At 53.9% G+C, this 57,671-nt stretch carries 45 protein-coding genes, 1 tRNA gene and 1 pseudogene (2 of these 47 running past the window's edge); 30 read left to right on the forward strand and 17 right to left on the reverse strand.

What is annotated here, in order from left to right; genetic code table 11:
* A protein-coding gene (locus ACR3EQ_RS19535) for an MBL fold metallo-hydrolase (RefSeq protein ID WP_170619544.1) crosses the window boundary here: on the reverse strand, nucleotides 1–824 show its 5' portion. Its footprint begins 40 nt before the window's first position; the window shows 824 of its 864 coding nt (coding positions 1–824); the start codon lies at nucleotides 822–824; the stop codon falls past the left edge of the window.
* A 253-nt stretch (nucleotides 825–1,077) separates the two neighbouring features.
* Between ACR3EQ_RS19535 and ACR3EQ_RS19540 the strand changes: the two genes are divergently transcribed.
* Nucleotides 1,078–1,293, forward strand: a complete 216-nt coding sequence (locus ACR3EQ_RS19540; RefSeq protein ID WP_170614683.1) for a hypothetical protein — start codon at nucleotides 1,078–1,080, stop codon at nucleotides 1,291–1,293.
* 10 nt (nucleotides 1,294–1,303) lie between these two features.
* On the opposite strand, the gene ACR3EQ_RS19545 is transcribed toward ACR3EQ_RS19540, so the two are convergent.
* Entirely contained in the window at nucleotides 1,304–1,522 is a 219-nt protein-coding gene (locus ACR3EQ_RS19545) for a hypothetical protein (protein WP_480491658.1), read from the reverse strand.
* Nucleotides 1,523–1,685: 163 nt separating this feature from the next.
* On the opposite strand from ACR3EQ_RS19545, the gene ACR3EQ_RS19550 reads away from it, so the two are divergent.
* Nucleotides 1,686–1,955: a DUF2312 domain-containing protein gene (locus ACR3EQ_RS19550; RefSeq protein WP_480491660.1), complete on the forward strand. Its 270-nt coding sequence runs from the start codon at nucleotides 1,686–1,688 to the stop codon at nucleotides 1,953–1,955.
* A 193-nt stretch (nucleotides 1,956–2,148) separates the two neighbouring features.
* On the opposite strand, the gene ACR3EQ_RS19555 is transcribed toward ACR3EQ_RS19550, so the two are convergent.
* The gene (locus tag ACR3EQ_RS19555) at nucleotides 2,149–3,024 is read right to left on the reverse strand and encodes a hypothetical protein (protein ID WP_170614680.1); all 876 of its coding nucleotides are present in this window, start codon (nucleotides 3,022–3,024) and stop codon (nucleotides 2,149–2,151) included.
* Between the two features lie 180 nt (nucleotides 3,025–3,204).
* Between ACR3EQ_RS19555 and ACR3EQ_RS19560 the strand changes: the two genes are divergently transcribed.
* From ACR3EQ_RS19560 to ACR3EQ_RS19575, 4 genes are all read left to right on the forward strand, one after another.
* Nucleotides 3,205–3,280: transfer RNA gene (locus ACR3EQ_RS19560), tRNA-Thr, on the forward strand.
* 745 nt (nucleotides 3,281–4,025) lie between these two features.
* Nucleotides 4,026–4,124 carry a hypothetical protein gene (locus ACR3EQ_RS19565; RefSeq protein ID WP_480491811.1) on the forward strand — a complete coding sequence of 33 codons (99 nt, stop codon included), beginning with the start codon at nucleotides 4,026–4,028 and terminating at the stop codon, nucleotides 4,122–4,124.
* 323 nt (nucleotides 4,125–4,447) lie between these two features.
* Nucleotides 4,448–5,527 carry an AI-2E family transporter gene (locus ACR3EQ_RS19570; protein WP_170681394.1) on the forward strand — a complete coding sequence of 360 codons (1,080 nt, stop codon included), beginning with the start codon at nucleotides 4,448–4,450 and terminating at the stop codon, nucleotides 5,525–5,527.
* Nucleotides 5,528–5,846: 319 nt separating this feature from the next.
* Nucleotides 5,847–6,605, forward strand: coding sequence for an SDR family NAD(P)-dependent oxidoreductase (locus ACR3EQ_RS19575; RefSeq protein ID WP_480491662.1), 759 nt, complete (start codon nucleotides 5,847–5,849; stop codon nucleotides 6,603–6,605).
* A 343-nt stretch (nucleotides 6,606–6,948) separates the two neighbouring features.
* Here the strand turns inward: ACR3EQ_RS19575 and ACR3EQ_RS19580 are convergent, their stop codons facing one another.
* Nucleotides 6,949–8,685: an adenylate/guanylate cyclase domain-containing protein gene (locus tag ACR3EQ_RS19580; protein ID WP_480491663.1), complete on the reverse strand. Its 1,737-nt coding sequence runs from the start codon at nucleotides 8,683–8,685 to the stop codon at nucleotides 6,949–6,951.
* Nucleotides 8,686–8,956: 271 nt separating this feature from the next.
* Here ACR3EQ_RS19580 and ACR3EQ_RS19585 point away from each other — a divergent pair, with 271 nt between their 5' ends.
* Nucleotides 8,957–11,971, forward strand: a complete 3,015-nt coding sequence (locus ACR3EQ_RS19585) for a hypothetical protein (RefSeq protein ID WP_480491665.1) — start codon at nucleotides 8,957–8,959, stop codon at nucleotides 11,969–11,971.
* A 13-nt stretch (nucleotides 11,972–11,984) separates the two neighbouring features.
* On the opposite strand, the gene ACR3EQ_RS19590 is transcribed toward ACR3EQ_RS19585, so the two are convergent.
* Both ACR3EQ_RS19590 and ACR3EQ_RS19595 read right to left on the reverse strand, forming a co-directional pair.
* Nucleotides 11,985–13,343 carry a phosphatase PAP2 family protein gene (locus ACR3EQ_RS19590; RefSeq protein ID WP_480491667.1) on the reverse strand — a complete coding sequence of 453 codons (1,359 nt, stop codon included), beginning with the start codon at nucleotides 13,341–13,343 and terminating at the stop codon, nucleotides 11,985–11,987.
* A 53-nt stretch (nucleotides 13,344–13,396) separates the two neighbouring features.
* Complete coding sequence (locus ACR3EQ_RS19595; protein ID WP_480491669.1) at nucleotides 13,397–15,190, reverse strand: adenylate/guanylate cyclase domain-containing protein; 1,794 nt, start codon at nucleotides 15,188–15,190, stop codon at nucleotides 13,397–13,399.
* Between the two features lie 828 nt (nucleotides 15,191–16,018).
* Between ACR3EQ_RS19595 and ACR3EQ_RS19600 the strand changes: the two genes are divergently transcribed.
* From ACR3EQ_RS19600 to ACR3EQ_RS19615, 4 genes are all read left to right on the forward strand, one after another.
* Nucleotides 16,019–16,831: a class I SAM-dependent methyltransferase gene (locus ACR3EQ_RS19600; RefSeq protein ID WP_170617651.1), complete on the forward strand. Its 813-nt coding sequence runs from the start codon at nucleotides 16,019–16,021 to the stop codon at nucleotides 16,829–16,831.
* A gap of 194 nt (nucleotides 16,832–17,025) precedes the next feature.
* A complete protein-coding gene (locus ACR3EQ_RS19605; protein WP_480491671.1) occupies nucleotides 17,026–18,951 on the forward strand; it encodes a DUF3604 domain-containing protein in 1,926 nt (641 codons plus the stop codon).
* A 10-nt stretch (nucleotides 18,952–18,961) separates the two neighbouring features.
* Nucleotides 18,962–19,345 (forward strand): DUF4345 domain-containing protein, encoded by a 384-nt coding sequence (locus ACR3EQ_RS19610; RefSeq protein WP_480491673.1) that lies wholly within the window; start codon nucleotides 18,962–18,964, stop codon nucleotides 19,343–19,345.
* On the forward strand, nucleotides 19,332–20,216 hold the full coding sequence (locus ACR3EQ_RS19615; RefSeq protein WP_480491675.1) for a DUF302 domain-containing protein: 885 nt from the start codon (nucleotides 19,332–19,334) through the stop codon (nucleotides 20,214–20,216). The genes ACR3EQ_RS19610 and ACR3EQ_RS19615 overlap by 14 nt, the downstream gene beginning before the upstream one ends.
* Before the next feature lie 142 nt (nucleotides 20,217–20,358).
* On the opposite strand, the gene ACR3EQ_RS19620 is transcribed toward ACR3EQ_RS19615, so the two are convergent.
* Entirely contained in the window at nucleotides 20,359–21,051 is a 693-nt protein-coding gene (locus ACR3EQ_RS19620) for a substrate-binding domain-containing protein (protein WP_480491677.1), read from the reverse strand.
* A gap of 646 nt (nucleotides 21,052–21,697) precedes the next feature.
* Between ACR3EQ_RS19620 and ACR3EQ_RS19625 the strand changes: the two genes are divergently transcribed.
* A complete protein-coding gene (locus ACR3EQ_RS19625) occupies nucleotides 21,698–23,128 on the forward strand; it encodes a hypothetical protein (protein ID WP_480491679.1) in 1,431 nt (476 codons plus the stop codon).
* A gap of 4 nt (nucleotides 23,129–23,132) precedes the next feature.
* On the opposite strand, the gene ACR3EQ_RS19630 is transcribed toward ACR3EQ_RS19625, so the two are convergent.
* From ACR3EQ_RS19630 to ACR3EQ_RS19640, 3 genes are all read right to left on the reverse strand, one after another.
* The gene (locus ACR3EQ_RS19630) at nucleotides 23,133–24,482 is read right to left on the reverse strand and encodes an exonuclease domain-containing protein (protein WP_480491681.1); all 1,350 of its coding nucleotides are present in this window, start codon (nucleotides 24,480–24,482) and stop codon (nucleotides 23,133–23,135) included.
* Nucleotides 24,483–25,283: 801 nt separating this feature from the next.
* Nucleotides 25,284–26,750: a SpoIIE family protein phosphatase gene (locus ACR3EQ_RS19635; protein WP_170614899.1), complete on the reverse strand. Its 1,467-nt coding sequence runs from the start codon at nucleotides 26,748–26,750 to the stop codon at nucleotides 25,284–25,286.
* Between the two features lie 25 nt (nucleotides 26,751–26,775).
* The gene (locus ACR3EQ_RS19640) at nucleotides 26,776–27,153 is read right to left on the reverse strand and encodes a hypothetical protein (protein ID WP_170614900.1); all 378 of its coding nucleotides are present in this window, start codon (nucleotides 27,151–27,153) and stop codon (nucleotides 26,776–26,778) included.
* A gap of 120 nt (nucleotides 27,154–27,273) precedes the next feature.
* Between ACR3EQ_RS19640 and ACR3EQ_RS19645 the strand changes: the two genes are divergently transcribed.
* From ACR3EQ_RS19645 to ACR3EQ_RS19680, 8 genes and pseudogenes are all read left to right on the forward strand, one after another.
* Complete coding sequence (locus ACR3EQ_RS19645) at nucleotides 27,274–27,828, forward strand: SiaB family protein kinase (protein WP_170614901.1); 555 nt, start codon at nucleotides 27,274–27,276, stop codon at nucleotides 27,826–27,828.
* A 9-nt stretch (nucleotides 27,829–27,837) separates the two neighbouring features.
* Nucleotides 27,838–28,227 (forward strand): DUF1987 domain-containing protein, encoded by a 390-nt coding sequence (locus tag ACR3EQ_RS19650; RefSeq protein ID WP_170614902.1) that lies wholly within the window; start codon nucleotides 27,838–27,840, stop codon nucleotides 28,225–28,227.
* The gene (locus ACR3EQ_RS19655) at nucleotides 28,224–29,279 is read left to right on the forward strand and encodes an adenylate/guanylate cyclase domain-containing protein (RefSeq protein ID WP_170614903.1); all 1,056 of its coding nucleotides are present in this window, start codon (nucleotides 28,224–28,226) and stop codon (nucleotides 29,277–29,279) included. Before ACR3EQ_RS19650 ends, ACR3EQ_RS19655 begins: the two co-directional genes overlap by 4 nt.
* A 259-nt stretch (nucleotides 29,280–29,538) precedes the next feature.
* Nucleotides 29,539–29,985 (forward strand): annotated as a pseudogene (locus ACR3EQ_RS19660) (integrase core domain-containing protein); the annotation flags it as partial.
* 442 nt (nucleotides 29,986–30,427) lie between these two features.
* Nucleotides 30,428–30,589 (forward strand): hypothetical protein, encoded by a 162-nt coding sequence (locus ACR3EQ_RS19665; RefSeq protein WP_170617626.1) that lies wholly within the window; start codon nucleotides 30,428–30,430, stop codon nucleotides 30,587–30,589.
* 84 nt (nucleotides 30,590–30,673) lie between these two features.
* Nucleotides 30,674–31,759 (forward strand): DUF2652 domain-containing protein, encoded by a 1,086-nt coding sequence (locus ACR3EQ_RS19670; RefSeq protein ID WP_170617628.1) that lies wholly within the window; start codon nucleotides 30,674–30,676, stop codon nucleotides 31,757–31,759.
* 384 nt (nucleotides 31,760–32,143) lie between these two features.
* Nucleotides 32,144–32,272, forward strand: coding sequence for an HNH endonuclease (locus tag ACR3EQ_RS19675; RefSeq protein WP_170617647.1), 129 nt, complete (start codon nucleotides 32,144–32,146; stop codon nucleotides 32,270–32,272).
* Nucleotides 32,273–33,203: 931 nt separating this feature from the next.
* On the forward strand, nucleotides 33,204–34,961 hold the full coding sequence (locus ACR3EQ_RS19680; RefSeq protein WP_480491684.1) for a caspase family protein: 1,758 nt from the start codon (nucleotides 33,204–33,206) through the stop codon (nucleotides 34,959–34,961).
* 1,566 nt (nucleotides 34,962–36,527) lie between these two features.
* Here the strand turns inward: ACR3EQ_RS19680 and ACR3EQ_RS19685 are convergent.
* From ACR3EQ_RS19685 to ACR3EQ_RS19695, 3 genes are all read right to left on the reverse strand, one after another.
* Nucleotides 36,528–38,387: an adenylate/guanylate cyclase domain-containing protein gene (locus ACR3EQ_RS19685; RefSeq protein WP_480491686.1), complete on the reverse strand. Its 1,860-nt coding sequence runs from the start codon at nucleotides 38,385–38,387 to the stop codon at nucleotides 36,528–36,530.
* Between the two features lie 469 nt (nucleotides 38,388–38,856).
* Complete coding sequence (locus tag ACR3EQ_RS19690) at nucleotides 38,857–40,809, reverse strand: prolipoprotein diacylglyceryl transferase family protein (protein WP_480491688.1); 1,953 nt, start codon at nucleotides 40,807–40,809, stop codon at nucleotides 38,857–38,859.
* Nucleotides 40,784–41,149: a hypothetical protein gene (locus ACR3EQ_RS19695; protein WP_480491689.1), complete on the reverse strand. Its 366-nt coding sequence runs from the start codon at nucleotides 41,147–41,149 to the stop codon at nucleotides 40,784–40,786. Before ACR3EQ_RS19695 ends, ACR3EQ_RS19690 begins: the two co-directional genes overlap by 26 nt.
* Before the next feature lie 810 nt (nucleotides 41,150–41,959).
* Here ACR3EQ_RS19695 and ACR3EQ_RS19700 point away from each other — a divergent pair.
* Genes ACR3EQ_RS19700 through ACR3EQ_RS19715 form a run of 4 tightly spaced genes read left to right on the forward strand, consistent with a single transcriptional unit; the run spans nucleotide 41,960 to nucleotide 43,828 of the window.
* A complete protein-coding gene (locus ACR3EQ_RS19700) occupies nucleotides 41,960–42,127 on the forward strand; it encodes a hypothetical protein (protein ID WP_170484287.1) in 168 nt (55 codons plus the stop codon).
* Nucleotides 42,120–42,311 carry a hypothetical protein gene (locus tag ACR3EQ_RS19705; protein ID WP_480491489.1) on the forward strand — a complete coding sequence of 64 codons (192 nt, stop codon included), beginning with the start codon at nucleotides 42,120–42,122 and terminating at the stop codon, nucleotides 42,309–42,311. Before ACR3EQ_RS19700 ends, ACR3EQ_RS19705 begins: the two co-directional genes overlap by 8 nt.
* 39 nt (nucleotides 42,312–42,350) lie before the next feature.
* The gene (locus ACR3EQ_RS19710; RefSeq protein WP_480491691.1) at nucleotides 42,351–43,655 is read left to right on the forward strand and encodes a DUF6538 domain-containing protein; all 1,305 of its coding nucleotides are present in this window, start codon (nucleotides 42,351–42,353) and stop codon (nucleotides 43,653–43,655) included.
* Nucleotides 43,652–43,828, forward strand: a complete 177-nt coding sequence (locus tag ACR3EQ_RS19715; protein ID WP_480491693.1) for a hypothetical protein — start codon at nucleotides 43,652–43,654, stop codon at nucleotides 43,826–43,828. The genes ACR3EQ_RS19710 and ACR3EQ_RS19715 overlap by 4 nt, the downstream gene beginning before the upstream one ends.
* A gap of 204 nt (nucleotides 43,829–44,032) precedes the next feature.
* Here the strand turns inward: ACR3EQ_RS19715 and ACR3EQ_RS19720 are convergent, their stop codons facing one another.
* Both ACR3EQ_RS19720 and ACR3EQ_RS19725 read right to left on the reverse strand, forming a co-directional pair.
* A complete protein-coding gene (locus ACR3EQ_RS19720; protein ID WP_480491694.1) occupies nucleotides 44,033–44,398 on the reverse strand; it encodes a DoxX family protein in 366 nt (121 codons plus the stop codon).
* A gap of 2 nt (nucleotides 44,399–44,400) precedes the next feature.
* On the reverse strand, nucleotides 44,401–45,426 hold the full coding sequence (locus ACR3EQ_RS19725; protein ID WP_170612069.1) for a helix-turn-helix domain-containing protein: 1,026 nt from the start codon (nucleotides 45,424–45,426) through the stop codon (nucleotides 44,401–44,403).
* A 185-nt stretch (nucleotides 45,427–45,611) separates the two neighbouring features.
* On the opposite strand from ACR3EQ_RS19725, the gene ACR3EQ_RS19730 reads away from it, so the two are divergent.
* The 6 genes from ACR3EQ_RS19730 (at nucleotide 45,612) to ACR3EQ_RS19755 (ending at nucleotide 53,161) form a co-directional block, all read left to right on the forward strand.
* The gene (locus tag ACR3EQ_RS19730) at nucleotides 45,612–47,003 is read left to right on the forward strand and encodes a metal-dependent hydrolase family protein (RefSeq protein WP_170612071.1); all 1,392 of its coding nucleotides are present in this window, start codon (nucleotides 45,612–45,614) and stop codon (nucleotides 47,001–47,003) included.
* Between the two features lie 51 nt (nucleotides 47,004–47,054).
* Complete coding sequence (locus tag ACR3EQ_RS19735; RefSeq protein WP_170612073.1) at nucleotides 47,055–48,581, forward strand: amidohydrolase family protein; 1,527 nt, start codon at nucleotides 47,055–47,057, stop codon at nucleotides 48,579–48,581.
* 73 nt (nucleotides 48,582–48,654) lie between these two features.
* Entirely contained in the window at nucleotides 48,655–50,334 is a 1,680-nt protein-coding gene (locus tag ACR3EQ_RS19740; protein WP_170817046.1) for an amidohydrolase family protein, read from the forward strand.
* 69 nt (nucleotides 50,335–50,403) lie between these two features.
* Entirely contained in the window at nucleotides 50,404–50,805 is a 402-nt protein-coding gene (locus tag ACR3EQ_RS19745; protein ID WP_480441325.1) for a hypothetical protein, read from the forward strand.
* A 13-nt stretch (nucleotides 50,806–50,818) separates the two neighbouring features.
* Nucleotides 50,819–52,099, forward strand: a complete 1,281-nt coding sequence (locus ACR3EQ_RS19750; protein WP_170612077.1) for a carbohydrate porin — start codon at nucleotides 50,819–50,821, stop codon at nucleotides 52,097–52,099.
* A 441-nt stretch (nucleotides 52,100–52,540) separates the two neighbouring features.
* Entirely contained in the window at nucleotides 52,541–53,161 is a 621-nt protein-coding gene (locus tag ACR3EQ_RS19755; RefSeq protein WP_480491697.1) for a cysteine hydrolase family protein, read from the forward strand.
* 555 nt (nucleotides 53,162–53,716) lie between these two features.
* Here the strand turns inward: ACR3EQ_RS19755 and ACR3EQ_RS19760 are convergent.
* Nucleotides 53,717–56,761, reverse strand: coding sequence for an efflux RND transporter permease subunit (locus ACR3EQ_RS19760; RefSeq protein WP_480491699.1), 3,045 nt, complete (start codon nucleotides 56,759–56,761; stop codon nucleotides 53,717–53,719).
* Nucleotides 56,762–56,764: 3 nt separating this feature from the next.
* On the reverse strand, nucleotides 56,765–57,671 hold the 3' portion of the coding sequence (locus ACR3EQ_RS19765; RefSeq protein WP_480491701.1) for an efflux RND transporter periplasmic adaptor subunit. The gene runs 395 nt beyond the window's last position; the window shows 907 of its 1,302 coding nt (coding positions 396–1,302); its start codon lies off the right edge, out of view; its stop codon occupies nucleotides 56,765–56,767.

Below are 57,671 nucleotides of genomic sequence, written 5' to 3' on the forward strand. Positions count from 1 at the left end.
TTTTCGTCCGCAGGCGGCATCTGCCCGGCCCGCATATTGACCTGTAGCGATGGCAGGATCAGCCGGGGCATCGCCAGTGTCGCATCCCGCGCATCCCGCATTTCCACGAATTCTTCGATGCTGCGTCCCTGTCCGATATGTACGTTCAGCGCCTTTTGCTCGCCCACCGTCGTTTCCCAGGCAAACTCATCGCGTCCGGGTGCCTTGTAGTCGTGCCCGACGAAAATCCGGGTTTCATCCGGCAAGGACAGGATTTTCTGGATCGAGGCATACAGCATTTCGGAGGAGCCGCCCGGAAAATCGCAACGTGCGGTTCCGAAATCGGGCATGAACAGGGTGTCCCCGACAAAAGCCGCGTCACCGATCACATAGGTCATGCAAGCCGGGGTGTGCCCGGGCGTATGCAGAACGTCGCCCCGCATCTGGCCGATGTGAAAGCTGTCATTTTCCGAGAACAGAGCGTCGAACTGACTGCCGTCGCGTTGGAATTCCGTACCTTCATTGAACACCTTGCCGAACGTGTCCTGCACCGTGACGATCTGGGCGCCTATCCCGATCTTTCCGCCCAACTCCTGCTGCAGATAGGGCGCGGCCGACAGGTGATCCGCATGCACATGGCTTTCCAGAATCCATTCGACTTTCAGTCCGCCGGACCTGACGTATTCGATGATCCGGTCTGCCGAACCCGTGCCGGTCCGCCCCGATGCATGGTCAAAATCCAGCACGCTGTCGATAATTGCGCACGCAGTGCCTTCGGGCTCTTGCACGACATAGGATACGGTGAATGTATCCGGATCGAAAAAGGCTTTCACTACTGGTGTCATGCACACCCCCATTAAACGTATCACATATCATATAGTAAATTCGGAATGTGATGCAATCATCAATTCCTTGTTGATGTCGGTCAAGGCATTCTGACTCGGAACCGCATAAAATTCATGCAGTGCGCGCAAAGTGGCGAAATCTTCCCCGGGAACCGGCGGGAATCCGCAACCTTGGGTGGAAATGTTCTGAAAGTCGCAATACCGTTACTTACTACGCATATCTGCAAGACTGGCACCATTTGGGAGGATGGAAATGTCGAAACAGAATCTCTACTCAGAAGCTGAACAACTGGAGCGTCAATTGCAGGGTGCATGCCTTGAAACACGACTGGCCCTTCAGCCCTCCGTCAGCAAAATGATTGACCGTCTGCATCAGCGGGGGCTGCATGTGCCGTCCCGCCTGAAGCGTCTGGATGCGTCGCTGTGCGAAGACGCCATGGAAGCGCGCTTCGACAACCTGCCAGTCTGAGCTTAGTTGGTCATCCGAACGAGATGCCGAGGATGACCAGCATCAGCCCGATCACCGATAAAAACAATGAGGCGAGGTTCCACGGCAGAACGCTTTGAACAGCCGCGCGCAATTCATCATCCGAAAGACCGGCCTTGCGCGCCTTCATCACGCGCAGAATGCACCAGACCAGCCCGGCCAGCCCCGCCAGCGAAAGAGCGGCACCGCTCCATGTGATGTGTTCGAACATGGGTTTCCACATATTGCCTTTTTCTCAAGCTGCGCTTAGCGGATCAGGCCGGATGGCACAAGCCTGGCCCGCTATTGGGTGCTTGCGGCCCGGACGGCACCGATGTATCCGGCATATTGCCCGATGTTACAGCATCAGACCGCAGCCTCTGGGAGAGACGTAAATGGAAGACATGACCGAAGATCAGGCCACCGCCAACTACCGTGTGACGGCGGGTGAATTGCGCCAGTTCATCGAACGGTTCGAGCGCCTCGATGCCGAAAAAAAAGACATTGCCGAACAGCAAAAAGAGGTGATGGCAGAAGCCAAGGCGCGCGGCTACGACACCAGGGTCATGCGCAAGGTAATCGCGCTGCGCAAACGGGACAAGGACGACATCGCCGAGGAAGAGGCGGTTCTTGAAATGTACAAAGAAGCTTTGGGTATGAGCTAGGCTCAGAACCACGGGGTTCTGTGCTGCCATTCTGCTCGGGTCTTAGGGGGAAGCCAGCGAATTTCGGGCTGTCGCAGCGTTCAGGCGCAGTGTGGGTCTTCAATCCTTGCTAACGCAATTCATCAAACCCAATACGAGGTTCACCCGCGGCGGTAGCACCCCATACCGGATGACTGCTACCCTCGGCCGACCATCAGGGTTTCAGAAAGCGAATGCCCGGCATGGATTGAATTCGGGCTAGGTCCTGTTCGTAAAGCTCGGAAAACGCTTCGACTATATCTGCGCTCCAGCCGGGCAATTCCAACTCCTCTTCAACCTCTTCAGGCAATGCGTGTGTTTCAAAGATCCCGGCCAGTTCCTCGCGCAGAACATGCTTGTCGGGTTGAGGGTCCTGACGGATCAGCGCCAGAACCTCGCGCTTGCCGGGTTCCGTCAGCAGGGAAGAGAGGAAGGCATATTCATCCTGCATCACCACATCGTCGTCTAGCCCGGCCATCGCGCGCAGCACATCCCCCCAGATCAGAGGCGTATCCTCGTTGCACCAAAGCGTTATGCCGACCCCGGGTGCAAGATCGCGAATATCTTCTATCGTGCTGAGCCAACTCAGGCAGCTCAGATCGGTGTCCCGGAGGATCTGATCGCGACGGTCTTGCGGAAGTGCCGCTAGGGTTTTCGGAATGAAGCTTGCGGGATTGATCAGCCCGAAAAACAACTCGACCTGATCATTGGGGAAGGCGTGTTCCAGGATGGCCATGCGTTGCCCGGCCGCAGGATAGAACTGTCCATCCTTTATGGCCTCGACCGGCTCACCGATGAAATCCGGGCTGGTGAATATTGTTCGCTGAGTGTTTTCGTCATCCGGCAGTATTTCCATAAGCCGGACAAGCTCATCAGTGGAAACCGGATGCGATCCTATCGCGTTGAACACAGGCCGAAAAACCTGTCGATAGCGCCGTGGTCCAACCAGAGACACCCCATGCGCAGACAGGATGTTCAAATTCGCCTGCAATGAGTTCAGCAGCCGACCATCGTCCGCAAAAGCTCCGCCTGCGTGAATGACAACCTGCATCTTTCTGTTTCAGCCCTTGCGTCCTCATGGTGCCTTGTCGGGTTACAGCCTGCAGCAACCACAGTCAAATTCGCAACGGGGAACAGTGGCACAGTTATCAAAACGTTCTGGGAAAGATTTCCATGCGGGCAATAATTGTGGGTTGCAGTCCCTTTCCGGAGAGAGTAATCGAACGCCAGCGCCCCTATAGCTCAGCTGGTAGAGCAACTGATTTGTAATCAGTAGGTCCGCGGTTCGAGTCCGTGTGGGGGCACCATAACACAAGATAAAATGCTGTAATTTAACGTTTTTCAGAGCGATAGCTTGTGTATCCCCTGATTTATCCCCTGTTTATTTGTTGATGGATGTGAACCCAAAATTTCTTGCCATCGTTTCCGTTGATACGCATTCTTCTAATAAGATTGATGATAGTAAATGTTGGTATTTGTTGGAATTAGGCTGTGAAAATGTCCCAACTTTAACGGGCAACCCGACCTAGGTTTAATACCTAATAACGATGCTAGGCTCCGACGGCAGCTTTCATGAACAACGGACGTTTATCGAAACTGGGCGACTGACCGAGTTGCGGACAAACCAGCCCTTTGCATTGAACACCGCAGTGTTCACAGACAGAATAACTATGCTTGGGCAGTGCAAGGCATTTGCGCCGGGTAAAGCGAAACAAAATGCTACAATTTGACAAGCCAAAGCGAATAAACGAATTGAGTTTTATCACAGGCCGTCAGAAGCTTTGTCTTTAGCAACCTTTATTGAGATTAGGTTAACGTTTGTTCATACAGCGGTTTATGCCTTGTGTAATAGCCAGCCACGGACCACCTAAAAAGCTAATAGACTTGGTAAATCACGAGGAAATCCTGATGAAGAAGGCACTGATAGCCAGCTTGCTCGGAAGCTCAATTTTCTTGACCGCATGCGGAGTACCGGCAACGCCAACTCAGGCACAAGTCCAACATGATGCTCGTTGCGCCGGAGGTGTTTTAGGTGGAGCTGCGATTGGTGGAATAGTTGGAAATCGCTTCGGCGGCGGGACAGGCAATGCCTTGGCTACGGCAGCCGGCGCTGGGCTTGGAATGTATGCAGGTCAATCGGTTTGTAACTGAAGAATGCATACTGAAGGGCAGGCAGGGCACTGCTCGGATAACTAACCTGTTCCTTGGGATACTCGCGGTTCTGCGCTTCTCCGAAGAGCCAGAGTTGAAGATGGACCTCCGATTTGGGCTCGACGCGATCATTCGATCAGATCTGAAGAACGGCTGCCATGCGGGAAATGACAATGATGCTTTTGTCTCCGCTCTGCGCTTTCGCAAATTCTGAGACTCTAATAGCATCTTCACGCAAGTTACTTCCTTCAAAAAAATAGTGGCCACTAGCCAAATGATGGCCATAGTGTACTGCGCGTTTCATTGGTCGTAGTGAGGTCGAAATGCTCGCAGACATGCGAGATATAGTTCAAAAGGCTCTCCCACTTGGGGGGCTTGCGCTAATATTCCTGTTAGGGGTGCTGACGCTCAGCCCATTCCTTCCTGCATTGTTATGGGCCCTTTTTATTTCGGTCGCCATTTTGCCCTTTCATGCGCAGCTTACAAACCAACTTGGACAAAGACGTGCACTGGCGACTGGCCTTACTGTCGTCGGGTTGATACTCATCGTACTTGTCCCGATGTTGTTACTTTTTCGCTCCGTTGTAGGGATTTTGCCAGAATTAGCGATTGCCGCCGCAAACAGAGACAGCCTTGAATGGATTGGCGTTGATCTTCCCGCCGGTATCTCCGCAACTTGGCGCGATCTTTGGATAGGAATACGAGATGACTTGGAGGCGTTGCGCACTTTGATTGGCGATGATCTGCGTTTGCTTCTCTCGACAATTGTGTTCGAAGGTCGGTTAATCGGTTATTTTGTTTTGGAGTTTTTGCTGGGCCTGATCCTTGCGGGGGTAATTCTACATAACTCGCAGTATCTCAGCCTGCTCGCAGGCAAGGCGGCACTAAAACTTGGAGGAACGCGGGTCGCCGACCTTGGTGCTCGCTCGATCCTAACGATCCGCTATACCGTGCTTGGTGTTCTTGGATCAGCGGCTGTACAGGCCTGTGTAGCTGCTTTCGCATACTGGCTCGTCGGCGCGCCACATTGGCCACTCCTGGCGTTCGCAACCTTTATGCTTGGCCTTCTGCAAGTCGGCCCGATCCTGATTTGGGCACCACTTTCGATCTGGCTTTGGATGAATGATCAGTCGGTCATGGCGACCTTTATGGTTCTCTGGGGGCTTGTCGCGGTTGGGCTTTCCGACAACCTCGTAAAAGCACTTGTTGTATCGCGCGGAGCGGACTTGCCGGCAATTCTGGTTTTTCTTGGCGCTATCGGCGGGCTACTTTTTTGGGGAGTCGTTGGGGTATTCCTCGGTCCTGTCATTCTTGCACTGTGTCTCGAGTTGATTCTTTGGTGGCTCGGCGCGGAACGCTCCGATGACGAGGTTCGAGAGCTGAACGAAGAAGACCTCCAATAGCCTGAATCTGTTTGAAAAGGTTCTGAAGGGAACACCATGCGACCGATGCCCTTGCAGACTGCGCAGCGAATTCCGAATAAATCACTGGCTTCCTCGATCCTTAAGTGCCGACATGTCTGGCAACGGGGCAGCGTTCGCTTTTTACCTTAATGAGCACCTACTTCAGAACCGAACACTGTGCTAGCAGAGCCCCGGGTTCGAATTGAGGACACTGCAGTATTTCATCCGCAGCTAAACCAACCCATTTGCGTTACTTGATTTTGCCAGAGAGAATGGCGTCCGACTATTAGTGGTAGTGTCATTGATGGAGGATCGAAGGTTGGAAATCGTTGGAAGCGTCGCCTTTGTTAGTGGCGGCAGCGGTGGGCTTGGCTCGAAGATCTGTAGGCTCCTCGCTCGCAACGGCAGCAAAGTGGTTGTCGGATACCGCAGTGGATCGGACCGCGCGGAAGCAGTCTGCGCGGACATCAAAAGCCAAGGCGGCACGGCTCGCGCAGAACAGTTTGACCTCACCGAGCCTTCTTCAGTGCATGCCTGTATTGGCAGGATAGTCAGCGAGTTCGGCGGGCTGGACATTCTGGTGAACAATGCCGGCATGGCCTCTGGCGGGCTCAACTTGCCAACTGGTGATCTGGAAGCCCTCACCCCGGAGATTTGGACGGAAATGCTAACGACAAACTTTAGCGGTCCATATTTTCTTACCAGAGCAGCCGCTCCTCATCTGCGAGCGTCCACTTGGGGTAGAGTTGTAAACATTTCATCTACAATTGGGCATGGGGATTGGGGTGCTGCAGTAGCCTATGCGCCTAGCAAAGCTGCTGTCGTACCTCTCACAAGGTTTCTGTCTGCAGCCTTGGCACCCGATATCACGGTGAACTGCGTATCTCCTGGTTTGATGGAAGGGACGCAAATGTCTGGCGGGGCTACCAAAGAGTATGTTGCAATGTGGCGAGATCGGTCGTTTCTTGGGAAAACAACCTCAATTGACGACGTTGCACAGCAAGCACTGTTGTTTTGTAAGAGCCATACAATTACTGGGCAAACTGTCGTGATCGACGGGGGTATTCACCTTACCTGATGTCGGCTTTGGGCTCAAGGCGGTCATCTGAGTCTTTCAGTCAGATGACGGTTTAGGAACTGATAGCGGTCATTGTTGGTGGTCATTCCGAGGAATTTCGTCTGAAGGTCTGCATTGAACTGCAGCGGTCGTTCGCTGAAATCTTGTGAACGGCAGAGTTGCGGATTTTCGGACTTACGCAATCGCAGCAAATGCAAACGTAGAATGCCAAGATGAATGCTCTCAGTTGCGGTAGCGAAAATTCGGCGAATGCCCAGTCGGTCTGCAGGTCATCCTCGCGGCGCGAGATCGGGATGAACTTGGATCTCTTGCACGTCAGGGCGTGGCCGTGCATTGGAGGGATTTAGCAGACGCCCAATCCGGCTTTAGCAAGCCCGTTGTGGAGGTGCTCAAGATCATCCGGATCGTCGTAATGCATCGTCTCAAGGAATGCCTGCAAGTCGAAGGCAGGATCCAATTCTTGAATCTTCGCGACATGCTCCTTTGCTGCTTCAGCCTCCCCCAGGTGGGCGTGAGCCGCCGCAAGGAACCCATGTAGGACGATGTCGGGTGATGACATCTGCTTGAAGGCATCTATTGCCTCGCCGTATCGCCGAGCGGTGAAATAGGCACGTCCGAGATGGCTCCAGAACCTCGGGGGATGGTGTGGGTTCAACCGCATGGCGCGCTTGATCCAGTCAATGCCTTCCTCCGCGCGTCCGAGCCAAGTCAGGACTTCACCCATTTGCACGACCACAAGATCATAGTTCGGATTGAGAGCAACTGCGCGTTCCTGGTGGCGCAGCGCCTTTGCCATGTCTCCTGTGAGAATGTTCAAACCGGCCAGTAACCGATGAACGTCAGCATCATTGTCGTCAAGGCCGGCGGCGCGTTTCACGGATTGGGCAGCGATAGAAATCGTTTCGTCTTTGTCCTCGCACCATCCGTAACCCCAGGCCTGACCAAGAATGCAGCCCTTCCAAGCATGCGCATGGGCATAGGTCGGCTCAAGCTCAACAGCGCGGGAAATGAGATCTTGTGCCTTGGCGTTGGCCGCGCTCTCGCTTCTATGATGCAGGACTTTGGCTGCTAGAACGCATTCGTAGGCGGCCAGACTGGATGGTTTTTTTTGCCTGAGTTGCTCGTGCTCTGCTTGTTCAATTCGGCCGGGCAGCGTCGACACGATCGAAGCGGTGATCTCGTCTTGAATCTCGAAAATGTCGTCCAAAATCCGATCGTAGCGGTCTGCCCAGATATGCGCATCTCTCACCGTGTCGATCAACTGGACTGACACACGAACACGATTGCCGGCTTTACGGACGCTACCTTCGACTACATAGCGGGCACCAAGCTTTGTCGCCACTTCGGGTACATTCACGGCTTGGCCCTTGTAGACGAAAGTCGAGTTTCGCGAAATTATGAAAAGCTCATGGTATCGACTTAGCGCCGTCAGAATATCCTCAGTCAGACCATCGGCGAAAAACTCCTGCTCTGGGTCTGTGGACAGATTGGCAAAAGGAAGAACGGCGATCGATGGTTTCCGGCCGGACTGAGTGGCCAGTTCGGATTTAGCAAGGTCGGCGGCGCCGGAAAGCTCCACACGATAGGCCCGCACGGGGCGCGAGATGTTTTTGAGCTGCTGTTCGCCGATGTCCTCGTACCCGACTTCGATGTTGGACTTCAGATGGTCGTATGCTGTCCCGGAGACTATCACTCCACCGGGCGGAGCCAAGGCCTCAAGGCGGGCGGCAATGTTCACACCGTCACCGTAGACATCGCCATCTTCCAAAATCACATCGCCAAGATTGACCGCAACACGGTAGCGTATCTTGCGGTCTTCGGGGACGTCGGCCTCTCGGGCTTCCATTTCCTGCTGAATCGAAACCGCGCATTGCACGGCCTCGACGACGCTCGGAAACTCTGCAATCATGCCGTCGCCTGTTAGCTTGACGATGCGGCCGTGATGCGCGTCAATCTTTACGTCGATCAACTCAACGCGATGGCATTTTTGACGACTGAGCGTGCCTTCTTCGTCGGCCTCGATGAGCCGACTATAGCCCACCATGTCAGCGGCAAATATCGCCGACAAACGTCGCTCCATTTAGTCCTCCGGTACATGGAAATGTAGCAGGTCGACATCTGTCTGCATATCAGTTTCCGTTACGCAGTACTTTCACAACTGGTGCTCCAATGTCATGCGGCCGTTCTCGAAGATGTCTGCATTGGGCTCGAAGCAATCACCTGACTGATTTGCTCAGATGACCGGTTAGCGGCTTTGAGCGGACGTTCAACCCGGAAAACTCGGACTTTCGACCAGGAACGACCGCGCTCACCGAAAGCGGTCGCTCTCCCAAATCTTGGCTACGACCGGTTTGCAGACCAAGCCGACGTTCACGGCGGGTGTCTCGGCTGTTGCTTCCTCGTCTTGCCCCCGTTCCAGTGTTCAGAACGCAATTCTTGTGTTAACCTTTTTACAATTTCAACGCCGCTTTTTTGCCGATGCCGACAGGATACCCACATTGACGATTACATCTCTCAAATGGCCGCCCGACGAGTATCAAAAGGATTTTTGGCCTCCAAACTGGCTACGCGAAGAAGATGGGTATCCGGGATCAGGTCATCCGTCGCGACTGATCGCGCACAAAAATGTGCCATACATTGCGATTATAACAGGTGAAGACGACTTGGAAGCTGCGCTGAAAACCGTCGCGGCTCGATACGTCGAAGCAATTCGCGATCTGCTGGACTCTGACTGGAAGTCATCTGACCCTACGGAAGAAAAACCAGTTGTAACTCCGTTGATGCCGACGAGCTGGCATGATGCGCTTGGTCCTGTGCCCCCCACGCCCCAGCCCGGTCTCATTAGCTGGCTCGACATCTGGCCTGCCATTGGCTCAGCAGTCGGTGCCAATCCGCCGACACTTGCGTCGTGGAACCTGTCGCGGCAAGAAAACGGCGAGCTGCCAGCCACAGTGATCATGACAGCCGCAGAAACCTATTCCGTTGTGGACAAGGTGGCGTCTTACTCATTCGGAGTGCGCGTTCCCATGTCGGTGACGTCCTACGATGGCGGTTTCCGCGTAACTGTCCGCTCTGTCACGGTCGAGCGTCCTGCTGAAGGCTATATCAGCGCCAGCGAACTTTTGATGAATGGTGACCCTGACGAAGAAGCATACATTCAGGCACTTCTGGCTCGTAGCGATGTAGGCTCATTTCAGTCGATCTTGGGTGAACTCACGGCATTAAGTGCCAAAGATGCGTTTGTTGACGAAAATACAATGAACGCGGAACAACTTCTCATACCAGCAGTTCCAGTCGGGACAAGCGAGACCCAGGTATTTCGATTTGCCTTGTCTTCGAAAGCCAATTCCGCCCCTCAGAACTCAACGCAATACAATGTGCGACCGGGCTATCCAATTCCTCAAAGCTATCAGATCGTTTCCGATTTTGAGCTTTCGTTGCCTCTGAAACCTGAAGACACACCCATATCTACCGAGGTCGGCCCGCTGGTTTCTCATGGCGCGGACCCGGGGGCCGCGGAGGTTTTCGTAAAAACACCGCCAGGTTGGATTGAGGCAGATGGTCAGCTTTACAAGTACACGCTGAGACGTCCCTCGCGCGAAGACAAGGTCCTTGAGGCGTACCGTGTCGCCCGCGACATCGGGCCTGAAGTGGAAATGGAGCTGGAAGATGACGGTTTTGAAGTCCGCCGCTGCCCGGACTACGTGATTGCAGACAAAGAGGACGGCCCCGGCGTGAAAACTGTCCCGCTTCCAGGCGGAGAGGACCCTGCGCCACGCCGCAACGACTTTTCTGCGATCATGACCTATTGCCACAGCCTCGATTTCTTTCACTTCATGGAAGCAGTCGGGTTGCCGCCGGCTCTTTACGCGGTGCGCGCACAAAAGAAGGTCGAGATTTTCTATCGATACGGAATTTTTCCGGGCCCAGGGCGGGACGGCAAAACGGTCAATGCACAGGTTGCATTCGATTGTGCTGAGGCCTCACAAGGTGTTCAGCCAAAAGTACAAATCCGGCTGGCATTGGCCAATCTTAACCGTTGGGCACGGCCAGAGAACCCCGCCGCCACAGGGTCGACACATCCGGACAAACGATTTCTGCCACTTGAGCCACTTGGAATTGCATCCAGTGGGCGCTGGATGCTGCACGAAATGGGGCACTATCTGATTGCCGCGCGTCTCGGCAAACTGGAATTCGATTTCGCGCACAGTGCGGGAGATGCGCTGGCGGCGGTTTGGTATGATCCCTTTTCTCGGCTGGGTGGTCCGTCAGACGGTCTCGGCCCACAGTTCCGGGGAATCACATACCCCTTTGTTTTCACAACACGAAGACATGACCGGTCCCCGCTACTGGGTTGGGCGTGGTATGGAGCCCTCAATCGCTCAGTGATTGCCGCACCTCCAACCAGCTGCGATACCCTTAAAGGGTATCTGAGCGAACAGATTCTGTCCTCTACTGTCTTCCGGCTATATCTCGCACTTGGGGGCGACACGGTTCAGGACGGCAAACCAGACCGCTACATCCGCTATCGTGCTTCCTTTATGACGCTCTTCCTTCTGGTCCGTGCGATAGCATCCTTTGCGCAATCCCCGTCGAAAGCGGAGATGCTCGAGCTAGCGATGGAAGACGCGAGCCTGTTAATGAACACAGCCGTCGGCATTCCAGCACCGGCACCGGGTACACTCGACACCACACCCGCGCTGACAGCCGGGGATACGTGGTCGGGCGGGATATCGCATAAAGTCGTGCGGTGGTCCTTTGAAGCGCAAGGCATGTTTGTTGAAGAGGTCAAGCAAACAACAAACGGCCCGGGCCGCGCTGCACCCGTTGATGTCTATCTGCGGGACGGCAGACCAGAGGAAGACGACGTGCTCGGTGGCACCTTGCACTACGGGCCAGGCAGCTACGCGCCCGTGTCTCTCGACTGGACCGGGGAACGTGCGTGGATGGTTGACCCAGCACAAGGCTTTGTGCTCGGAAACCGCGGGCGCGTGGCTTCAGGAGAAGTTCGCTTGAGGATGTGGCTCGGCATTGTAACCGGCGATATGACCGAGCCACATTGGGATCTCACGAACAGCATCAATTGGATGCTTGTTGTTCCACTTCCTCCCGTTCCAAACTTGGACCCAGAATCAACTGAAGTGGTTGGGATTCACGACGACATCAACGTAGCGATGGGACAAGCAAGTGAAGGCACGACATTCATCTGCCTCCTTGAGAGCAGTTGCGACGACGATTTGGCCAACTCGGACCCGCAGGCGTTGTTGGCCGCAGAGATCCCGGACCAAGCAAATCCACCAAGACAACCACGAGCGCTGACCGATCTGGTGGCGGGCGACAACAACCTTGGTCTGATGTTGTTATAGCTTCCCTGTTGCCTTAGGGGCCTACAGGCGGAGCCCACGAATCTGGCCATTCGCTGGTCGCATGCGAAATAATCGCGTCAAGTGTCGGACAATCAATCCGTTCTGCATCACCGAGCGGTTTCATGAGGAGTTCCCAGATCGCCGCCGCCAAGTGGCGGCTGGCGTAGCTGTCGGAGGGATAATGCACCCCGATCCGCTCACGATTTACAGCGATGCGTTGCGCGATCGTAAAAATAGGCGAGTGGATCACTTTGCGTTCAGTCAGATCGCTCCTCTCAGGTTTCCTCAACAGATGACCATCTCCCTTAGTCGTGCCTGCAGGCTGGACGCCGTAACGCGCTGCGATGCCAGGAATTTCACACAGGAGCAATGAGATTAAATGCGCAAGGAAGGAATGGCCACTGGGAAAGGCCGGATGCGCAGGAGGGCCGAAAGGAACGGTAAGGCCGGGACGCAGGATCGAAGGTCGCACCCGTTTGTAATGCGCTTTGTAGGACATGTAGGCCACGTTCCCCAGCGCGAGACCTATGTCGATCAGTTGCAACGTATAAGGATGGTCGAAGGAATTGATGCCAAGGAAATGGACCAGATAGTCGGGCAACCCATCCGCTTGGATATCTGATTCCACGAGGTAGCTCTGCCGGTCATCCTCCATGTAGTGCTTCAACGCTTCCAACTCGCCTTTTATGATCGAAAACGCTTCGTTTTTCTCCGCCTGTGAATTCCCCGACGGCCTCCACTTCAAATCATCATCTTCCAACCAGTCTTCTCCCCCCGGTTCCGGATTAAACCCAACAAGTGGGTTCCACTTGTCCGCCTGCCCAGCAAACTCAAGAGCGGCAAGCGTGGCCGGCTCGGACCGGTCTGCCGCACGCAACCATTCCGTCAGATGCTTGTCGAACGGCAGTGCCCAGAAACGCAAAGCCGGGTCCCAGTCCTGCGTTGTCCACTCCAGCCAGGGTCGGTCCGGTTGATACGGGCTGATGATGTAGTCCAGCGGAAAAGATGGGTTGCCCGCATTGTCGGGAGTGAAGTTCAGCGCCCAGGGTAAGAGAGCGAGTTCAATGGGTGTTGCGTAGTAGCTGCGGACGAACCCGATGCCCCCATCCGCGCCGACCGGGATTTCACCCATAACAGGATCGGTACCCATACCGGCCCCCATGCCCATACCCATGCCGGTTCCCATGCCCATACCCATGCCGCGTCCCATACCCATGCCGCGCCCCATGCCCATGCCCATGCCGCGCCCCATGCCCATGCCCATGCCGGTTCCCATGCCCATACCCATGCCGCGTCCCATACCCATGCCGCGCCCCATGCCCATGCCCATACCGCGTCCCATGCCATTTCCTGTATTCATGTTCGATGTCATCTGAAGTCTCCCTAGAAATTGATACGGAAAAAAATTGCCCGTGAAACAATCAGTCAGCGCGGCAAGCCCGCGATCAAGAGCCCGCTTTTTAAAGCCCGTTTGTGTTCGCTATGAACGAAAGGATACCATGAAACAAAATGATCGACCGAGAATTTTTCGTCGAGCCTCAATAACTCATTACCGACTTCTCGTGCTTTATCTTCTTCCCCATTCATCGCGAGACTTGCGGCCAAAATCCTCAACGTCGCAATGAATCGCGGATTTACTTGCCGAGCCTTTTCCAGCCAAGAAATGGATTCGGCATAATTCTCAGACACAAACTCCGCAATTCCGGCGCCGGTCCACCATGTAAAATTTAGATTGTCAAAAGGACTGAGCTTAAAGGCATTTTGAAACCTGTGTATCGCGTCCTCACCGCGGCCGAGGTAGGACAGAGTAACCCCACTCCACGCCCAACCCAAAGCGTTGTTTTGATCCAGCGACAAAGCCAAATCGAACATGGACAGCGCTTGATGCGGTTTTCCTTTGAGCAGACTTGTCAAATGACCTGCCACGACCTGACAAAACGAGTCTTCGGGATCAAGTACGATTGAATACTGAGCATGTTCAATGGCCAGTTTTTTGTCCCGCTCAGGATCGTCCGAGCGCCCTTCGCCAAACAGGTAGTTCAGGCGCCATGCTGAATAGGCATAGGCCTGCGCATATGTGGGATCGAGTTCGATCGCCCGTCGCAACGCAGTTCCGGAATTCCGGTACCCATCTTCAGTGAACCGGTACAGTTCCGAGGCCGCCTTGAGAACGCAGTCATATGCGTCGAGGCTTTCCGTAGAGCGATTTCGAACGCGCTTGATACCATGCGCTTTCAGGCGCGGTTCAAAAGATCCAACAACTGCTGCCACGATGGTGTCTTGGAAGTCGAACAGGTCATCGGCGCTTCCGTCGAACGTCTCGGACCAGATCGATCGGTTCAAGGCGACGTCGACCAGTTCCGCCGTTATCCTAAGCCGATCGCCTTGGCGACGCACGCTGCCATCCATCACGTAGTTGACCCCTAGCAGCGAGGCGACTTCCTGCAAGTCCATCAAACGTTTTGCAAATCGCAAAGTCGAAGCGCGCGCAATGACGTGAAAGGCGTGGCTGCGCGACAGACCATTGATGATGTCTTCGGTGATGCCAGACCCAAAATACTCCTCCATTTCATGGCCCGATGACGCGCGAAACGGCAGAACCGCAACGGTGGGGCGGGAAGTCCACTCGATAAAAGGTTGGTGCAACCGCGTCTCTTCTTCGGACGCTGCTTCTGAAGGAATCACCTGAAACACGTGCACAATGCGTTTGATATTCTTCAGCCGGGGCGTCCCGAGATCTTTGAAGCTGACATTGGCTTTGTTGGCAGCCAATTCCCGGACGATGCCTGTAGCTATGATTTGACCGGGGGCCGCTGCATCATGAATGCGCGATGCGATATTTACGCCGTCGCCCAGTATGTTCCCATCTTGCACCAGGACATCTTCGACATTTACTGCAATGCGCAATTGCAAATTGCTTTCACTGCCCGCATCCATACCAGCCTTGAGTTGCGGGGTATTCTGTGCATCCACCGCCCACTCTAGGGCCGCAACAACACTTGTAAACTCGACAAGGATTGCATCTCCGGCGGTTTCAATTAGCCTTCCGCCATGTCGTTTCAGCAAGGGCAGCAAAACATGTTCTTTGAGCGATTTCCATTGATTGCCTGCGCGAATATCGTTTTCTGCAACAAGACGCGAAAACCCTGCAACGTCCGCAAATGCTACAACCGCAAGCCGACGCGTTTCGGCCGCGCGAGGTCTGTCAGTCTGCACCATCCAATAACACCCTCGAAAACACTCATAATTGGCCAAAGTAGATCGGCACATTCAGAAGCTTAACGCCACACTCTCTGTCGGTCTATCTTATCACTTTTCCAGAAGCCTCCTTCGGCAGAGTCGCTTTGGTCGGTAGTGCACTGTAAGGGCGGGAGGTTTTAATGCCGCTGAAGCCCGACTTGGTGCGAATGCCTGGATTTAGGTGGCGACCGTTGATGGCAGGTGCTCTGGAATACAGCTTTTCAAGCTTCAACGGGGAGAAAACCCGACCTTCGTGTCAGCCTGTATGAAGTGTACGTTCGAGCCAAAAAAACTCATGCGGCATTTCAGAAACGTGTCCAAAGTAATTGCAATCTGAATGTCCGCATCCAGATCAGTGTTGAAGTCAGTGCGCACATGCAGAAAGTGACCGCTCTCCGCCTCTTTGGGGCCAATTCCGCACGCATCCCCAATGTCGAATTTGGACTGATATTGTTGAAAAACTCCAGTTTTGGCCAAAACCGTTGAAAAAATTACCCATTGAGAGGCGGTTGAAGTTTTTGGCCAGGGGGTCGGCCAAAGCATTGGTTCCGCGATGTGCGAGGCTGTCATGGCCTGCGCTGGGCAAGTGGCGTCAATATTGCTGACGCGATGGAAGTAGGCGAAAAAGCGAGTGGGCCGAAATCTCGAGTTTTTCACCAATATTGGCTCTTTGCGGTCATTCGCCGAAGATGGCCTGATTGACTGCTATGCGGACAAAGTTGACATCACCCTTCTCGCTACGGGCAATCGTTGACGAAAGATATGGTACATTTGAATTGACCATCAAAGTAGACCTGGGAGGAGGCAATGTCGTTCGAGGAGTTCAGAAGACAGGAACTTGAGGGCTGGGACAAGCGGGCCGTTATGTATGAAGGGTTGACCGCTCGCGTCACGACGCAGGCTATACCTGCGCTTTTGTCCGGAGTGCGAGCGCGAGTTGGCCTTCAGATCCTCGACATTTGCACAGGTCCCGGGTTTGCTGCCGGAGCGGCTGACGCTATCGGCGCAACTGCCAAAGGCATCGACTTTGCGCCGAGCATGGTCGAGGTCGCACGACAGCGGTTTCCGCACCTGGAGTTTCGTCAGGGCGACGCTCTAGCGCTTGAAGAGCCTGACGGCTCATACGATGCGGTAATCTGCAACTTTGGGGTCTTTCACTTTACCGATCCAAAATTGGCCTTCGGTGAAGCCTACCGCGTTCTGCGACCTGGAGGACGTTATGCCTTCAGCCAATGGTCGCAGCCGAATGAGTCTCCGCTTTTCACTTGCGTATTCGGTGCCATCATGAAGCATGCAGACATGACGAAGGTTCCTCCGTCCCCGGACGCGTTTTCTTTCTCGGACCACGAAACATGCCGAGCATCCGTCGTCGCAGCAGGCTTCTCCGATGTGGAGATCATTCCTGTGCCTTCTGTTTTCCACTCAGACTCTGCCGATGGTTTCTGGGAGGAGTTTCTACAGTTCAGCGTGCGAACTCCGATAATAATGGACCAGCAATCCGAAACCGTGCGGAGTGCAATCAAGGCCGACATCGCCGCAGCTATCTCGAAGTTTGAGTCCGGTGGGAAACTCGCTGTTCCTATGCCGAGTTTCGTCGTCACCGCAATAAAACCAGTGTAGGGAAGCGGGTCGGCTTCGGGCTCAACGCGGTCATCCGCCGTACTTGCCATTAACGACCACTTTGCGGACAATTCAGACATCCGAAAACATATACTTTTGGATAGCGAGCGAGACCTTTGATCTGTTGATCCCAGCGTCGCATTACGGGTAGGCTTTTTCAGAGTTTGCCTAATGAAACGTTTTGGGGGATCAGGATGTTCAGACAAATTACACTAGCCCTTCTGGCAATTACCGTTTCTCCGAGTTTTGCGCTTTGTCAAGATATTGGGCCCGCGGAAGAAGACGTTTCGGGACCACCACAAAACTATTCACCGTTCATCGAACGTACAGTCAAAAATCGTGGCCTCGCAGAGGGCCTTTATTGGGGCGACACCCACCTTCATACGATGTTTTCGACAGATGCCGGAATGATTGGAAATACACTCACGCCGGTTGATGCCTATCGGTTTGCAATGGGTGAAGAAGTGATCACTTCGTCAGGTCAGAGACTGCGCATTGACCGCCCCCTCGATTTTCTAGTGGTATCTGATCATGCTGAAAACCTTGGGTTGCCAGTGATGCTAGCGGAGGCAAACAGAGATCTGCTCGCGACTGAGTACGGACAGCGCCTGTATGACCTCGTGCAAGCCGGTGAAGGCTACGCGGCTTTTCAGCTTTGGGGCAATGACGGTGTGGCACAGAACCGCGACATTATCGACAATCCCAAACTCGATCGTACTATTTGGGACCGGCAGATCGAACTCGCGGATCAGTATAATGACCCGGGAAATTTCACAGCGTTCATTGGGTTTGAGTGGACGTCTATCAATAATCGGGAAACGCCATCCAACCTTCACCGTGTCGTGCTCTTCAAAGAGGACGGGCGAAAAGCCAGCCAAGTGACGCCGTTTTCCGCGTATGACAGCCCCGATCCGGAAGATTTGTGGGCCTACATGCAAAGTTACGAAGACCTGACGGGAGGCTCGGTCATGGCGATCCCGCACAATGGCAACCTGTCCAATGGTCTGATGTTTGCCACTGAGCGTTTGAACGGAGAACCGATTGATGCGAAGTATGCGGAAACACGTATGCGGTGGGAGCCTATAATCGAAGTAACGCAAATCAAAGGCGATGGAGAGGCTCACCCTGCGTTGTCACCGGATGATGAGTTCGCCGACTACGGCACCTGGGACAAAGGCGATATCGGCGGATTTAAACCAAAAATGCCTGAGATGCTGCCTTATGAGTATGCGCGGTCAGCGTTGCAGGTCGGCATGCAACAAAAACAGAAACTTGGCATCAATCCATTCAAATTTGGCCAGATTGGAGCTACCGACGCGCATACCGCAGTGTCCACGACACGGGATGATAACTTCTGGGGGAAGATGCCATCGTCTGAACCTTCACCCGATCGGTGGAAGCATTACGTGATCCAATCATTTAATGGTGACGAAACGCTGTCTACATTCGAATATGAGGCTCTCGCTTCCGGTCTCGCAGGGGTTTGGGCGCGGGAGAATACGCGTTCGGCCATCTTCGATGCCATGCAGGCAAAGGAAGTATATGCCACTACCGGCACCCGGATAGCAGTCCGTTTCTTTGGGGGATGGGATTTCGAAGGCGAAGATGTATTCCGTCCAAATGTCGTCGACATCGGTTATTCCCGCGGAGTTCCCATGGGGGGAGATCTTCCGTCAAAAGGCGAGGCTACCTCTCCTGTGTTTATGCTCGGCGCACTTAAGGATGTGAGCGCGGCCAATCTGGATCGCGTGCAGATCATCAAAGGCTGGATTGACGCAGAAGGAGCAAGGCAAGAACGCATCTATGATGTTGCTGTATCGGATGGACGCGAAATCGGTGAGGACGGACGCGCCCGGCGACCTGTCGGCTCTACAGTGGACGAGGCTAACGCGACCTACACGAACTCCATCGGAGCCGCCGAACTACGAGGTGTGTGGACTGACCCCGACTTTGATCCTGCTCTTCCAGCGTATTACTATGCGCGGGTGCTCGAAATTCCAACGCCAACATGGCAGGCACATGACGAGAAGTTCTATGGCATGAAGATGGACGCTGATGTTCCGCGTTCGCATCAGGAGCGGGCATATACGTCCCCTATCTGGTACACACCAGAGCAATAGGAAGGCGAAAATGGCTGACCGTACACTGCTGCTCCTAGCAGCACTTGGCCTCGTGCCGATCGCACTATCTTACGGCCTCGTACCGTCTGCATCTGTAACATACCTACTCGGCTTCCCAGTGGAAGGAACGAACCAAACGCATGTGTTCCGCGCCATAATGGGGCTGTATCTAGCAAACGCCGTTTTTTGGCTGATTGCAGCAGGAAAACCGGAGTTGCAGCGCCCCGCGCTCTGGGTACTTTTTCTGTTTATGGTGGGGCTTGCTGCCGGGCGCGCGCTGAGCATCATAGTGGATGGCATGCCAGGGTTCGTTCTATTGTTCTATCTTTTGGCCGAATTGGTTTTCGGTACGTTGGCCTTTCTTTCGTTGCGAAGAAAAGATGAAATCACTTGAGGTTGTTATGACTGTAATTCGAACCGCGCATCGCCCGTTCGCGGGAATATCTCTAATATTTGTTACCGCGATGATGGCGCAGGCGTCATCCGTGCAAGAAGCGGTGGACAAAAATTTTACATCGATTGAGATCGCCATCGAGGATGCTGGATTGGCCTCCATTGCCTCGATTGACCACGCCCGGCTTGCGGCTGCTGAGGGCGTAGAGATGCCGCCTTCGCGTGTTCAGATATTCTCGGACCCTGAAATCAACACACCCATTTTGAAAGAAAACATACGAGCGGGGCTCGACTTACCATTCCGCGTTCTGTCTTTTGCACAGGATAGTACTGCTAAAGTTGCTCATACAGGTTCAGATTTTCTTCAAGTCCGCCATGGGCTCAGCGACAAGTCCGCACTCGATACGTTCTCGCAAAGACTAGCAGAAGTAACGCGAGCCGCCGGCGGCGATGCGGCACCAATAGATGGTCTCAGCAGGGACTATGGTGTCATCGAGTTGACGTCCGCACTCAGTGTTGCCGAAGCGGTCGAAAACCTCACCAACATCGTAATGGCGCAAGACGATACTGTCTGGTTCGGTGAAATTGACTTTAGAGCGGAAGCTGCGACGCAGGGTGTTGAACTGCCTGAAGCGGTTCTTTTGCTCTTCGGCGGACCTGGGCCCGGTGGCGTAGCGATGGCCGAGTTCCCGGCAATCGGCCTTGATGCATTTTGCCAAAAGTTGCTGGTTTATCCGGGCAATGACGGTGGCTCAGTCGTAATTTTCAATGATATTGCTGCCTTTGCCGAGCTTCATTATGGCTCATCAGGCAAACCGCACCACGCGCTGAATGAAAGGCTTACAGCTACTTTTCGGAAAGCCCTTCAGTAAAGCAGAACGCGCATCACAAAATCGATGTGATTGCGGCAGTGCTGAACTGATATTTCTTTCAAAACTGAGGTCCGCTTTGGGCTCTCAGCGGACTTTGCGGCCGTCGCGAAAGGCCCAGCAGTTCTGGTTCGTCGTCGTCATGTCAATCTAATGCAAATCGAAATATGCCTGCCGCTGCAAGCTCGTCATCCAGCTCACTTGACGTCAGAAAAGAGAGTGCCTGTGATGCACCTGGGTGGGCTTTGATGCCGAGGAAAACCGATATGTCGATATGCGTTCCAAGTTCTTCGGGAAACACGGCTGCCAGAACGATATCCGGGGAGGAAAGGATCGTCGTGAGGGGGGCGACCGCGAGTTCTGCTTCACCGGCTGCGACAGATGCAACGGGTTCACCGCCACCCATGGCCTTGCTTTTGGGAAAGACAGCATCTGTTAGACCGATCCTTTCCAACGCCTTAAGATAAGTGCGGCCGCTTGTGCCGACCCCAGTGAAAGCAATGCTTTCAGCCTCACGAAAAAGGGCTTTGAGATCCTCGACATTTTCCTTCACTCGATCCTGTCGCCCTGGCCTTTGAGCAACCGCAAGCGGGACGCGGCCAAAGGCACGATGACTTCCAACTTCCGCATAACCCGCCGCAATCAATGCCTTTGCGTAGCCTGGATTGGTCATGCCCAGATCATATTCCTCTCCAGCTGAAACGCGTTCGGAAATTGTCGGGTTAAGATCGATCATTTGCTTGATCGACACACCTGCGGCAACTTCGATGCGTTGAACGACGCCGTTGACGAACGCTCGTATGGCGGTCGGCACGAAGAAGCGAATTTCATTCGACATCACGTTTGGAGACCCCTCGGGCCTTGCGGCGCTTGATCTGCATGATTCTCATGAGCTCAGAAGTGGGCAACTGTTGCAAATACAATTACCGCTTCGGGCTCGATACGGTCATTCGCCGTTGTCCGCTCGAACGTCCGCTTCCGCGCCAACGGTCAGCCACTTCATCAATGCCAGCGACCCCCGTCAGCACCCCGGAACGACTCGTCAGCGGTCGTCTCAGCGCCAGTGGACGGTCGATCCGGTGGTCTCGCCAGCGCATCTGTCGGCACTAGTAAACTGCCTCTCCAGCGGTCAGAAATGCCCCATGCTGACCCTCTAAATGCCCCCGAAACCGCCCCAGTTTCGGCCGCCGGCTGGAAAAGTTGATAGGTTTCATCGGTCGGCAAGGATTCCTACCACCCCAGCCAGGTCATCGGAACATCGAGACGTAGACACCCGTGGCAGCCGTTTGCTACGGAAAATGCCCCCGTTTATGCCCCAGTGGTTTCGGGTGTTCTGCCTCCCCCTGTCTCTTCCTCTTTCCTGACCTCTAGCAGGGGTTCTATGGGGGTGGGGAATAGGTATAAGTAATGAATAGAAACCGGAGGATAGAGAGACCCGAGTATCCTCCTTCCTGATCCATAATACACAGAGGGAGGAGGAGGTTATGGGGGAGATAGAGAACCCATGGCACTCGCGGCCCATCGACGTTCACCGCTGGTCGGACCATCCAGAGGTGGCAGAGTTGATCGACCGCATCTGGGACGACTATCTGCCGAGCGATCAGACCTCCGGACCGAAGCCGAAGACTGCATTCAGACATCAACTGCGGGTGCTGGTTCTAGACCTTTATGTTGCTTGGCTGGAAGACCCGGAATTGTCTATCGGCGTCTCCATGTCCTCGAACTACTGGGACACGTCTTCTCGCTATAACGCGATCCATATATCCAAGAAGATCATCCCGATCATTCACACCCTGATTGAGGCAGGACTATTGGATGTTGCCAAGGGCAGCTACTCGGGTCCTCTGGCTCGGGGGAACAGAACAACAAGGATACGAGCCTCCGAGGTCCTGCAGGGATGGTTCGCCGAAGTGGCATTCCGACGAGATGACGTTGGTCGGGTCGAAGGTGAAGAAATCATCATCCTCAGAGGCGACAAAGCAGAGGCACTGGTCGAGTACGAGGATACCGACGAGATCATCAGAATGCGGGCTGAGCTTGAGCGCTACAACCAAGTAATCGCTGACGCTTTCATTGATATCCCTGTTTTGGATGAACCAAGGGTCGATGATGTCACCACCGATCATCATCATAAGTTCACCCGCAGGATATTCAGCCGCTCTGACTTCAACCTGAATGGGCGCTTTCATGGTGGTTGGTGGCAGCAGATCAATAGTGACTGGAGGTCGAAGATCTTCATCAATGATACGCCCGTCGTCGAAGTGGACTTCCGCAGTCTCCATGTCTCGTTGCTCAGCCTTCGAGCAGGAAAAGAACTTGATGGCGATCCCTATGAATTGCCCGACATACTGGGTGCATGGCTGCCTTCAGTGCTGCAGCGTCAATTTATCAAGCGGCTTGTACTGACAGCAATCAATGCCGGTTCCAGGGATGCCGCCTTCCGGGCGTTTCGTGATGGCTTTCCAACCGGCCACGCAGGCAAGACACTGACGAACGAGCAACTGGATGCACTACTGGCTGGCTTCCTGGAGAAGACCCCTCACATCAGGGACTTTCTGTTCGCGGATCAAGGTATTCAGTTGATGAACCTTGATAGTCAGATAGCGGAGCGTGTCCATCGGCACTTCTGCGATCTGGCCGTTCCAGTCCTATCCGTGCATGACAGTTTTATTGTCGATTACACCCGAGTGGGCGAACTGAAGCGGGTGATGGCCCGGGCTTCAGAAGAAGTGGCCGGTGCTCCGTTACCAACATCGAACAAGTTCTACGGGCTGGACGAACAACCCGACCCGAACGCCGACCACGTCAAAGACTACGTCATCTGGCGGCAGACGACCCGGTCCGAGGGGTGTCTTCAACGGCTGACGGAACATGAACGGAGAACTGGGCGAGAGGTGGTGCCGTTTGGCGAGTAGAGAATTACCTCCGACGTTCATCGTAATAAGCCCTTAGTTCTCTCAGACGTTGATCACCTAATTCACCGACCTGCTCAATTTCCTCTATCTGGCGATCTACTGCGGCAAAAGTGGTCCACGGTGCATTCTCTGCGTGCCAGCGTCCGATCAATTCATTGGCAATCCGATCACGCAATTCTTCTTTGAGCAGGTTCGGTTGATTTGCAAAGACAATCCGGCGCCCCAACTGGAAGAATCTTTGATCTTCTAACTTGGAAAGGATTTCCATCCGGCTAGCCCAATTTGCGGTTTGAAATTGCCTCAGCCATTGCTGATCGCTTTCAGAGGCAAAACCGCTATAAATTTGTTCCTCGACATACTCTGGTTCGGGACGATCTGCGAACCGAGCTGCAAGAGCCGAACCGACCCTTTGATGAAATTCTCTCATCTCAGACAGAGCTCTAGCGCGATTCACCACTTCATCTGTCAGATCTGCGACCTCGAACAAGGCGGGATAGCCGTTTACTTTAATCGAGCGGATCAATTTGGGACTTTGCGAAACTGCGTTGGCTATAGTTTCATCGTTTGAATCCGCAAGTGCAGCAGGGTCTACTGCGAATAAATCCATAAAACCGACTGTATTGGTGTTCTGGGGGTTTCGACCGGAAAACGCGCCAAAGTAGGTTCTGGGAGGACCACTGAACCGCTCAACGAGTCCCAATGGGCGACCGCTCTCAAGCATAGAGTTGATGTTTTGCTTTGTTCTGTTTCTGAGCCCTTGCTCCCATATCGCAGGAGCCTTTTGGCGGATGAGGTTGGTGATAAAAATAGTAGCTTCGACATCGCCCAGAGCATCATGTGCATCGTGCTGTTCAAAGCCGTTTGCCGGTGCCAGTTGATCGAGTTTAAACGAGGTTTGCCCTCGGTCATTTTGAGGCCATTCGAGGGCTTCTGGAGCCAACGCTGACACCGCGTAGACAAGTTTCAGAATGTCCATGCGATCGTTGCCAGCACTTTGGGTAAGATAAATTTGCGGGTGCAGGTTTTGGTAAAACGCCTGACGCATCATTTCCTCGTCAAACGCAATTGAGTTATATCCGACCCACGTCGCTGGCCTCCATCGGGCAATCAAGTCTGCGATGGTCTGCATAAACTCGAAGAGAGTTGGAAGTTCTAGATCGTTTAACGATGCGGGATTTATGCCGGTTACTGCCAGCGCCCACGGAGCAGGCAAGATATGCGGAGCCAAGCGACACCTGATGTTTACGCGGTCAATTGGTTGAAGGTATTCATCTGTCAAGATTGCTGCGAACTGCAATGGCTGATCGAATGCAGGACTCGTTCCGGTCGTTTCGAAGTCATAAAATACAAACAAATCAAAGCTCTTTCATAGCTGCTTCGGTCCGGAGGTCTTATCACTCGGCAGGTAGCCGTCCCAGATGCGGTCGATCAACTCTGCCACCTCTGGATGGTCTGACCAGCGGTGAACGTCGATGGGCCGCGAGTGCCATGGGTTCTCTATCTCCCCCATAACCTCCTCCTCCCTCTGTGTATTATGGATCAGGAAGGAGGATACTCGGGTCTCTCTATCCTCCGGTTTCTATTCATTACTTATACCTATTCCCCACCCCCATAGAACCCCTGCTAGAGGTCAGGAAAGAGGAAGAGACAGGGGGAGGCAGAACACCCGAAACCACTGGGGCATAAACGGGGGCATTTTCCGTAGCAAACGGGTGCCACGGGTGTCTACGTCTCGATGTTCCGATGACCTGGCTGGGGTGGTAGGAATCCTTGCCGACCGATGATTGTTATCGGCTTTTCCCACTAGCCCGAGAAACTGGGGCGGTTGCGGGGGCATTTCGAGGGTGAGCACGGGGCATTTTGCTGAGCGAAGCGACGGGCGGAATGGAGCGTCAGCGGGTCAGCACGGGGCATTTCTGACCGCTGGAGAGGCCGCTGACGGCCCAGCTTACGAGACCGCTCACTGGCGCTGAGACGACCGCTGACGAGTCGTGCCGGGGGGCTGACGGGGGTCGCTGGTGCTGGCGGCTTACACTAAAAAAAACCGACTTTTCCTCTCTCACCTGCAGGCCAAGCTATCCTTTTTCGTCAGAACTTGGGCAGACCACAGTTTTTTCCCATAAGCAGCTACCTTGCTCACCTCATAAAAAGCACCCTAACTTGTATCTTGCAACGGACGAAAAGCAATCACCGTCAAATCATCCATGCGCTCTTCATTCTTTCTGTAATCTTGGAAAGCATCTTCGATGGCCGCCAAAAGCTCTTCCGAGTTCGACCAACTGTCTTGCTTAACTATCGACATTAATCTTTGAACTCCAAAGGCTAAGCGCTTTTCGCCACCCAATTGGTCGATCAGGCCATCGGTAGAGATAATCAGATCAACAATTTGATCTAAGTGGATTACGTGCTCGATAAATTTTGGCCCTCTTGGGGTGTCCGCATAACCAATACTTTGTTTATCGCCTCGGATGCGATCAACGTTGGCCACCGACTTAACCAACAAAGACATGTGTGCCCCTGCGAACTTGGCTATCCCTTTGCTTGAGTCGATCTGGCAAATTGCTGCGTCCATACCGTCGTTTGAAGTCGAGTTTTCAGTGTCCTGGTTTAGGAGGGTGCGAGTTAAATCGCTCAGTTTCGATAAGGCCGAAGCGGGGCTGAGCCTGTCGTTTTCATAGTAAAGCCGCTCGAGAGTAGCGATCGCCAGCATGGTCATGAAGCCTCCTGGTACACCGTGACCCGTACAGTCAATTACGGCAAGCGTCGAAATCTGTCCTTCCGACCTGATCCAGTAGATGTCCCCACCGACCAAGTCGCGAGGCTCCCATTTGACCGCAAAATCGGCGAAGGCGCTCTGACACTGACTTGCAGTAGGCAACAACCCCTGCTGAATTCGCGTGGCATAGTTTACACTGTCGACGATCTGATGGTGCGCTTCACGTATCGCGTTGACGCGTTCGACCTCCCGCTCCAGCATTGAGTTGTAGCTTTGAACAACTTTACCAATCTCATCTTCTGATTGGTACGGGACCCTCTGTGGATCATCGTATAGTTCGAACTTTTCAATAGCTTTCAACATTTGACCGAGAGGTCTGTTGATAAGCCATAAAAATGCAGCAGCACCTGCTAAGATCAGCGCAAGGCCTCCGAGAATTCCCAAAAGAACCACAACTCCAACTTCAGTCTGCAACTCATTGTTCAGAATCTCCTGATCAATTCGTGCCAACATCATTGTCGACCCTGCTGCTGTCGGGACGGAAACGACGATATCCAAACCGGTTTTTTTTATCCTGTCACAACCTATGGCAGGCCAGGAGGCCAAGGTTTTGGAGCTTTCCTCCAGCTTTTGTTCGGCGCAAATTACATAAGGAAAACCAGAATAGACGGCCAGCAGGCTCGTCGCTTGTGTAAAGTTTCGTGCTTCAACCAACTCAGCCAGCGGCCTCGCAATACGGTTTGCAATCGTTGCCATTTCCGCTGCGACCTGGTCCGTTTGAGCTTGTCTTTTGAAGTCATAATAAAAAAGAAGCACCACGGCATTAAATACACCCCCGATCAAGAGGGTCGCGAGAATGTGCTTTAGGAAGATGCGGCGACTTAAGAAGGCCCTGAGACTACGCACTAAACGCCTCTACAGTGTTTGGCATCTAGTTCCCGATGTTCTTCATAGCGGCCTGAAGAGCACCACGATTATTGACGATCATCTGAACAACCTTGTAGTCCCCGGAAATTTCCCGCACCAGAAAGTCTGCGGTCACGGTGTCGCCACCTTCGGTTATCATTTCAGAGCAGACGAAGTAATCGCTTCCTGCCGGAATAACCATGGGGTGAACATTTGCAGGGTATACAGTTTCAATCGCATTGGTTGTTGTATCCAGATAAGTGTAAGCACCATCGACCATCACGCCATCGACATGCGCAATCATGGCGGATTGGAGCTTTGCTTTCACCTCGGTCGGAATGTCGGCCGCTACAGCCGGTCCTGACGAAAGTATAAGGGCGACCACACATATTAGCCTAATCATGCTAACCTCCCCGCTGATAAGCCTGCACAATTGATACCCTAAAAATGCATAAATGTGTATCTTATGATATCAAGACCAGGATTGAACTTGGTGCCGTCCAAGCATGATCAAGGAGAACAGATGCTTGCCAGCGAAGTCTACGAACTACGTGCTAACCTGCGAAAACAGGGCGTTGTTTTCGCCTACAGCGGTTATGTAACCGAGAGCATTCTTAGCGGCGTCGGCGATGCGTTAAAGCAGAAGTTGGTATCTGAAGATGCGGACACCAAAACGCTTCGCAGTGTATTCGCAGTTTTTGTAGAGCAGATGCAGAATATCATCAGATATTCCGTTGAAAAGTTGCCTGCTGACGGTGAAACAGCGGTACTGGACATAAGTTACGGCATACTGACCATCGGAAACGAAGCTGGCAGCTATGTCGTTCACGCGGGAAACCTGATCCTGTTGAACGATGTCGACACTATGCGGAACCGGCTATCAGAGCTCCGCGATATGAACCGAGAAGAGCTAAAGGTCGCATACAAGGACCAACTACGAGCCGAAGCCGATAGTGTCAGCAACAGTGCGGGTATCGGGTTAATTGAAATTGCGCGTCGAGCGTCAAAGCCAATCGAGTTCGATTTTATGCGAGTTGATGACCAGCACGCATTCTTCGCGCTCAAAGCCACGGTTTAAGAGGGTAGAATGCAGAACATTAAAATCCCGGCGACAAACCGCACTCCGGCCGTGGCATTTGATTTTGATGCTGGTCACCTCAGGCTTATTGGAGAATCCTATCCAGAGGATGTTACGACCTTTTTCAATCCATTGTTTGATTCCCTAAAAAACTGGCTTTCCGAAGGTTCAAATACCGCCTGTCGTTTTGACTTTGAACTTATCTATTTCAACTCCTCCAGCGCTAAAGCCATCATGATGATAATGGAGCTTTTGGATTCCGCTGCAGAAATGGGAAAGAAAGTCGAAGTTTACTGGTTTCATGATCCTGAAGACGAAACCATGGAAGAGCTTGGCGAGGAGTTCGGAGAAGATCTTAAACACGCCAAGTTTTCGCTAAAAAAGTTGTCTGATCAATGACTATCGACGATCTTTTTGCCAAGGAGAGAGAAGCGTTGGAAGTCGCGGAAGCAACTTTGAGCAGCGGACAATTCCCAAATGAAGAGACGCGAAACTCAATAAAGAACCTCGTTGAAGAATACAGGAAACTGCTTCGGACGACACGACGAATGATGCGGTTGAGTGATCGTAATGAGCGGGAACTGAATGCATTGGCTGAAAAGCAGCGCATTGCGGCCGAAGAGGTAAACCGAAAAAACCAAGAGCTTGAAGCGTTGTCTGGGAAGCTTGCTAAGTACTTATCACCGCAAGTTTACAAATCGATCTTTTCCGGGCGCCAGGAAGTCAAACTCGCCAGCAAACGAAAAAAGCTGAGTGTGTTCTTCTCGGATGTGGCTGGATTCACGGAACTTACGGATCAGATGGAGTCTGAAGACTTAACGGAACTTCTGAACAGTTACCTGACCGAAATGGCAGCAGTCGCTTTGAGCTACGGCGCGACGATAGACAAGTTTATCGGTGACGCGATCCTTGTCTTCTTTGGTGACCCGGAGAGTAAAGGAGTGCGCGAAGATGCTTTGGCTTGCGTGAGAATGGCAATTGCGATGCGAGACAAGTTGGCTGAGTTGCAGGCTGAATGGAGGAGGCAAGGAATAAGACAACAACTACAATGCCGTATTGGCATCAATACAGGCTTCTGCACGGTTGGAAATTTCGGAAGTGACGACCGTATGGATTACACCATCATTGGTGGTGCCGTGAACGTAGCCTCAAGGCTAGAGCATCAGGCAGAGGAAGGAGAGATTTACATCTCTTACGAAACCAGGGCGCACGTAAACCACGAAATAGAAACCGAAGAGGTCGGTGCAATCCAAGTCAAGGGCGTGGCTCAACCCGTTATGACCTACCGCGTCCTGGGTCAAAAAAGATCGAGACCCCACCTAGAAAAAGTCTCTCATGAAAAGCCAAACTTTCGATTGGTTTTCGACCCGAACTTAATGACGTCAGAAGAACGGTCTGAGAACTCAGAAATCCTAAAGTCAGCGCTTGAATCTCTCCGTAAAAAAACTTGAGATTTGAAGGGCCGATGACTAGTGAACTTGGTTAACTGACCACAATTGATCAGGGACTTGGCTATTTATTAGACCCTGTTACCTGGGTTCGCATTACGTTCCTTCCGCCACCTATGACCAACGTCCACTTTGGAAAAAGAAAGCAAAGCAGTGATCCCCCGGCAACCCGCTATGGGCCGCCGAGGGCTCTGTCTATGAAGGTGGTCTTCGGTTGACGACATAGTCAGCCAACCACTGCCAGTAGGCTTCGGCATCCCGGAAGGCATTCCGCACGCTCAACGTCATCGATGAGTACAGCCGGGAGTGCTTGGCGATCCGTGTGGACCGCAAGCTGAACTCCAGCGATGTCATCGACGTGCTGAGTGACCTGTTCATCATGCGCGGTGTGCCAAGCTACATTCGCTCCGACAATGGCCCTGAGTTCATTGCCGTGGCGGTGCAAGACTGGATCAATGCAGTTGGAGCAAAGACCGCATACATCGAGCCAGGCAGCCCATGGGAGAACGGTTACTGTGAAAGTTTCAATGCGCGGTACAGAGATGAGTTCCTGAATGGAGAAGTCTTCTACAATCTAAAAGAAGCGCAGATTTTGATCGAAGAATGGAGGAAACACTACAACACAAAACGCCCGCACAGTGCTCTGGGACATAAACCGCCGGCCCCGGCAACCATCGTTCAATTGGACCAAAGGCCGGCCACGCACTAACGATCAACTTGGACCACACAAGTGGGGCTGATCACTACTTCAAATGCCGATGCCAGACGAAAGACTTGCAAGAAACCTTTGAAGAACCGATTGGCTGTAGGTTCGTTGACAATGCAAATTACCTGGCACCACTGCACACCCATTTTGCCCAATGCATCAAAAAATATCTGAAAATTGCGATAGCTTTTCGCTGTTTGGACCGTGCGTGCTAATTCTCAGGCGTTGTTAGCGTATGAGTTGAACATGGTAAGTTTAAGTAAATGGAAGCTGTTTCCGACCGAGAGGAGCCTCTGCCGGTATTTCTCCCTTGGCAATGTCTCGCCAACATCTATCCGAGCGTTTTTGGAAATAGCGGGACCAATATGCGCATTGGCAGCTTTGGTTGCCTTCAGCCTTTATAGGGCTTCCCCCGGGAACTATGCATCGGTCCTTATGTGAAACAATGTCTGACGTCAGCGCCTCCAATCCCGATGAAGAACCGGTAAAAGCCACACTTGGCACTTCCAACGACGGAAGCATTTATGCCGACGGCCGGGAGGACGATGATGCTGATGGAGAATCGGAGGGCGTAGATCAAACCCCTGATGGAGAAGCGTCCATCTGATATGTCGGACGAAGGCAGACGCGCTTGTCCGGTACTATGGCGGAAGCTACAGTCAAGGGACGGAGTGCAAATGGGAAAGCTCGGATGTCTGTTCAGGCCGGTTACCTGCTAATCGCCGATATTACTGGTTATACTGGGTATCTGACCCGGTCAGAGTTGGAACATGCCAACCCAATCATCCGTTCGTTGCTTGAGGCAATTGTAATAGAACTGAAGGACCCAATGAAGTTGGGGGGTCTCGAAGGTGACGCCGTTCTCGCTTATTCGAGTGGGCCGTTCCCCTCCGGCGAGACTTTCCTGAATATATGCGAAAGCCTTTATCGGGGGTTCGCCGAACGCCGTCGGAATATTGTGCAGAACACGACTTGTCCCTGCAATGCTTGTCGCAATGTAGCCGATCTCGATCTGAAGATCCTTGCGCATCACGGAAAATTTGAAGAACTTTCGATCGGGCCGGTGAAAGATATCTCCGGTGCTGACGTCATACTTGTGCATCGCATGGCGAAGACCGATGTGAAGGATGATACTGGTATCCGCAGTTACGCCCTATTCTCGGAAGACGCATTTCAGGCAATGGGCATCAAGTCTGAACTTATGCAGTATAGCGCTCAGTTCGAGCACTTTGGTGACGTACCCATGCGGGTCTATGATCTTGCTGCTGCTTGGCGACAATACCGGGAGATCGCCGGGCCCGTCCGCGTTACAGACGAGGATGCCGTTTTCACAACCCGGCACTTACTGAAGGCGCCTCCGGTAGTGGCCTGGGAAATGCTCACAGATCCCCAGCTCAAGATGCGCTGGATGATGTTGAAGGATGCCTATCGGGAAGGGGATGCGTCTCGAACGTCAGCTGGCGTCCGCCTGCACTGCATTCATGAAGCCGCTCATTTTCAGATGCTGATCGTCGATTGGAATCCGTTCGAATACGTGACTGATATCCTCCACAATTCATCCATCGAGGGTCTGACAAACCTGGAAACCTACGAGTTGGTCCCGGCAGAAGAAGGCACTGAGGTCGTGTTTCGGATGGGGCGGCTGACTGACGCCGACGGCCAACATCATCCCGCAGAGGAATCTGCAGTAATCGATCTGTTCGAGAATTTTTATCCGGTGGCCTTCGGTATTCTGGACGAAATGGCTTTGGAGCTTCATCAAAAGAAACAAGAGTAACGAAAATGGCTCCTAGGCAAATGTTAATGGGAGCCATCATTGTGAGGCGGCCGGACACTGTGCCCCCCGCTGAGTTGCCCGTCACCTGGCAGATCAGGAACAAGTTGCTATAAGAACTATTAAAATTGGCTTATGAATACGGCAGCCATATTCAGCGACCGAGGGTTAAACCATTCGACTTCTGTCTAGCCATCAGCGCATTGTAAAGGCGCGCTATGTTCTCAGGTTTGTTCATGTATTCGTAGAAGCGCGTCATGAAGGACTGGAAATCCTCATGGTCCGGTCCGGAAGCGTGGCCCGGGTGATTTGCATCGATCACATAGAACCGGCGGTCGTCTGGCTCAATCCAATGTGGGTAACCGGGCGGTGATCGATGAGGCGACGGTGGTTCGCCATCGCTGTCATAATGAGCGCTGCGTACGTCCTGAGCACCTGATTGAGGGGTCGGCGGCGGATAACAAGCGCGACGACTGGGACTTCTGGGCGAACGGTGTCGATTACGACCTGCTATGACCTGTGGCATGGGCCTTCAACGACCTCTGAGGGCCCACCCTCAACACCCGTAAAACCCGAAACCACCGGGGCATAAACGGGGGCATTTCTTGGAGGGTTTAGCCCCAAGTGCCTCTCGTCGTTCCATGTTCCGATGAACTGGCTGGGGTGGAAGGACTCCTTGCCCACCGATGAAACCTATGGGCTTTTCAGCGGAGCCCGAGAAACTGGGGCGGTTTCGGGGGCATTTAGAGGGTCAGCATGGGGCATTTCTGACCGCTGGAGAGGCCGCTGGCGCTGAGACGACCGCTGACGAGTGGTTTCGGGGGCTGACGGGTGGTCACTGGTGCTGACGGCGTCCGTAGGGCAGGACCGCTGGCTAGTCGTTCCGGGTGCTGACGGGGGTCGCTGGTGCTGGCGGGTTGGGGGGGCGGAAACTTGTAATGGCGCTCTGTGTCCCAGTTCACAGAACCTTTCGTTCACCCGGGTTAACGTACGTCACCAATGGGAGGTCGTAATGCTTCGTAAGGCTTCAAATACCTGGCACACTCGCACCGAACACGCAGTAACCATGATACACCCGGTTGTGCGTATCTTGCGTCATTGCACCCAGATTCAACGCCAAGTGAACCGCTACTATTGAATTCGAGCGCGGGTAACCGTTTTTGGAAGTTGACGTTGTGCTCTGAAGCCGCGGTCAGCTTCGGTTTGACACCAAAAACTTAACAACTAGCCGTTTTAGGCTGTACTCGATCAAGCTGATCCGCTGACGACCGCTACCGTGCGTTGACACTTGCCTGAACGGTAGTGCCAAAGCAGAGGTTAGAGCAAACCTTAGCGAACGACTAATCTGAGCCCAAGCGGTCAGCCGCGGAAATTGCTTTCTGTGCTATCCTCAAGCGCGAGGGGATTCGAAGGTTTGCTGATGGCGTTAAATCGTTGCATAGTCATCATGCTTTTGGTGACAGTTTTATTGAGTTTCTGTGGCCCAGCTGTCGCGTCAGGAAAGCGCGTCGCGCTGGTAATCGGGAATTCCCAGTACTGGCATGTCTCTAACCTTCCGAATCCAGCCAACGACGCGGAAGACCTGTCTGCGGCGCTCGAGCGCATCGGATTTGAAGTCACCCGCGGGCAGGACCTCGACTACCGCGAAATGCGCCTGACATTACGCGATTTCGCCGAGGTGACCGAGGGTGCCGAGATGGTGGTGGTTTATTTCGCCGGCCACGGGATTGAGATCGACAACACCAACTACCTGATCCCGGTGAACGCGGAGTTGCGCAGCGACCGCGATGTGGAGTTCGAAGCGATTCGGCTCGACGCCATCGTGAACGCGGTCGCGGACGTTCAGGGGCTCAAGGTCATTCTCATTGATGCCTGCCGCAACAACCCATTTCTTGCCGACATGACCCGCACTTCAGCGACGCGTTCCATAGGGCGTGGACTTGGGCGAATCGATCCGGGCGGTGTGCTGGTGGGATACGCAGCGCGCGGCGGCACCCTGGCACTTGACGGCGAGGGCCGGAACAGCCCCTACGCCGAGGCGCTTCTGAGCCATATCGAAGAACCGGGTTTGGAGTTGGGCAAGATGTTCCGCAAGGTCCGCGACACAGTGTTCGACTTGACTGATGGCTATCAGGAGCCCTTCACCTATGGTTCGTTGCCGGGCCAAGACATCTTCCTTGTGCCGGCGGCCGTGCCATCAACCAATGGTGCGTCTACAACCAGCATCGAAATGCTGCGGATTGCCGAGGCATTCGTCGCAGCGCAAGCGGACAACACCGAAGAGGCATGGTCTTCTTTCTTGGAGAGTTTCGAAACAACAGAGGAGAACCCGCTTGTCGTCGCGGCACGGCGCAGTCTCTTGGCCCTGAAAGACACCGGTGCAGCCAAGCCTGTTCGTCGCGGATCTTGGCTGGCGGCAAGGTACGATGCAAACGGACGGGCAGAATTGGACAAGGACCAACGCATACTTGTCCAGAAAGCTTTGAATTATGCCGGTCACGATGTAGGACCACCGGACGGCACAATCGGGCCGCGCACTCGTGCTGCCGTGGCTTCGGCACGTCTCGCCTATGGGCTCAACCCCGGCGACAGAATTGACCGGGCGCTTTTGGACCGACTACCGGACGCTAAATCCATGGAAACGATGTTTCGTGACACCGCGCAGCGCTTTGATCCCACCGATCTGCCAGCCGGTATCGAGCCGCGCCTTGAGCGCGCGCTTAAGGCCTTGGACGCGTCGGTGGTCAGGTTCGGATATCACGCTGGCCATCTCTACATCGCGGTGCTCGCCAAGGGCGGCTTTTGGCAGAACGCCGCTAACGCAGCTCAGCGAGCAGGCGGCCACCTTGTGACGCTTGGTGATGCCGAGGAAAACCGGTTCGTCTACGAACTCTTCTCGTCTGACCCGCGCTTTCTTTCGTGGCATCAACTTTCCGAAGGGGTTGGCCAGTGGGAGGGGCCGATGATAGGTCTTTACCAAATCCCGGGCAGCTCGGAGCCGAGCGTTGGATGGGCCTGGGTGACAGGCGAACCTGCGACCTACACCCCTTGGCATCCCGGTCAACCCAACAATTCCGGCTCGAACGCGAACTACGCCCGATACATAAGCTTCGCGCGCAGCCGGGACAGCCGCCCGCCAGCGATCCGCTGGGATGACACGTCGACTTACCTCAGGAATTCCGGCTTCATAATCGAGATCGAGTGATGCTTGTGATGTCGCGGAGATCGAAGTGACTTGGGCATAAAGTGCACGGCCGCGGGACCCGGATTTGTGTAATAGATCTTTAGAATTGACTTGCTACCTTCACCATCTTCAAATCTCTTGAAGTATCAGGGCTCTTTTGCCGCGCCTCTCGGGTCCTAGAGATTGGATCGGCGGTTCGCATTCTAATCTGAGAAGGCAACACTGTTCAGGAAATAGCCCAACGCATGTCGCGCTATTGACGCGAACGGTAGCTTCGTTCGCCAAACGGTCCGACAGAAACGGACCAACGAAGCTTTGCAATACGTACAGACCTTGTGGCACGTATAGAGATTTCTGCATGAAGAAAAGTTACTCTGACCGCACCTTCCCCTGGGGGCAGAGCATTTCAAAAGAACCCAACTTGTTTCACATAAGGACAGATGCATAGTTCTGGACGGTCCTGCCTTCACCCGACCAGCCGCACCGGTAAAGGTGATGATCCGGGACCAGAGCCGCGCCTATCTTGCCCGGCGCAGTAATGAACTGCGACCCAGCGGGTTCAAAAAGTAGGCAGGCAAGCGCACTCAGTGCTGACGTTGACCGCTTTGCCGCAATTGATCTGAGATTCAGCATTGCCCTGCAACCACCCCTCGCTGAAGTTTCTTCGTGGAACAAAAAAGAACTCGGCTGAGAACGGTACCGCATTGACACAAGTCAAATTGAATTGAAACGTTGGCTTCGCCGCAACGACAAAGCGGTTCAGGCGTCTGCTTGTGGGTGACCTGATGGTGTCGGCTTAGGGCTGATAGTGTTGAAAAACTTCGTGTCCGAACCGATTAGGCCAAATTGGGGAAACATTTTTCCGCCAAATCTCACTTTTTCAAACATTATCTTCTGAGTGCCAAGTTGGAAGGAATTTGTTCTAAGATTTTGAGGCAAATATAGCGGCATCGAGTTTTTCAACACTATCAGCTCAGAACAGTCATTCGCTGCACTAAACCTGAACGTCCCCCCCAACCGCCAGCGACCACCCGTCAGCCCCCTGAACCAGTCCTACGGACGCCGTCAGCGCCAGTTAGTGGTCACTCTAGCGGCAGTGAACGGGTACTCCAGCGGTCGAGAATGCCCCATGCTGACCCTCTAAATGCTCCCGAAACCGCCCCAGTTTCTCGGGCTTCGCTGACAAGCCCATAGGTTTCATCGGTGGGCAAGGATTCCTACCACCCCAGCCAGGTCATCAGAACATGGAACGAGACTAGGCACTTGGGGCTAAACCCTCCGAGAAATGCCCCCGTTTATGCCCCAGTGGTTTCGGGTGTTACGAGTGTTGAGGGTGGGACCCCAGAGGTCGTTGAAGGCCCATACCACGGATCAGCGGTTTGCCGAGACATAGTTTTGCTTATCTTGCTGAAGTGAATAACGGGCGTCGTCAAATTAATGACCGGGCAGCGAGCAAAGCTGACTGTCAGTCTATTCATTAATGCGCCAGCTTCGAAATCGAACTTTCCTGCTTGCTCTGAAAAACTTTGTCAGCATTCGCCCCATGTTTTCTATGGCGTGTTTTCAGTTTTTCTATGCTATCGAACTTTAGGCTCGTGAGCAGTTTGGTGTTAGCGAATATATTTCGACCAATTCCTCTCTACCTCGAAGCTTGTGTGCGCCTATGCGCTTAAATTCTATTGGCTTGACCAACGCGCTTCGAACAGAGCTGGAAACAAGAGTATTCACTTCACCTAGAGTATTGCCCAAAACTCTTCCGGCTTCTTCTAGCCGTTGCGCGACATTCACAGCATCTCCAACCACAGTATAGCTGAGCCTCCCCTCACTGCCGATATTCCCAACAACTACACGACCGATGTGGATTCCTATGCGCAGTCTAACTGAGTATGCTAAGCCTGCATCTACTCGTTCTTGTTGATTATATTTCGTAATCCACTTTTCGATCTCAATCGCTGTTTGGCAAGCCAGATCTGCCGCATCATCTTGATGTTCCAGAGCACCCCAAATCGCCATTACGGAGTCTCCGATGAACTTGTCAATGGTACCGCTGTTATTTTGGATACAGTCAGCAAGCCCTGCAAAGTGATTATTTAGGAACAATGCCGTTTGAGGAGCTGTTAGATGTTCGGACAATGTCGTAAACTCAACAATATCCGTAAACATAATGACTACGTCTCGGTGGGATGAGCTGATCTGCTTCCCAGCGTTTCGGCGCATCAGTTGGCGGACTAAACGTTTCGGCACGTAGAGTTCAAACCAGCGCAGTCCCTCAAGCATGAAATTATATGAACGTGCTGCCTCATCCAATTCTCGGAAGAAAGATCCTTCGATTTCATCGACATTCGAAATATCAAGATCGTGAACCCGCTTTGCACTGTCGGACAGTCGGCGCACTGGCTTGGCAATTTCCTGACCAATCCAAGCCGCCACCCCCGCCGAAACAACCGCCATAATAAGACAGAGTATAATCGCCCACTTTAGTCGAGCCGCCTCCGCAATAATGTCGTGGGCTTCAAAGTAAGTGGCTACGGTTAGCGGCTGAGCACCATAGTCGGACAACTCTTCAAAGAATATAACATATTCCCAATCGGCGTAGGCGACGAACCGGGTGTTTGCACTGGTCAGAAAGTACCTCGCGACGCTAAAGTGATCATTTAATTGCCACATTGCCGAAACAATTGGATCGGAAAAACGGTCTTGTTGAGGAAGTGGTGCAGCGCGGTTCAAACCGGCATAACCAAACGCCATAAGTGGATGAGCCAAAACAGCGTTTCGACCGTACAGAATAAAGACGTTCGCTCCGAATTCCATTTCCTGGTCGGCCAAAAATTCAGACATTTTTGTTACCGAAACCCAAGCTGACAGGACGCCGACAATCTTACCTTTCTGAATGATCGGCCTTTGGTAACTCAACACAGATTGGCCATACTCATCACGCCAGAGTATTTTACCCCAGTTAGCTTCTCCAGTTTCGATTACTTTGTCGATGAGGTGGCGCAGGTCGATATCGTCTCCAAGCTTTACGAATATGGGTAGTGTCTCGTCTTCAATACGTTCAACCCCTGTCAGGATTTGCTGTCTGTCGATAAACTGTATCCGAAGAATCTGGGGGGTAGCTGAAACCGCGCCAAGCAAAAGGCTAACGAACTCTTCAGAACCCTCCGGTTCAACTTCCCCCGAGGAAATCCTGCCCGCAATGAAGTCGATTTGATCTGCAGCTGCAGACAGATAACGCTCGACCTGTTGTCGTTGTGTGCCAATAATAAGTTGAGCCTTCTGGGTCAGCAGCTCTGAGGTATTTCGATAGCCAACAAGCAGCCCCACACCCAATACGCCTGCAACTGAAGTGAGAACGAAGAAACCAAGCCCAAGCGCCAAGGCGACCGACATTGAAGCATGCCATTCGCCGGCATTCTCGTGAGAATTATTTCCTTTTGGCCCCCCCATGACACGCCCCGTGAACGAGACCATCGATTGGTACAATGCAGCAGATTATATGCAATTTCTTAAGCTTTTAAAAGTTTGGCTTGTTTGAGGGGCCGTGGTATGGGCCTTCAACGACCTCTGGGGTCCCACCCTCAACACCCGTATCACCCGAAACCACTGGGGCATAAACGGGGGCATTTCTCGGAGGGTTTGGCCCCAAGTGCCTAGTCTCGTTCCATGTTCCGATGAACTGGCTGGGGTGGTAGGAATCCTTGCCAACCGATGATTGTTATCGGCTTTTCCAACCGGTGGCCGAAACTGGGGCGGTTTCGGGGGCATTCTGCTGAGCGAAGCGACGGGCAGCATGAGGACGAAGGACGAGTGAGCATGGGGCATTCTCGACCGCTGAAGAAGTCGTTAAGCCACGCAATTCCGCTTCAACAGTCCTGATGCGCGAAACTGTCCTAGTGCCAATCGGTAATGGAATTGCTCAAATCAGCCGGGAGAAGCGCCGACTGGACTCTGGCCAATCAACACCCATCGCAATGGTCACCAATGCGCCCAGAGCTACAGATCCTAACCAAACAATCGGTGTGAACCCGAAATGCTGAGTCCCTACCGCTGCACTAGGGAACATGGTGAACGCTGTTCCCACCAGAAAACTGCAAAGAGCTGTCCACTGATAAACCTTTAGACCGCCAAACACCTGTGTTTGGGGCTCACCTCGGTAAGCCTCCTCGACGAACCGCGCGAGGCCGTTAAGCATGAGATAGGTTCCGACAATGAATGTGGCCGGTGCATCTATAAGGAGCAATCGCAGGGTCAACAATCCGACCACTAGGTTACTCACCATTGAGAACACAGGTGTTGGGTAGAGAGGCTTTCCACCCAGCCCTGCGATTTGCAGGACGCGCGATCGCTTATGCCGATAATGAATGCCGTTTCCTTCGAATGTCGGAGCCCCGTGGCAGCAGCCCTGGATCAGACAGCGAAAGCGACCGATTGCCTGAACCCAGGGCGCCGCGACGGACAGGGCTGCTGCGATTGGCAGGACCTCCTGACTTAATACTAGGCTGGCGAAAGCCAAACTAACTGCGGCCCCCAGAACACCGCCATAGTAGCCGAATGGACGCAGAAGCTTTTGGGAGCCAACAAGTATCTGCCCCCAGATTCCGGCACCCAAAAGTGTTGAAATACCTATGATTGCAATCGTCCAAAACATGCTCGGACCGCTTATGAAGCCAACGATTAGAAAACCAACGGACGCAGCTAAACCCGCATATAGACCGTGATTTATGACCCTAGTTTGTCCGAAACGCCACTCCTTCCAAGAGTTTGCCACCAGCTCAGATCCGTGCAGTACGTATTTCCAAATCTCATTCCGCTTAGAAACAACTGCATACACCGCCATGCCTGCAAACAAGTCTAGCAACGCGTGCATACCTGTCGTCCAGCAACTAGCGAAGATAAGAATCCCAACCGTCCAGAATAGGAATCGAGCACTCGGGTAGGCTTGGCCATACAGACGAATTGCCAGCAGTAGCCAAACTATATGAAATGCAGGCAGAGCGGTCACCGGCCGATCGAACTGCTGCTGCCACAACAAAAGCTTGCTGAATGCAGCATCAGCGGAGACTTCGCGGAACTCCGCGATGATAGGTATTGTTAAGTAGAAAGGGATGATGATCGCGGTCGCAATTAGTCCTCCGAGCGCGAAATCGTGCAAATGATCTCGTTGCTGAGCGACCAGTGGAGCTAGAACAACGAGAGGATAAATTGTCATGTAGACTACAGTCGAAAACCCCCAGACTGGCAGGCCTTCTTCAAAAGGGAGGGTTGAGTGCAGTACCGGTGGTACGACGCCAATGAGCTCAACCGTCTCGTACAAGATTAACCAAGGGCCGAAGACCAGTACAACAACGGAAACGATATCCTGAAGCGTCGGCGTTTCCATATCAGACGGAGGCAGACGTAACCAGGGCGGTGCATACTGCCCGCCGAACCGACGAACCAAGTCCGGCCTTTCATACCCGTACACCAGAGCAGCACATGCTAGGCCAACGACAGGTGAAACAACCCAGAGACCCGCCGGGGAGTTCAGGGCAATTGAAACGCCGAAGCAGCCCAAAACAAAGCCAATGTAGATTGGCTCGCTCATCCATCTATAAATCCCTTGCCTAACAAAACGCGAGGGCGGGTAGGCATTCATCGGCAAGCCACCCCCATGCACCCATAATGCTGTAATCCCCGAGACCATGAACGTTATGCCGAGCCCTAAAAGGATCAGACCCACGCTTGGGGCATCTGGGACAGCTGGCAATGAAAGGAATTCGAGGCGAGTAGCCCAGAAAGCTATATAGGCGGGTATGATCACGCAGAACAAAACACCATATACCAGCTTCCCCCACATCACCCGATCAATCAGGCCAGACAACTGTTTCATGGATTATCCATCCTTTATCATATTGGCCACCACGCGCTTCTAAAGTGCCGCGAGCAAGTCTTTTGTGCTCGTGAACATTGAGCAATGCGACGGGAGCAAGCTTCTTTACGACTGGCACTTTCGAGAGAATCTCTGAACCTAGATGTCCGGCTCGCAGTGTTGTGTCGGATGAAATAGCCACTGAGAAATCGTTGGACACGACCTGATCATGCGCAATGCTTTGAGGCGCTGCACGAACACCATTCCAGAAGAGCAGACGCCTTTGATGCTCGCCGCTCCACTTCAACCATACAACGGAGTTCTTCTCGGAAACGAACCTGCCCCAGACCAATTCCTTCATGCCAAGTCGCCACGGCGGAATTGTCATGCTCAGGTACTCGCAGCAGCCAAGTGCTTGCAGCTCCGAACCGTCCGAGGTTTTCAGTTTTACCCTTGAGCTCGGTTGCAGGCAGCTCCAGCCAACCTGTCCCTCTGCTGTAGCGAGAAGTTGACTCTTTATTGGCGGGGACAAAGGGCGCCACAAGCCGTCGACACCCAATTCGGAATGACGCCAAGTCACTGCCTCTGCACTTGGAACGGGACTGGAGCCACAAATGCGACTCGGACCCGGCCTCAGGCCCCGAAACTCCGATGAGTGAAGGGTGTCACCGTAACACAGAGAAAGCTGCCCAAACTTAAGTGCAGCGAAATACCCAATGAAATAGCCTCCTAACTCGGTCACTCCGTCGAGATAGTATTTATTGAGCAAAAAACTTTGCTCTGCATTAGGTTGTTGAGAATGCTCGCCCATCGCCTCGCAGCCGGACAAGCCCACAAAGCCCGACGCGGTCATCCCCATTAGCAGCTGTCGCCGTCGCATCTTCTCCCTTCGCGCGTTCTCCTTGCGGAGTGGCTCCAAGAACCGACTACTCGCATTAAATTTGTGCTGGGTGTTGATACTATTGGTCAGTGACGTGCAGCGCGTTGATGCATATCAAACTTCTAATTTGTCGAGTTCGTCATACTTTTTCACATGGACGCAAGCACACTTGGCGAGTGGCGGTTGTGTCCGCAACTCGGCCATTCCCACTAGAAACCTGAATGTCCGCGCCCGTCAAAACCGAGGAACCTCCTGCATCTAAATAAAGAAGCAACTGCAGGAGTTTGATCCATGAAGTACCTGTCTGCCCTCGGCGTTCTCGTCGGGGGTTTTCTTTTGCACCCACCGCCCAAGGCTGTCCTGACGACGATGCTCTGGGTGGTGTCTCGGTCTCATCCCGCTGTCTCGGCGCTGGTTCTGCTGGCGGTCCTCTGGACGTGGAGGTCCGACGATGACTGAGCTGGAGTTGACCCCCGGTGACGTCGTGGTTGTCCGGGCCTTCGATGACGTCCCTGAACACCTGTTCCGCGTGGACGAGGTGTTTGAAGACTGCGTGACCGGCTTTGCTGTGACCGGCCCACTGGCTGGTGCCTACGGCGAACCAGATCGGGAGATGATCGTCCGGCTCGTCCCTGACGCCTAACGGCAATCCCTAACAATCAACACTGAAAGGAGGAGACTCATGTCTGCTCACATTCGCTATGCCTATCTGAAGGGCCATACGTGGTTGTTCAGACGCAACTATCCCGTTGACGTGGCTCTCGCGCTGGGCGCTCAGGCGCTGAAGCAGAGCCTCAAGACCGGGGATCGCAACACCGCCCGCGTCCGTGCCGCTGAAGTCAATGCGCGCTTCGAGACACTGGTGGAGCAAGTCCGTGGCCAGGCAGAGGACGCCCTGTCTGCCACAGAGAGCACCGCTGACGGTCCTGATTGGCTCGACCAGCCAGAGTCGTCTCTCGTGCGTCTCCGGGCCACTCTGGAGGGCTCCGGGACAGTTCTGGACGGTCCTGCCTTCACCCGACCAGCCGCACCGGTAAAGGTAGTGATCCGGGACCTGAGCCGCGCCTATCTCTCCCGGCGTTGTGATGAACTGCGACCCAGCGGGTTCAAATCGGTCCGATACTCCGTCGGGTTGTTCACGAGCCGGTACGGCGACCGATCGGTTTGCAGCCTGACGCGGGCGGAGGGGCGAGAGTTTCTGTCAGCGATAGCCCAACTGTCTCCGATGATCGGTAAGTCAGAGAGGACCCGAGGGCTGACCCTGGACCAACTGGTCGCGTATTCGTCTCGGGGGTCGGTGACCATAACAGCCAGAACCCAGCGGCGGATCTGGTCGCAGGTCAATCACTTCCTCGACTGGGTGGTCTATGAGGGGCATCTGGAGGTCAACCCGTTCCGGACGGTGCCGTTCGATCGGAAAGTGCGTCCTCAACCCTATGCGGTGCCGACTGACGATGAAGTCGTGCGGCTGCTGGGAGCCAAAGACCGCGACCTGCATCCGGTTCTGCTGACCTGTCTACTGTCAGGGATGCGAGCGGGGGAAGCGGTCGGGCTGCTCCGAGAAGACCTCGTGACCAAGGGCAACCTCGGTTGCTTCGTTCATGTTCGACCTAACCAACTGCGACTTCTGAAGACCGACGCGGCGGAGCGGCTGGTCCCGGTTCACCCGGTGCTGGATGAGATGTTCCGGCAGCTACCATCATCTGGTCCTCTGTTCCCCGACCTGACCGTGGCTCATGTCACTAAGGGCTTCGCGCGACTGCGACGGCGACTGGGTCTGGAACGACCAGGATTGGTTTTTCACTCGACCCGCAAATGGTTCATTACCCAGTGCGAGCGAACGGGTGTCCCTGAGCACTTAACAGCCTCTCTGGTCGGGCACAAGTCGGCACGGTCAGAGAACGGGATCACCTACGGGATTTACTCGGCGGGTATCAGTGACGAGCAGCGCCGGTCGATCGTCGATCAGATACGGCTTCCGGTATGAGTTTCCCAGACATCGACGCGTTCGAGGAACGGGCTGCTATCGCCGAGTTCGATGGTGGTTGCACCCGTAAGGCAGCGGAAGATCTGGCGGCTCGGGCTCAGGGGTTTCCTGACGCTGAAGCCTATTGGCAGTGGTTGGCTGACTATGTCGTCAACCGAAGACCACCCTCATAAACAAAACCCTCGGCGGCCCTCAGCGGGTTGCCGGGGGATATCGACTTTGCTTTCTTTTTGGCAAAGCGGTCGTTGGTCGTAGGTGGCGGAATGAAGGCTGTGCGGACTTTCCGGTCACTGACGCGGTAGAACGCAACGACGGCAACCAGCCGTTTCCGGACTTCATTGTACGTCAAGTCATCACGAATGGGAGGGCCTTTGAGCTCAAAGAACGTCTAGAAGTCCAGCGTACCCATTGCTCAGAACTATGGCTGATAGCGATGCTGTTATCATCGCGGGAACTCCTTGTTTCCACGTGTCGAACACGAGATGGCAGAAGATCGCGCCGACAGACGTGCCCAGCAGGGCGAGCGCACCAAGCGGGCCGACCCAGGACGATTGAAACCAGATGGCTATGGCCCCGAACAGCTCAGCACAGCCGACCAGAAACATGATCCGCCGGTTGAGCCCGTAGCTTTCGAACATTTCCAATTGGATTTGGAAAATCTTCTGTTGCCAGCCGAAAATCTTGATCGATGACGCGAACAGAAAGAACGCCGATAGCAGACCGATGACGATGTTCAGGACCATAGCTAAGCGTCCCTGTTTGATCGTCTGAAGGCTGCCGGGGACATGCCGGTCCATTTCCGAAACGCCCGTGAGAAAGCAGTGGGGTCGACGTACCCAAGCCTCAGCGCTGTATCGCCAACGGACGAGTTGTCCTCCGCAAGTAGGCTTTCAGCTTCTTCCTGCTTGATACGGGCGATCACCCGGGAGGCCGTCAGGCCATAGGGCTTAAGCCGGTTGTTGAGCGTTTCGCGATGAAAGCCGCAGAGGTCGGCCAACTCGTCGACACCAAATCCCGGTTCAGCCAGATGAACCTTTATCAGGCCTTCCAGTCCCGCGAGAAAGTCCAGCGGGGCTGCCAGGTCATTGTCTTTAATCCTGAAGTCTGGTGGGTTTTCCAAAGCTTCCTGTGTCAGCCGAAAGCTTAGCCAGCTTGAGGGAAACCTGATCGAAAACCCCTGTGGTCCGCACTCGATTGCCCGGACGCCATGAAACTGCTTGGGAAGGGCGTCCGGTTCGCAGACCCGCAGAACGATCTGGTGGGGGTCCCATCTGAAGTCCAGAACCCGGTGCAACAGGGATATCCAGATGCTGGCCAGAAACGCATCGGCCTGACCCGGTGAAGCCGAGACAGAAAAGTTCCGTTTGGCACTGAAATACGCATGCTCTTCTTCAACGAAGAGTGACTGCGTGACCGCATTGGATTCCTTAGAAACGGCTTGCGTGAACCTTGTGAAGAAATCCCCGAGTGTAAGCGCCTCCGCCAGCATGTCGCCAAGCGGAAGAAACCGAACAAGATCGACGGACTGGCCGACCTGGGCGCAAAACTCCGGAGATGTGGCGTCGGCCACCGCCTGAAAAATCCGGTAGACCGTGTCGTGTGGCACGAAATTCTGACGGTCCATCACCTGCGCTTCGTACAGCCCCAGTGGATCGAGCACAAACGCCGGTTCGATGCTCACCTTGCGAAGGGCGGCGACAACCGGACCCGCAACCGACGCTCTGACAAGCGGCAATGCTTTGTCCGATTTCTTGGTACGTCCGCCCGTCATCGCGCCTCCTGTTCCTCAAAACTAGTACGGAGGCGCCAGAGAGTCCTACCGAAAACTTTTCAAACCTTGCAGTTTGCCAAAACTAATTTCCAGCGCCTGACAAGGTGTCAGGCAATAATCCGAGCGTTCCCTAAAATCACGCAAAAAAAAAGCGACATCTGTGATTCGTCAAAAGGAACGCCTTCATGGTCCCAAAACTGGCTCACGTTCTGACGGCTGCAATCCTTGCCGCTGGTCTTCTGTCACCCACGCACGCCGTCGCACAGGAGGAGAGTTTTCCGATCCTCTTCACCAACGTGCATGTCTTTGATGGCGTGAACGAGGCGCGGATCGAGAACGCCAATGTGCTGGTGATCGACAACCTGATCGCCGAGGTCTCGACCGAACCTTTGGCCGTGGCCAATGCCCAGATCATCGACGGCGGCGGACGCACGCTGATGCCCGGGATGCACGACCAGCATGTGCATCTGTTGGTATTCAACCCGCTCAGCGACGGGTTGCGCCAAAACATCACGCCCTTCCATCTTGGCGGAGTTGCCGCGATCCGGTCCGAGCGCATCCTGATGAATGGGTTCACCACTGTTCGAGACCTCGGTGGCCCGGCCAAGTCCATCGCCCGGATCATCGACAGCGGCATGGCGCCCGGCCCGCGGATCTATTCCTCGGAAGCCTTCATCACCCAAACTTCGGGCCACGCCGATTTCCGCAAGCTGAACGACCGTCATCCAACCCTGTCGGGTCAGGGGCCATCGCATTGGGTCGACACAGACATGAGCTTCATCGCGGACGGCCCGGAGCAGATCCGCATGGCCGTGCGCGAGAACCTGCGCCGGGGGGCAACGCAGATCAAGATCATGGTCAGCGGCGGGGTCACCTCCGAATTCGACCCGCTGCACTCGCTTCAGTACCAGGCCGACGAAATCCAGATGGCGGTCAAGACCGCCGAGCAATGGGGAACGTACGTTACCTGTCATGTGTTCACAGAACAGGCGATCCGCAATTGCATCGACAATGGCGCCAAGACCGTTGAGCACATCCCGTTCCTGACTAGGGAAGCCGCCGAGATCATGGTCGATAAGCAGATCATGTTCGCGACAGCGGTGGCACCGGTCTACTCAGTGACGACCGAACAGGCGGAAGCCTTTTACACGCCGGCATCCTTCAAGAAGTGGAAGAGCGTACGCGACGCCGCCGCGAATATGATCGAGGTGATCCAGACCACTCCGGGCATGATCGATCTCTACACACTGGGCACGGATCTCATCAACAACTGGGACCAGACGCTCGAGCAGGACAAGAAGATGAGCGACGAGTTCAAGTACCTGCACGAGGCCAACTTCAAGCCGTTCGACATCCTTCGCATGGCTACATCGAACGGCGCGCGGATGAACCGTCTGACCGGCCTGAACAATCCGTATCAGGATGGCCCGCTCGGCGTGGTCGAGGAAGGTGCCTATGCAGATCTCCTGCTGGTCGATGGCAACCCGCTGGAGGACATCCTGCTGCTGGCCGAGCCAGACACCAACCTGAAGGTCATCATGAAAGACGGCGTGATCTACAAGAACACTCTCGACTGAGTGTCGCGCGGGATGTTCCTACCTCGGCATCCCGCGCATCCCTGACTCTCGATGGAACGGAAGCAAATGAAATACCTTGGCAAATCCACAATGATGGCCGGCGCAGTCGCTCTCGCAACGAGCGCGGCTTTTGCACAGGAGGCCGCAGTTGATATCCCCCCAGTTACACTCTTCAAAAACGTCATGGTGTTTGATGGTGTGAATGACGGGCTGAAGGACGTCGACGTGCTCGTCGTCAAGAACAAAATTCACAAGATTGACGCTGACATCCCTGAAGGCGGGAAGTGGGAAGTCGATGTGCGCACTGGGGGATCCAAGCGGTTGCCCGATCCAGTCGGTGGAATCGATGGCTACTCCTTCACCGTCCAGACAGAACGCGGCATCGAGACCAAAGAAGTGAACGTTACCGTCATTGACGGTGATGGTCGTACACTCATGCCCGGTCTGATCGACAGCCATGTGCATGTGAACATGTACAAGAACGGCACCATCCCCGGACTTCAGGACACCACATGGGAAGAGATCGGCGCACGCGCCGCTGCGTTCGCGCAGGAAATGTTGGCGATGGGCTTCACGACCGTCCGCGATATGTGCGGCGCTCATGGTGGACTGCGGGCGGTAATCGATGAAGGATCACTACCTGGCCCACGAATTTATTCCTCCGGCGCATGCCTTAGCCAGACAGGCGGACATGGCGACTGGGGTATCGCGGGTCAACGCAAGAACGAAAGCAATCTTGAACGTCTGGAGATCACCAGACTGGTGGACGGGCCGGCGGAGGTGCTTCAGGGCGCGCGCAGGAATTTCGCTCTAGGGGCGAACTATCTCAAGATCATGGTCAGCGGTGGCGTGACATCGATTAAGGACCCGATCTATCAGTCTGCTTTCACAAACGACGAGATTTCCGCTGCGGTCGAGGTTGCTGGGGATATGGACTCATATGTCGCCATGCATGTCTTCATGGACAGCGATCTGTCGCGTGCGCTCGATCTTGGCGTCAAAGTGGTGGATCACGGCCTGACCATTACCGAACCGACGATGCAGAAACTGGTCGAGAAAGAGGCGTTCTTTTCGCCCAACCTGACGGCACTGGCTCCCGAGGCGCTGGAACATCCGATGCACCAGGACCCGACCTTTCCGCCAACGGCGAAGTTCCTTTGGTTGCGGGAAAACAGCAAGCAGTTGATGGATCTTGTAAGAAAATACAAGCCGAAGATGGTGTTTGATTCCGATTATGTTTTGTTAACCGGCGTTCCCTACCGGCAGTCGATGGACTTCACGAAGGCCTTTGTCGCGCGGGAGTTCGGCAACCTCTGGGCATTGCAGATGATGACTTCGAACGGCGGCGAACTGGCGGCGCTGACCGGGCGGGGCAATCCGTATCCCGAAGGCAAGCTCGGCGTGATTGAGGAAGGCGCTTATGCCGATATTCTCATCGTCGACGGGAACCCACTCGAAGACATCTCGGCCATCGGCGCTGTCGATTCCTGGTTCGATGCCGAACCGCGCGGACAGGATGTCCCGAGCATTCGCGTCATCATGAAAGACGGCGCGATCTACAAGAACACGCTCGACTGAGGAGAGCGCGGGGCGGGCTCCCTCGCCCGACCCGCGTTTTCTTTCGAAGAACACAACCTTGAAAGGACCACAGATGAAACATCTGACCCTTGCTTCACTTTTGGCGCTCTGCGGCTCTGCGGCGTTCGCCCAGGACTGCGACGTTGCCATCCTGAATGGGCGGGTCATGGACCCGGAAACCAATTTCGATGCGGTGCGCAATGTCTGCGTGACAGGCGACAGGATCACGGCGATCACCGAGGATGCAATCTCCGGCAAAAGAGAGATCGACGTGTCCGACCACGTCGTCGCGCCGGGTTTCATCAACACACACTCGCATTCATTCGGTGGGTTCGACCAGAAGATGATGGCCCATGATGGGACCACCACGATTCTCGACACCGAAAGCGGCGTGGCTGACGCCGACCTGTTCTACGACAAGTATGAGGGGAACTCCTTTCTGAACTACGGCTCCGGCATGGGGCACGAGGAAATCCGCCGTGTGATCATGGACATGGTTCCTGTCGAACTGGCATCCGACCCGACCTACATCCTCAAATCCCGCGGCGCAGCCGAGGAAGAGGACGGGCATGCCAGCTGGGCGCTGGATGTCCCTTCAAAGAACCAGCTGGCTCAGGTCATGGCCATGTATGACAAGGGCCTTCGCGCCGGAGCGATCACCGTGAACACCACGGTCGGCTATATGGGCTATAACACCTACCCGAAGGAGATTTTCGCGCTTCAGAAGCTGGCGAAGAAGTACAATCGTTACTTTGGGGCTCATACGCGGTTTGGCCCAACCGAAAGCCTGCCGCTTTATTACTCGCTGGGCGCAAACGAAGTGATTGCCAATGCGGTTGCTTTGGACGGGGCGCTGATCCTGTCTCATATCCAGAACCAGGGCTGGGAAGAGATCTATGAGCTGGCGCGCCGCCTTCAGCAGCAGGGAATGAACATCTTTGCCGAGTACTATCCGGCCATCACCGGAAACCCGAATATCGCGACCCCGCAACTGCTGCCGGACAAAATCGAGGCTAACAATATTGTGCCGACACGCGACATCTTCGATACCAGCACCGGTGAGCTTTACGAGACGGATGAAGAATTCTTTCGCCAGCAGAAAGAGGATCCAAGCAAGCCGATCTTCATCACGGTCCGTCCCGAAGCGGACCTCAAGCGTTGGATCCACATGAAGGATATTGCCATCGCCAACGACATTGTCGGGTTTACCGTTGACGGGGAGCCGTTGCCAATCGAAGCAGACTTCAAAGAATATGGCGGTCACCCGCGCAACGCGGGCACCTATGGCATCGTGTTCCGCGAAGCGCGCGAGCAGGGCATTCCGCTGATGGAGTTGGTCAACAACGCTTCCTACATCCCGGCCAAATACTTCTCCAAAGTGGGCCTTGGGGCGATGCAGGAACGCGGCCGTATGCAGGAGGGCATGATCGCGGACATCACGATCTTCAACCCCGATACGATCACCGAGACGTCTTCGATGAAGAAGGGCATGAACGGATCCTTCACAAAGGGCATCCCCTACGTGCTGGTCAGCGGGCAGATCATCATTGATGACGGCGTCGCCAATACCGACCTGAGGCCCGGACAGCCGATCCGCTACCCTGTCATCGCAGGAGACGACGTCAAATTGGACCTTGGAGACAAGGAATTCTCCTGGCATGCCGACATCGAGACCCCCGAGGACGAGCATTCCGAATTCCCAAATCGCCCTGCCGCATTGGAGGAGACCATCCCCGGAGCCCCCGAGCAGTAACACCATGGAACGGTCAGGGGCGGCGAAGCTGCCTCTTTCAAAAGATATGCAAGAAATTCAGGTAGCAAAATGAACAAGTTCCTACTCTCTGTGGCCTTCTGCCATTCCGCAGCAGCGGTGGCGGCCGAAGACACGAAAGACATGCGCACCTTTTTGTTCATCGGCACGTCCAACAGTGCGGCCTGGGAGATGCAGATCGCCAATCCGGGGGACCGCGCTGCCACGGTCAAAGGCGGGATCGAGGCGCTCGGGGGCGAACTTCTGAGCTACTACTGGGGGCTTGGAAACGGGAAGAACTACATCACGGTTTCCCTGCCGGACGATCCCACCTTTATCCAGGCCTTCCATGTCAGCCGTCTCGGCGACGGGCTGCTGGACGACTATCAGATGATCGAGTTGATGAACAGCGCCGACATGGCCGAGGCCCTCGCCCGTGTGCCGGAGATCAAAGCGCAGGATGATATGAAGTGACCTGTCAGTGAGAATGTCATTTCCTCAGGGTCCGAGCAATAACCTGTCACCGGTTTTAATGATCGTGGTGGCAGCGGTCTTCACAATCTCAGGCAACATCGCGGTGGCCGAAGAACCAGTCGCACAGTCCGGTCTTGAAGCTGCCGCTCAGACCTCGCTGGGCGGACCGGGCTCGGCCAGTGCCCAACAGGAGCAGGACAGGCTGCGCAGGCTGGAGGACTCGCGCTGGCCCGGGCTGGATCGCAGTCTTGATCCAACCGAAACAGCATTGGGGCGTTTTCGGGAGAACACCGGACTGGCGCTTAGCTTTGACTACCAGGCCCTCTACCAACGCAGCTCGCACAGCCTGACCGGGCAGGACGCGGCCGCGTCGGGTCAGCTCAGGATGATTGGGACGTGGGAACTGGCAGACCGGGGCGGTGAAAACCCCGGTAGTCTGGTCTTTATCCTTGAGAACCGACACCGGCTGGGTCAGCCGATTGCACCCTCCGCCATGGCTGCGCAAATTGGATATCAAGGAGCCACTGCCGTCACATTCAGCGACACGGACACGACCTTGTCGGTTGCCTACTGGCAGCAAGCCTTCGCAGGCGGACGTGGAGGGGTTGCCGTGGGACGGATCGACCCGGGCGATTACTCCGACATTCTCGGCTACGTTAACCCGAGAACGACGTTCTCGAATTACTCGATCTTGTTCAGCCCGGTTCTGCCAATCCCTGACCCGGGTTTTGGCATCGCGGCAGGGGGTTATCTGACCGACCAGTTCTATGCGCTGGGTTTGGTCAGTGATGCCAATGGGTCTCTCACCGATGTAGAATGGTTCCCCGGAGGGTCTGAGTTCTACAAGTATGCCGAGATCGGCTGGACACCGCAGCGGTCGAAGCGGTTCCTAACCAACGTGCATCTTGGGATGTTTCACACGGATGAGCGCCAAAAGGCCGGCGTACCCGAGACATATGGCGGGACGGTTTCCGCTAACCATACTTTCGAAAATCAGCTGATGATCTTTGGGCGACTGGGATGGTCCAATGGCGGCGGCGCGCTGGCAGAGCGTGCGGTCAATGCAGGTCTGATGTGGCGACCGGGCACCTATGACGACCTCTTCGGCTTAGCCGCCACAGTTGCCGACCTCACGACTCCGGGCTTGCCCAACCAAACGACCATTGAAGCGTTTTATCGTCTGGATCTGGCCGACAATCTGGCTCTGACAGCAGACGTGCAATATCTCAACAACCCTGGATCGAATCCGAACGACCCGCTGGTCTTTGGATTGCGGCTAAGGGTCAATCTTTAGCGAAGGACTTCTGTTTTTTCTGTTCGGGGTGCATTTTCGTTCCTAACGAAGGGGGTGGCAGGTGAGTGGGCCACCCCCGTTTTCCCAATGCTAGCCGTCACTTCATCCGCCCGAATATGGCTGCACTAGACAAAACAGGGCGTTTACTCAGAGCCGGGGGAATGTCGGCTTTCCGCCCTTCGTGACAGATGATGTTTGATAGAAACGTGTCTGCATTGGGCTCGAAGCGGACGCTCAACCAAATCGACAGAGGGTCGGCTCTGCGGACAAAGCCGACAATGCCGGTTTGGGTGTGAACTTCTGGTATTCATCCCAATGCAAATATACCCACACCCTTGACCAAGCGCCCTAGCACATTTAGGCAAAATTGATCTGCCCGCCGGGACGACCCGGCCAGGAACGGCGCTTAGTCAGGACGACCTGATAAAACTGAGGTCGAAGATGACAACCAAACACAAAAATGCAAAGAAACTGATCGAGGGTCGACCCGCCCTGATCGTGATCGACATTCAGAAGAGCACGTTCATTGATAACAGCGCAGTCCGCTCAATCGACAATATGCCAGGTTATAAGGAACGAATGATCGCTGCGCGCGATTTGGTTGAGGCCGCACATCAAAACAATGTGCCCGTCATCTTCATTCAGGAAGTTCATCGTTCCGACCAGATCGACTTCGGCCGGGAGCTAGATGGCGATGAGGACATACACTGTCTCGAAGGTGATCCACGGACAGAGGTTGCCAAGGAAGAGATGGGATATCGCACTGGTGACTATTTGGTTCCAAAGCGGCGTTACTCAGCGTTTTTTGGAACCGATTTCGAAATTCTGCTGCGCGGCCTGAAGGTAAATACTCTGATACTATGCGGGGGGCTGACCGATGTCTGTGTGCACTACACGTTCGTTGATGGCCACCAATCAGACTACTTCTGCCGCGTTGTGGAGGATTGCGTCGGCGGGTCATCCCTCCAAGCCCATGAAGCTGCGCTCAGAGCAATGGAGTATTTGCAAACCGGCGCGGTTCAGAACCGTGAAACAGTGATCAACGCGATCTCTTTGCTCTGATACGCAAACGGCGCCTTTATGTCTGTTTCGCATTGCCTAAAGCCCAAACCAGCAATTCGAAATGTGTCGAAGGCTGGCAGGTTTGGGCTCAGGGCTGCCGTTCTCCGCAGCAATCATAATTGACCGGTCGCAGCCCAATCCGGACAATTAATCCAATGTATGCAATTCCGCCTTGCGGACAAAGCTCCAATTCGCAGGTGAGCAGCCTTCCGGCCGCAGAACGTCAGAAATGCACAGAAAGCAGATTTTGGAAATCTACGAGAACGGCTCAGAAAAAATGTCTTTCGGCAAACGCCGAACGAGCAGAGGTTTGGTCAGGCAAACTTACTGTTCGCAATGTTCCAACAGAATCTCTGTTCTGAACCAAGAATGCTAGAGGATTGCGAAAAAGTTAGTTTCCGCACTTGGAGACCTAGATTTCTACAGGTCTGGCAAGGACGCGCGAATAGAAGGTCGATCCAAATCAGAAGGTCAATGCAAAAGCACGTACTTAAAACCTGGAACATGGCGAAAGCGTGATATGTCTTGCGGAGATGAGGATCTGAAGGTTAGTTACTAAGCCGCTGTTTCGTCCTCATTTATTCTAAAGAATATTGAGTACAGAGTCGGCACTACTATCAGCGTAAGAACGGTCGCAAAACTCAAACCGCAGATAATCACCACTGCGAGCGACTCAAAAAATGGATCCCACAGCAAAGGCATTACTCCAAGTACAGTAGTAAGTACTCCCAGTGCCACTGGGCGGACGCGTAGAACAGCTGAGTCGACAACAGCCTGCAATCGAGGTTTTCCACCAGCAATCTGAGTATCGGTTTCGTCAATAAGGACGATAGCGTTTTTGATTAGCATCCCCGTTAGAGACAAAATACCCAGTATTGCCATAAATTCGAGTGGCGTTCTGGTTGCCGCGAGCCCCCAGACGACTCCAATGAGAGCCAGAGGTACTGTCAACCATATGATCAGTGGCTGACGGACTGCATTAAACAAGAAGAAAACTACGACAATCATCGCTCCGAACCCAAGCGGCATAGTCGAAGCCAAACCGTCGTTTGCACTTTGCGAGTCCCCGTACTCACCCCTCCATTCAAGAGAATACCCACTCGGCAAATGGATTGCCTCTACGAATGGTCGGATTTGAGCGAAAAGGTCGCCTGAGAGTACTTCTGGTGCGTTATCGGCTTGTGCGGTGATTGCAAGCTTGCGGTCGATGCGCCTAAGGTTCCCAGCTTCGAAAACAAGGTCAAATCGGTCTACAACTTGAGATATCGGAATGTATCCTCCGGCTACATCGCTGTAAACTTGGATGTTTTTTAGGTCACTAATATTGTTTCGGTCTGCTTCGAATGGGCGCATTACTATGTCCAATAAGTTGTCGCCTTCGCGATAAATCCCTATAGGCGCCCCTACTTGATGCCAGTAAACTGCCCTAGATATCTCCGCTTGGGTGAGACCCAGCCTTCGGGCGTTTTCTGTGTCAATAACTGGTCGAATTACCTGTTTTTGTTCGCGCCAGTCGTCTTTTATCGCGATGGCTCCGTTTTCAGCAAATATCAGTTTTGCCTTTTCGGCGAGTTCGCGAAGCACAACGGGATCGGGTCCAGAAAATTCGACTTCGATTTTCGATCCACCTCCAGGACCCAATACAAACTTCCAAACTTTTGCATATGAGTCAGCGTACTTTTGGTTGATCCAAGACTGAATTTCCGGCTGCAATGCATCGATCCGCCGATAATCCTCCACGTCCACCAAAATTTGACCATAGGCGGGGTTCTGGTCTTCACTGTCGTATACCAACATGAAGCGTAAATGCCCGCTGCCCACGGAAAGATTTGTGGACGTGACACCAGGTAGAGTTAAGAGATGCGCTTCAATCTCTCGCATGTCCTGACTGGTTTGTTCAATGTCGGTTCCCTCTGGCAAAAAGTAATCCACCACAAATTGCGCCCTGGTGCTGTTGGGAAAGAAACCCGGCGGTACTAACGCAAACCCTGCGATTGCAGAGAAAAAGAGCGCAACAATAAGGCCCACCGTAAGGTGCCGGTATTGGATCGCATAAGCGAGGAGCGAACGATATGCACGGAGAATAGCATTCTCTGCAGGCGGTGTTTCCGAGGTTGGTTTCAGTAGCAGAGTACAAAAATAGGGTGTGAGCCATATCGCTATCAACCACGAAAAGAGCAAGGAAATCGTAATAGTCCAGAAGAGGCTCCCGGCGTATTCGCCCGTGTTGTCCGGTGAAAAGCCAATTGGAGAAAACGCCAAGAGTCCTACAACTGTTCCTCCGAGTAGCGGCCATTTGGTTTGATTTACGACAGTGATAGCAGCGTTGCTGGTGGCTTCGCCGCGTTGAACTCGGACCAACGTACCTTCGACAACGACAATAGCGTTATCAACCAGCATGCCGAGTGCAATGATTAGCGCGCCTAGTGAAATCCTTTGCATGTCCAGCCCCAATAGCTGCATACCGGCAAGCGTGCCTGCAACTGTGACCAACAGAATACCTCCCATCAGTATTCCGGATCTTAACCCCATGAAAATAAGCAATATGCCTACAACGATGATGAGCGCCAGAACCACGTTCATGACAAAGTCGTTGATCGATTCTTTTACCGAAGCAGACTGATCAGAGATTGGCAAAATCTGGATTCCGATTGGCCTAAGGTTCTCCAACTCGTTTATCCGTTGCTTCACTGCTTCGCCCATGTTCACAACGTTTCCGCCCAGGCTATTGGATATTCCAATTCCAATTGCAGGTTGGCCGTCCCGAAAAAGTAGGGGGCTTGCGGGTTCAACGTAACCGCGGGACACGGTTGCGATATCTGAAAGTCGAAATGATGCACCGCTACTCGGCACAGAAACGACTAGGTCTTTGATAGCGTCAATTGAGTCGACTGCCGCCGACGGCCGTATCTCTATGCGACGCGAGTTGGACTTGATGGAACCCGCCGGCGCTACGAGGTTTTGCCCCTCCAGAACTTGCCCAATTTTTTGTGGTGATATTCCAAGTTCTATTAACCTTGCTGGTGCGTATTCTACAAAGATTGCTTCATTCTGTTCACCACTTAAGACCACCTTGGAAACACCGCTGACGGCAACCAACTCCCTCTGGAGCTCCTTCGCGTACTCGTGGAGCTCGGCTATAGAATAGCCATCACCAACAATCGCGAAATACAAGGCATACACATCGCCGAAGTCATCGTAGACTTGCGATTGGAGTGAGTTCGGCGGCAGGCTAGTTTGAGCGTCAAGTATCTTTGCGCGCAATTGGGCAAATCTTGCGTGAAGTGACGGAAAATCAGGAGTTGTGGGGATTGTAAATTCGACCGTCACAGTGCTGAGTCCGGGTGATGAAACTGACTTCACCTCTTTTACCCCTAGGAGCTCTTGTAGAGCATTCTCAATCACCTCGGTGACTTCTTCTGCGACTTCTTCTGCAGTGGCACCCGGATAAGGTGTTATGACCTGAGCTTGCCTGATGATAAACTCAGGATCTTCGAAACGAGGAAGAGTTAAGTATGCAAAATAGCCAGCGACCAAGATGAGAATAGTCACCAACGCCGAAATTAGGCGCTTCTCAATTGCAAACCTAGCGAGATCCATTTGCTACTCACCAACTTTTGAAATCGGGCGAACTACCATGTCATCCAGCAGTTCGCTCAAGCCTGCGGTTACAACCATGTGTCCTTCTTCAAGGCCATCTTTTACGACCACGAAGTCGTCAGATATTTCTCCCAATTCAACTGGTTGGCGCTTAACGGTGTTGCTGGATCCATCCAACAGCCAGACATAAGGGGAACCGTCGGGGCTTGCCGCTAATGCTGAAAGTGGAACCACAACATGCGTGTCGCTTTGCCCGTCCGCCCTAATAATCACGCGCGCTACCATCCCAGGCAGTACAACCAAGTCTTCAGGCGGGGTTACTGATAGACGACCACGATAGGTTTGTGTCGCTGCGTCTGCTTGCGTTGAAAACTCGACAAGGTCTGCGTTCAATTCTACGCCCGGCAACGAGTCAAACGTAACCATACTAACAACATTGTCGAAGCCAATTGACGACATTGCGATTATGTCAGTGCCGGGCAAGTCATAACTTACATCCACGGTCGAAAGATCTTGGATTAAGGCGATGGTTTCACCGGCTTGAACATTACGGAAGTTGTCCACGTTGCGCTTGGCAATCGTTCCATCGAACGGCGCTCGAAGCGTAGCATCAGAAAGATCGTTTTTTGCCGATTGAACCTGTGTTTTTAGGCCACGGATCGACGCTTCCGCTGCAATTATCTCTTCGGGCCTCCCACCGACTCGACCAATTGTCAGCTGCTCTTCTCGCGACACCAGTTCGGCCTCTGCCAGACGAAAGGCAGCTTCACGTTGCTGGTATTGGGCAGTAGGGATTACACCCCTCTCCAAAAGCTGAGCTGAGCGGATGTATTCTTCGCGAGCTTGATCTCGTTGAGCTTTAGCGGCCTGTACCGAGGCTTCCAAAGCTGTAATTTCTTCAGGGCGTGCG

The organism is Ruegeria sp. AN11 (genome assembly GCF_056536005.1).

Excerpts from the sequence above, each read along its gene's own strand:
- ACR3EQ_RS19685 (WP_480491686.1), bottom strand. The coding sequence starts at position 38,387 with ATGGGGGGGCCAAAAGGAAATAATTCTCACGAGAATGCCGGCGAATGG.
- ACR3EQ_RS19605 (WP_480491671.1), top strand. The coding sequence starts at position 17,026 with ATGTTCAGACAAATTACACTAGCCCTTCTGGCAATTACCGTTTCTCCG.
- ACR3EQ_RS19665 (WP_170617626.1), top strand. The coding sequence starts at position 30,428 with ATGTCTGACGTCAGCGCCTCCAATCCCGATGAAGAACCGGTAAAAGCC.
- ACR3EQ_RS19700 (WP_170484287.1), top strand. The coding sequence starts at position 41,960 with ATGAAGTACCTGTCTGCCCTCGGCGTTCTCGTCGGGGGTTTTCTTTTG.
- ACR3EQ_RS19760 (WP_480491699.1), bottom strand. The coding sequence starts at position 56,761 with ATGGATCTCGCTAGGTTTGCAATTGAGAAGCGCCTAATTTCGGCGTTG.
- ACR3EQ_RS19740 (WP_170817046.1), top strand. The coding sequence starts at position 48,655 with ATGAAACATCTGACCCTTGCTTCACTTTTGGCGCTCTGCGGCTCTGCG.
- ACR3EQ_RS19645 (WP_170614901.1), top strand. The coding sequence starts at position 27,274 with ATGCTTGCCAGCGAAGTCTACGAACTACGTGCTAACCTGCGAAAACAG.
- ACR3EQ_RS19595 (WP_480491669.1), bottom strand. The coding sequence starts at position 15,190 with ATGGTGCAGACTGACAGACCTCGCGCGGCCGAAACGCGTCGGCTTGCG.
- ACR3EQ_RS19695 (WP_480491689.1), bottom strand. The coding sequence starts at position 41,149 with ATGAAGGAATTGGTCTGGGGCAGGTTCGTTTCCGAGAAGAACTCCGTT.
- ACR3EQ_RS19715 (WP_480491693.1), top strand. The coding sequence starts at position 43,652 with ATGAGTTTCCCAGACATCGACGCGTTCGAGGAACGGGCTGCTATCGCC.
- ACR3EQ_RS19600 (WP_170617651.1), top strand. The coding sequence starts at position 16,019 with ATGTCGTTCGAGGAGTTCAGAAGACAGGAACTTGAGGGCTGGGACAAG.
- ACR3EQ_RS19640 (WP_170614900.1), bottom strand. The coding sequence starts at position 27,153 with ATGATTAGGCTAATATGTGTGGTCGCCCTTATACTTTCGTCAGGACCG.
- ACR3EQ_RS19745 (WP_480441325.1), top strand. The coding sequence starts at position 50,404 with ATGAACAAGTTCCTACTCTCTGTGGCCTTCTGCCATTCCGCAGCAGCG.
- ACR3EQ_RS19555 (WP_170614680.1), bottom strand. The coding sequence starts at position 3,024 with ATGCAGGTTGTCATTCACGCAGGCGGAGCTTTTGCGGACGATGGTCGG.
- ACR3EQ_RS19705 (WP_480491489.1), top strand. The coding sequence starts at position 42,120 with ATGACTGAGCTGGAGTTGACCCCCGGTGACGTCGTGGTTGTCCGGGCC.
- ACR3EQ_RS19735 (WP_170612073.1), top strand. The coding sequence starts at position 47,055 with ATGGAACGGAAGCAAATGAAATACCTTGGCAAATCCACAATGATGGCC.
- ACR3EQ_RS19590 (WP_480491667.1), bottom strand. The coding sequence starts at position 13,343 with ATGACATCGAACATGAATACAGGAAATGGCATGGGACGCGGTATGGGC.
- ACR3EQ_RS19545 (WP_480491658.1), bottom strand. The coding sequence starts at position 1,522 with ATGTTCGAACACATCACATGGAGCGGTGCCGCTCTTTCGCTGGCGGGG.
- ACR3EQ_RS19615 (WP_480491675.1), top strand. The coding sequence starts at position 19,332 with ATGAAATCACTTGAGGTTGTTATGACTGTAATTCGAACCGCGCATCGC.
- ACR3EQ_RS19620 (WP_480491677.1), bottom strand. The coding sequence starts at position 21,051 with ATGTCGAATGAAATTCGCTTCTTCGTGCCGACCGCCATACGAGCGTTC.
- ACR3EQ_RS19625 (WP_480491679.1), top strand. The coding sequence starts at position 21,698 with ATGGGGGAGATAGAGAACCCATGGCACTCGCGGCCCATCGACGTTCAC.
- ACR3EQ_RS19550 (WP_480491660.1), top strand. The coding sequence starts at position 1,686 with ATGGAAGACATGACCGAAGATCAGGCCACCGCCAACTACCGTGTGACG.
- ACR3EQ_RS19540 (WP_170614683.1), top strand. The coding sequence starts at position 1,078 with ATGTCGAAACAGAATCTCTACTCAGAAGCTGAACAACTGGAGCGTCAA.
- ACR3EQ_RS19570 (WP_170681394.1), top strand. The coding sequence starts at position 4,448 with ATGCTCGCAGACATGCGAGATATAGTTCAAAAGGCTCTCCCACTTGGG.
- ACR3EQ_RS19690 (WP_480491688.1), bottom strand. The coding sequence starts at position 40,809 with ATGAAACAGTTGTCTGGCCTGATTGATCGGGTGATGTGGGGGAAGCTG.
- ACR3EQ_RS19610 (WP_480491673.1), top strand. The coding sequence starts at position 18,962 with ATGGCTGACCGTACACTGCTGCTCCTAGCAGCACTTGGCCTCGTGCCG.
- ACR3EQ_RS19650 (WP_170614902.1), top strand. The coding sequence starts at position 27,838 with ATGCAGAACATTAAAATCCCGGCGACAAACCGCACTCCGGCCGTGGCA.
- ACR3EQ_RS19720 (WP_480491694.1), bottom strand. The coding sequence starts at position 44,398 with ATGGTCCTGAACATCGTCATCGGTCTGCTATCGGCGTTCTTTCTGTTC.
- ACR3EQ_RS19730 (WP_170612071.1), top strand. The coding sequence starts at position 45,612 with ATGGTCCCAAAACTGGCTCACGTTCTGACGGCTGCAATCCTTGCCGCT.
- ACR3EQ_RS19725 (WP_170612069.1), bottom strand. The coding sequence starts at position 45,426 with ATGACGGGCGGACGTACCAAGAAATCGGACAAAGCATTGCCGCTTGTC.
- ACR3EQ_RS19755 (WP_480491697.1), top strand. The coding sequence starts at position 52,541 with ATGACAACCAAACACAAAAATGCAAAGAAACTGATCGAGGGTCGACCC.
- ACR3EQ_RS19750 (WP_170612077.1), top strand. The coding sequence starts at position 50,819 with ATGTCATTTCCTCAGGGTCCGAGCAATAACCTGTCACCGGTTTTAATG.
- ACR3EQ_RS19655 (WP_170614903.1), top strand. The coding sequence starts at position 28,224 with ATGACTATCGACGATCTTTTTGCCAAGGAGAGAGAAGCGTTGGAAGTC.
- ACR3EQ_RS19670 (WP_170617628.1), top strand. The coding sequence starts at position 30,674 with ATGTCTGTTCAGGCCGGTTACCTGCTAATCGCCGATATTACTGGTTAT.
- ACR3EQ_RS19580 (WP_480491663.1), bottom strand. The coding sequence starts at position 8,685 with ATGGAGCGACGTTTGTCGGCGATATTTGCCGCTGACATGGTGGGCTAT.
- ACR3EQ_RS19710 (WP_480491691.1), top strand. The coding sequence starts at position 42,351 with ATGTCTGCTCACATTCGCTATGCCTATCTGAAGGGCCATACGTGGTTG.
- ACR3EQ_RS19680 (WP_480491684.1), top strand. The coding sequence starts at position 33,204 with ATGCTTTTGGTGACAGTTTTATTGAGTTTCTGTGGCCCAGCTGTCGCG.